Here is a 57,290-nt window from a genome sequence, read left to right on the forward strand (position 1 = left end):
CGAAGTAGATGACCAGACAGGTGCTGACCCAGACCACCGGCAACCAGGTCAGTGGTCCGCGGAGGTAGGTGCAGGTGGTGAGGACCAGCAGCACGATGAGATGCGTCACCTGGATCGACCAGGGCCATCCGTTGGCCGTCGGGATGATGAGGCCGATGACCTGCGCAGACACCACGGAGACAGCCCAGCCGACCGTCGGTGCGGCCCAGGCGAGCGCGAGGGGCAGGGAGGCGAACGCCGCGACCACCGGAAGCGTGTACGCAGGCAGTTCGTGGGTCAGCGGCAGGGTCGGCCAGGCAATCGAATACATGACGAGCGCGGCGAACAGGAAGAACCAGTTGACTCGCGACGAGAAGTACCGCTGAACTGCGGGATCCTGGGCAGCGGGTAACTCGGAGAGCTCTCGCATCATCGCAGAACCCGCGGCCACCACCCCTCGCCGCAGTCGGTGGGGCCGACCGTCCGCACGCCGCGATCTGTACCGTCGAAACATGTTCATCACCTCGAGCACTCACGGTAGAGGGCGCTGCCCGACGAGTCCTCATACTTCTGAGTGATCTCGTCTGTCCACCGTCGGGATGAGACCCGGGGGTCGGATCACGCCCGGATCGAGTCGAGAACCGGACCGACGGGCGATGTCCGATGAGAAGTCCGCGAGCAGTGTGACCGTCATGCGAATCCGAACCCGACTGTCCACTGCCCGTGATCTGTTGCTGTCCCTGATGCGCCGGATGCTGACCATGGCGTCCGGGTCCGTCCGTCTCCACCGCCGGGTCCATCTCTCTCCCAAGACCATCGGCACCACGTTGGCGATCATGATCGCCGGCGTCGGACTGGCGATCGGTACCGCACGCGCCGACGCCCTGCACCGCGAATCCATCGGCACCGACAGTGGCGGAACCGTCGATCGTGTCTCCGCCCACAGCCAGGAACCGCACGACGCCAGGGTGATCCGTCTCCTCACCGGCCGCCATCCGGCCGACAGCGTCGCGGCGCTGCCTGCCGACTTCGTCGCCGAGTTCGGTTATCGCCCGAGGATCGTCGACGGCTACCCGACCAACCCGACCGGAGATGGCTGCTCGTCGCCGCTCCCGATGCCCACTCACTTCGAACAACTCTGCCGCACCCACGATTTCGGCTACGACGTATTGAGACACGCTGAGCGGGCGGGGCATCCGCTCGGCGGTTGGGCGCGTCGTGACCTCGACAGAATGCTCGCCGACCGGATGCAGCGCTCGTGCACGAACAGCACCTGTGTCGCCGCCGCCGAGTCGGCGCGACTCGCGCTGGCGGTCAACACCTGGCGACAGCACGACGGACCCCCTCGACCGGAGGACACCGAGCAGATCCTCACGTCCGGCGCGGCACGCGTCTGGTCGGCGGTCACCGACGTCCGTTCCGGGGTGCCGGCGTGAGCCGGCGCCTGCCACGACACCACCCACCAACTGATCCGATCTCGGTAGGTGCTGCCGTCGGCGCGCTGATCGCGCTGTATCCCGGTGGGATGCCGCGCGAGGCGACCGTCTCCGGACTGGTCGTCGCCCTGTTCACCGCCGTGGGTACGTTATTCGGCCTGGCGTGGACGCACATCCGTTGCCGCACCGGACATCATGTCCCGAGAACCGGACAGCTGGCGCTCGGCGCAGCCGTGACCGTCGGCGCGATGAGCATCGCGACCACGCTGTGTCAGAACGTCATCCGTGGCGATCTCGGACTACCTGCTGCCGGTGTGGGGTGGTGGGCGATCACCATCGGGCCGGCCGCGATGATCGTCGCCGCGCTGGCATACGTTCCCCGGATCACCGCAGCGGTGGTCTCGATGATCGCGGCGTTGCTGGCCGGCTACGTCCCCGCGTCCACCGCCGAGTCCACCGCGCCGGCAGCGCCGTCGGCAGCATCGATGTCGTCGCCCGACGCGATCGCCGCCGCGCAGATGTCTTCGCCGGACGCCCCGGTGATCTACGGTGCACTCGACCGGCAGAGCCTCGCAGCGCGGGCGGTGGCGGTGGTGAACGAATGGCTCGACGGCGGCGGCGCCGACGACCGCGCGGTACTGCTCGCCGTCCCCACCGGGTCGGGCTGGGTCGACCGGTCGGCAGTGCACGCCTTTCAGCGACGGTTCGACGGCCGGGTCTCGACGCTGGCCCTGCAGTACGCCGACGAGTCCTCATGGCGGGCTTTCGTCCAGGATCGCGGCGGGGCGGGCCGGTCGGCGATCGCTCTACTGGACGCGCTCCGGGCCGCCCGCGACCGCGACGCCGGACGTCGCTGGCCGCCGATCCACCTCTATGGGCAGAGCCTGGGCGCGATCGGCGCGGAGTCGGCCCGCGTCTGGGCCGACACCCATCACCCGGGCCTGGTCACCGCGACCATGCTCGCCGGTGTCCCGGGCGACACCATCGACCCGGTTCCCAGCGGATCACCGCGGACCATCGTCGCCAACCGGTCCGATCCGGTACCGCGGTGGTCACCCGCACTGCTGTGGCGGCCACCGGTGCCGCCAACCGATGCACGAGCTGTGGGTGCAACCGTGCATCGCATGCCGTGGGTGCCCGTCCTCGACTTCGTACAGACCAGCGTCGACCTGCTGGCCGCACTCGACGTCCCGGCGGGAGCCGGACATCGGTACGGCGCCGAGCAGTCGTCGACCACCTCGCTCTCGGACGGGTGAGACGCTGGTTCGACGACGCGGCCGCGTGGGTCGACACCGCTGGGTCACCGACCACGACGAGGCCGGCCGGTCGGGATGTTCGGACCGGCCGGCCTCGGCTGTCAGGTGATGGGTGTCGGCTCAGCCGACGGGGCCGCGCGCGGCCTCGTACGAGGCGCCGACGCGGTACAGCCGGTCGTCGGACAGGGCTGGAGCCATGATCTGCAATCCGACGGGCAGTCCGTCGTCGGAGAGCCCTGACGGCACCGACATCGCGCCGATGCCGGCCAGGTTGACCGGCAGGGTCGCGAGGTCGAACAGGTACATGGCCAGCGGATCGTCGACCTTCTCCCCGATCGGGAAGGCGGTGGTCGGTGTGGTCGGCGAGACCAGGACGTCGACGTTCTCGAACGCGTCGGTGAAGTCACGTGAGATCAGCGTTCGCACCTTCTGCGCTTGCCCGTAGTAGGCATCGTAGTAGCCCGACGACAGCGCGTAGGTGCCGATCATGATGCGGCGCTTGACCTCCGGGCCGAAGCCGGCCTCACGGGTCAGCGCCATGACATCCTCTGCGCTGTGACTGCCGTCGTCGCCGACGCGCAGGCCGTATCGCATCGCGTCGAAGCGCGCCAGGTTGGACGACACCTCGGACGGCAGGATCAGGTAGTAGGCCCCCAGCGCGTAGCTGAAGTGCGGGCAGGACACCTCGACGACATCGGCACCGCGAGCGGTGAGCACGTCGACCGCAGCTCGGAAGGACGCCTGCACGCCCGCCTGGTAGCCCTCGCCCTGCAGTTCCTTGACGACACCGATCCGGACGCCCGCGAGATCCTGCTCGGCTCCCGCGCGGGCGGCACCGACGACGTCGGGCACGGGCACGTCGATGGAGGTCGAGTCGCGCGGGTCGTGTCCGGCGATCACCGAATGCAGCAACGCGGTGTCGAGGACCGTTCGGCCGCAGGGACCGCCCTGGTCGAGCGATGACGCGCAGGCCACCAGGCCGTAGCGCGAGACGGTGCCGTACGTGGGCTTGACGCCGACCGTCGCGGTCACCGCAGCCGGCTGCCGGATCGATCCACCGGTGTCGGTGCCGATCGCCAGCGGCGCCTGGTAGGAGGCCAGCGCCGCGGCGCTGCCGCCACCCGAGCCACCGGGGATGCGCGTGGTGTCCCACGGGTTGCGTGTCACCTGATAAGCGGAGTTCTCGGTCGAACTGCCCATCGCGAACTCGTCCATGTTGGTCTTGCCGAGGATCGGGATGCCGGCCGCACGCAGGCGGGCGGTCACGGTCGCGTCGTACGGCGGGACCCACCCCTCGAGGATCTTCGAGCCACAGGTCGTCGGGGCGTCGACGGTGGTGAAGACGTCCTTGAGGGCGATCGGCACACCGGCCAGCGGCGAGGGCGCCTCGCCCGCGGCCACCGCGTCGTCGGCTGCCTTCGCGGCGACGAGCGCCTCGGCTCCGCTGACGTGCAGGAAGGCACCGAGTTGGTCGTCGACCTCGGCGATGCGGTCGAGATGGGCCTGGGTGACCTCTACCGACGAGACCTCACGGCTCGCGATCTTGTCGGCGAGATCTGCGGCCGACAACCCGGTCAGGTCGCCGGCGGCGCGGGGGGCGGCGGTCACTGCTCTTCTCCCAGGATCTGCGGGACGGCGAACCGATCCTGTTCCACGGCGGGTGCGCCGGACAGGGCCTGATCGGTGGTCAGTCCGGGCACCACGACGTCGGCTCGGAGTACGTTCGCGAGCTCGGCGGGATGCGCGGTGCCGGGCACCTCGTCGGCAGCGACCTCGGAGATCTGGGCGACATGCGCGAGGATCGAATCGAGCTGCCCCGCGTACTGGTCGAGTTCCTCGTCGGTCAATGCCAGCCGGGACAGCCGCGCGAGATGGGCGACCTCCTCGCGGGTGATGGCGGAGCCGGTGTCGCCGGACATGTCGATCGCTTCCTTTCTCCTGGCCGATCGATGACCCCACAAGACTAGTCGGGTACCGATGAGCATCCGCGACCGCCGACGCCGACAGTCGGCGGTAGCCGGCCCGACCCCGATCCGCGACCGGTCGATTCGTCCACCCGGACCCTCCCCCGGGTCGTACGCTGGACAGGTGATCATCGTCACCACCAACGACATTCCCGGCTACCGGATCGCGCACGTGTTCGGCGAGTGCTTCGGGCTGACCGTGCGGTCCCGCCACATCGGCTCCAACATCGGAGCCGGGTTCAAGGCGATGGCGGGCGGCGAGCTGAAGGGCATCACCTCGCTACTGCACGAGTGCCGACAGGAGGCCCTGCAGCGCCTGGCGACGGAAGCCGAGCGTCGGGGCGCGAACGGTGTGGTCGCGTTCCGGTTCGAGACCACCGAGTACGGCGGCACGGGTATCGAGGTCTGCGCCTACGGCACCGCAGTCGGCATCGAGGCGGCGCCCTGACGTGAGCGGGGTGGTCGGCGCGGTGCGACAATGGCCCGCGTGTCCTACCTCCTACGGGTTTCGCTGACCGACCGTCCCGGCAGTCTCGGTGTGCTCGCCGTGCAGCTCGGCAAGGTGGGTGCCGACATCCTGTCCCTGGAGGTGGTCGAGCGCGGTGACGGGTTCGCGGTCGACGACCTGGTCGTCGAGGTGGCCCCCGGCTCGCTCCCCGACACCCTGATCACCGCTGCCGAGAAGGTGCAGGGCGTCCACGTCGACTCGATCCGGCCGTACTCCGGTGTGCTCGACACCCATCGCGAGCTCGAGCTCGTCGATCGTGTCGCGACCGCTGGGCGCGACCGGCTTCAGGTACTGGTCGACAACGCGCCGCGAGTGCTGCGCGTCTCCTGGGCGACCGTCATCACCAGCGCCAGCGGCGGCGTGCTGCAACTCTTCGGCAGCTCCGGTGCCCCCGAGACCCCGTTGACCCGTGCCGACTGGTTGCCGATCACCCGGGCCGCTCAGCTCGATCCCGACGCCGAGTGGGTGCCGACAGCCTGGCAGGACATGGACACGCGTCTCGCGGCTGCTCCCCTCGGCTCCGGTGACCGGGCCGGCGAGCGGGCGATCCTGCTGGGACGCATCGGCGGGCCCGACTTCCGGCCGTCCGAGGTGGCCCGACTCGGCTACCTCGCGGGCATCGTCTCCACCGTCCTGCGCTCGGATTCCTGACCCACCAGCTGTTTTCGTAGTACGAAACGACTCCGGGAGTCGTTTCGTACTACAGAATCGGCACCGGTCGCGCTACGACTCGGCGCGCTCAGGGCCTTCGCCGGTCTCGAGAAGCACCTTGAAGGCGTCCTCGTCGAGGATCGGGACCCCGAGTTGTTCCGCCTTCTCGGCCTTGGACCCCGGTGACTCGCCGATGACCACGTAGTCGGTCTTCTTCGAGACCGACCCCGATGCTTTCCCGCCGCGCTGGAGGATGGCCTCTTTCGCGCCGTCGCGAGAGAAGTCCTGCAGCGATCCGGTGACGACGATGGTCTTGCCCTCGAGTGTCCGGGCGATGGACTCGTCGCGCTCGTCCTCCATGGAGACCCCTGCCGCACGCCACTTCTCGACGACGTCTCGATGCCAGTCGACAGCGAACCAGTCGTGCACACTCTGCGCCAGCGTCGCGCCGACCCCTTCAGTGGCCGCCAGTTCCTCGGCGGTGGCGTCCTGGATGCGTTGCAGCGAACCGAATTCGGTCGCCAGGGCGCGCGCGGCGGTGGGGCCGACATGACGGATCGACAGGCCGACGAGGACTCGCCACAGCGCAACCTCCTTGGCGCCGTCCAGATTGGCCAGCAGGCGTTTGCCGTTGGCCGACAGTGCGCCGTTCTTGGTGACGAACAGGTCGGTCCGGGCGAGGTCGTCGGCATTGAGCGAGAACAGATCTCCCTCGTTGGTGATCACCCCCGACGTGAGCAACGCCGTGGCCGCCTCGTAGCCGAGCGCCTCGATGTCGAAGGAACCGCGCCCGGCCAGGTGGAACAGGCGCTCCCGCAACTGCGCCGGGCACGATTCGGCGTTGGGGCATCGGATGTCGGCGTCGCTGTCCTTCTCCGGCCGCAGTGCTGTTCCGCATTCCGGGCAGTGCGTGGGCATCACGAACTCGGTCTCACTGCCGTCGCGGAGGTCGACGACGGGCCCGAGCACCTCGGGGATCACGTCGCCGGCCTTGCGGATGGTGACGGTGTCTCCGATCAGCACCTGCTTGCGCCGCACCTCGGACTCGTTGTGCAGGGTGGCGCGTGACACCGTCGACCCGGCCACCAGCACGGGTTTCAGCACAGCGAACGGGGTCACCCGACCCGTACGTCCGACACCCACCTGGATGTCGAGGAGCGTGGTGGTCGCCTCCTCGGGTGGGTACTTGTAGGCGATCGCCCATCGGGGTGCGCGGGATGTCGACCCGAGCCGACGTTGCAGGGTCACGTCGTCGACCTTGACGACGATGCCGTCGATCTCGTGTTCGACGTCGTGCCGATGCTCGCCCCAGTAGACGATCTTGTCGAGGATCTCGTCGGTGGAGGTCAACCGGGTGGTGTGCGCCGACACCGGCAGACCCCACTCTCCGAGTGCCAGGTACGCGTCGTGCAGCGACTCCGGTCGCCAGCCCTCGGTGTGTCCGATTCCGTGGCAGATCATCCGCAACCGTCGGCGGGCGGTGACCTGCGGATTCTTCTGACGCAGTGAGCCCGCGGCCGAGTTGCGCGGATTCGCGAACGGGGCCTTGCCGTCCTCCACCAGCGAGGCGTTGAGCGCCTCGAAGTCCTCCACGCGGAAGAAGACCTCACCGCGCACCTCGAGCACCGCGGGGATCGGGTAGTCGTCGGTGGCCGTGAGTCGCTGTGGGATGTCGTCGATGGTGCGCGCGTTGAGCGAGACGTCCTCACCGGTGCGACCGTCGCCACGCGTGACGCCTCGCGTCAGGACACCGTTCTCGTAGACGAGGGCCAGTGCGACGCCGTCGATCTTGAGCTCACACAGGTACGCGGTGTGGGGCCCGGTCTCGTTCTCGGTGCGATCCACCCAGGTGCGCATCTCGTCGGAGTCGAAGACGTTGTCCAACGACAACATCCGCTCCAGGTGGTCCACCGCGGTGAACGCGGTGGAGAACCCGCCGCCGACCAGCTTGGTCGGCGAATCGGCCACGGCCAGTTCGGGATGCTCGGCCTCGAGCTCCTGCAACTGACGCAGCAGGTGGTCGAACTCGCCGTCGGTGATGACGGGGGCATCCTTGACGTAGTAACGGAACTGGTGCTCGCGGATCTCGTCGGCCAGCGTCGACCACTGTTCGCGAACGGCCGCGCCCGTTCCCTGCTCTTCCACGTCGTCTGACACGTCCCGAGCCTATCGAAGCCGACCGACATCGATCCCCCGACTCGGGAGTAGCGGATCACGCGCAGCCGGCCGCGCAGCCCACTATCCTGGCCGGCATGGCCCACGAGATCATGTTCGACGACGCGGACCCGATCCTGGGCCGCGTCCGTGAGGTGGCGCTGGCACTCCCGGAAGCCACCGAGGTCGTCGCACACGGTCGCCCGACGTTCCGCTGCGGCAAGATGTTCGGCAACTACGGCGGGATGGTCAAGGGCGGTCCGCGCCACGACCAGTCGATCCTGTTCATCCCCGATGCCGCCGAACGCGAAGCGCTGCTGTCGGACGAGCGTTTCTTCCTGCCCGCCTATCTGGGCCCCTACGGCTGGCTCGGTCTGCTCCTCGAGGAGGACTCCGACTGGACCGAGGTCGGCGAGCTGCTCGACGCGAGTTACCGGTCGGTGGCGCCGAAAAGGGCGATCGCCGAACTCGACGCCCGCTGACCCACCGGACACTGCCTGCCGACGAGGTGGGGCCCGCTTCGGCCTCAGACTGCGGTCGGGTCCTCCGCGAGCGCCTGCGCGGCGCGCGCACACAATCCGAGTGCAGTAACCGACCACATCGGGGTGGCGCCGGCGAGCCCGCAGGTCGGTGTGACGATCACGTTGCGCGCCAACACCTCCCGATCGAGTCCGATCCGATCGACCAGTGCGGCCAGGCGACCGGCGACCTCGTCCGCGTGCAGCGGGCTCGACTGTTCGGTGCTGGGCACGATCCCTGCGACCAGCAGTGCCCCGCGATCGACGAGACCGCCGATGCCGTCGAGATCGGCGGTCGTCAGTGCGGTGACGTCGAGCGAGAAGCCGGCTGCGGGCAGTTGGTCGATCAGATCCCAGCGTGGGGTGTCGCAGCTGTGTACGACGACCGGATGCCCGAGCTTCTCGACGAGCCCCGAGAGCGCCTCCGCCACATCGGCCACCGGGACCGGCGGGACCGTGTCCAGACGGCTCAACGGGGTCACCCGACCGTCGATCACGGCGCCGACCGACGGTTCGTCGATCTGCACCAGGACCTCGACGCCCAGGCGACGGACCACTTCTGCTGCGTGCACACGCAGGCCCTCGGTGGTCGACTCGACGAGATCGGTCCACGCTCCGCGATCGCGGATCGCCTTGTGACCGCCCCCGGCCTCCACCGACGCGGCGAGTGTGAAAGGTCCACACGCCTGGATCTTGAACGGCCGTGCCGTGCCGATGAAACCGGCCCCGTCCCAGAGCTCTTCGATCGCGTCGAGGTCTCGGCGCAGGAGTTCGTCGGCACGTCGGCTCACCGCAGACGGACGGGCCGACAGACGGTACCCCCGGCTCGACACGTCCAGCGGGATGTCGACGAGCAGCGCGGCCATCCGGCCGATGAGATCGGCTCCCAGACCGCGGGACGGCAATTCCGGCAGGAACGCGAGATCGAGCTCTCCGGTCACGATCTCGGCGGCCTGCGTGGGCGCAACCTGCGGCATCGATCCGACACCGGTGCCCAGACCGGCGAACGGACTGCTCACGCGTCGAGGGATGCCGGGGTGGCCGGAACCGGGCTGGTCGAGCGGATCCGCCCCGAGCCGACCACCAGGTCGCCGGAGTCGGCGTCGGGCAGGTACGCGACGGCGGCCTGACCGCGGGCGACGCCGGTCAGCGGTTCGGACAGGGCGATGTCGAGGCCGGGCACACCATCGACCTCGGTCGGGGTGACCACCGCGGGTGCGAGTCCGCCGTGTGCGCGGACCTGGACCATGCATTCGATCGGCCCCTCGGGTGCGACGCCCGAGGTCCACACCGCCGGACCCGCGGTGATCCGCCAGATGTGCAGATCCTCGGCCGCGCCGACCGTCACGGTGCCCGACTCAGGATCGATCCCGGTCACGTAACGCGGCCGACCGTCGGCGGCGGGGGCGTCGATGCCGAGGCCCTTGCGCTGACCGATGGTGAAGCCGTGGACGCCCTCGTGGTCGGCCAGACGGTCACCGGTGGCACCGTCGACGACCGCACCCGGCCGGATACCGATGCGCGCCCCGAGGAAGGCACGCGTGTCGCCGGTCGGTATGAAACAGATGTCGTGGGAGTCCGGCTTGTCGGCCACGGCCAGTCCGCGATCGGCCGCCTCTGCGCGGATCTCCGACTTCGGGCTGTCGCCGACCGGGAACAGGGCCCGGGACAGCTGGTCGGCGGTCAGCACTGCCAGCACATACGACTGGTCCTTGTCGTCGTCCACGGCCCGACGCAATTCGCCGTCGACGAGCCGCGCATAGTGACCGGTCGCGAGTGCATCGAAGCCCAGCGCGATCGCTTTGTCGGCCAGAGCCGCGAACTTGATCTTCTCGTTGCAGGTCAGGCACGGATTGGGCGTCTCACCGACCGCATATGCGTCGACGAACTCGTCGATGACGTCTTCCTTGAAGCGATCTGCGAAGTCCCAAACGTAGAACGGGATACCGAGGACGTCGGCAGCCCGGCGCGCATCGTCGGCATCCTCTCGTGAGCAGCATCCGCGCGAGCCGGTGCGCAATGCGCCGGGCGCCGTCGAGAGCGCCAGGTGGACGCCGACGACGTCATGCCCCGCCTCGACCGCACGTGCCGCGGCCACCGCCGAGTCGACTCCGCCGCTCATCGCGGCCAGCACACGCATCAGTTTCCCTTCCCGGCCGGCGACGACACGAGACCGGCCGCGCGGGCCCGCTCGACCACGGGCACGATGACCTCGGCCACCGCATCCAGGTCGGCGTCGGTGGTGGTCGGCGCGAGCGAGAAGCGCAGCGAGCCGCGCGCGGTGGCGACGTCGAGGTCCATGGCGAGCAACACATGGCTTGCCTGTGCGACACCGGCGGTGCAGGCCGAACCGGTGGAGCATTCGATCCCGTTGGCGTCCAGGAGCATCAGCAGCGAGTCGCCCTCGCATCCCTCGAACGAGACGTGCACGTTGCCGGGGAGGCGGGCGTCGCCGAGTGGACCGTTGACCCGGGTGTCGGGGATGGCCAGCAGGATCTCGAAGAGCCGGTCCCGAAGGGCGGCAACGCGATCGATCGACTCGGGCAACGCGTCGACCGCCACCCGGAGTGCCGCCGCCATCGCCGACGCGCCGGCCACGTCCTGTGTGCCCGAGCGGATGTCGCGCTCGTGACCGCCACCGTGCAGCAGCGGGACACACGGCACGTCACGACGGATGAGCAGGGCGCCGACGCCTTGCGGTCCACCGAACTTGTGGGCGGCGATGCTCATGGCCGACAGCCCGCTGGCGGCGAAGTCGACCGGCAGGTGTCCGACCGCCTGGATCGCATCCGAGTGGACGGGGACACCGAACTCGGCGCCGAGTGCGGCGATCTCGGCGATCGGCTGGATCGAGCCGACCTCGTTGTTGGCCCACATCACCGAGATCAGGGCCGTCTCGTCGGCGTGCTCCGACAGTTCGGCGCGCAGGCCCGCGACCGACACCACCCCGAAGGCGTCCACCGGCAGGACGACCAACTCGGCGTCGTCCTCGTCGGCCAGCCACTGCGCGGGGTCGAGCACGGCATGGTGTTCGACCGCGGAGACGATGACGCGTCGGCGGCGTGCGTCGGCGTTGCGGCGCGCCCAGAAGATGCCCTTGACGGCGAGGTTGTCGGCCTCGGTGCCGCCGCCGGTGAAGATCACCTCGGACGGTCGGGCGCCCACCGAACCTGCGATGGCCTCGCGGGCCTCCTCGAGCCGCCGACGTGCCCACCGGCCCGACCCGTGCAGCGACGACGCGTTCCCGACGTGGGCGAACACGGCAACCATCGCCTCGGCGGCCTCGGGCACCAGGACGGTGGACGCGGCGTGGTCGAGGTAGACCGGTGCCCGGGACGGCACCGTCTCGTCAGAACGGCTGCTGGACATATGCGTCAAGGATAAACGCGACGACACCACCGACCAATTCCCGACGCCCGCCCATACGGCGACGCACCACGTCAGAGCGGGGTGTCGCCGAAGGTCAGGACCGGCTTGACCACCCGTCCCGCAGCGGCATCGGACGCCGCACGTTCGATGTCGGCGAACGGGTAGGTGGTGACCAGATCGTCGAGGGGCAACCGGCCCGCGGCATGGCGTCGTGCCAGGTCGGGGATGATCTCCTGCGGTATGACGTCACCCTCGATGACGCCGCGGATAGTCACCCCCTTGTAGAGGACGCGCATCACGTCGAAGTCGAGCCGGCGCCCGATGCCCACCAGCGCGATCGTGCCGCGCGGTTCGGCCGCCTCGATCGCGGCGTCGAGGATCTCCTGACGAGCGGTGGTGTCGATCGCGGCGTCGGCGAGACCGCCGTGACGTCCGACGACCGCGGTGGCGAGATCCTCGACCGCGGTGGGGTCGACGGTGCCGACGGCGCCGAACCGTTCAGCGAGCTCGCGGCGTGCTGTCACCGGGTCCACCGCGACGACCTGTGCGCCTGCGGCGACCCCGGCCAGCACCGCGGCGAGTCCGACACTGCCCGCGCCGTAGACGGTCAGGTTCGCTCCCGCCTCCGGTCGGAGCACGCGGGTCACGGTGCCGTAGCCGGTCTGGATGCCGCAGCCGAGCGGTGCGGCGGCGACCGGCGAGATGTCCGGCGAGATGCGGATCGCGTTGTCCTGGTGGGCGATCGCGTGGGTGGCGAAACTGGACTGGCCGAAGAAGCCGCCGTACACGGGCGCTCCGTCGCGACTCAGCGTCGGCGAGCCGTCCGGCCGTCCGGACGTGTTGAGACCGGAGGTGCAGTACGCGGGATGGTCGGCGACGCACGGGCCGCACCGCCCGCAGCTGCGGAAGGTCAGCGCCACGTGATCGCCGGGGTTCAGTGAGTCGACGTCGTCACCGACGTCGACGACCACCCCGGCACCCTCGTGACCGAAGACCTGGGGACAGCGGGCCGTGGGCCACGTCGCGCGCATCGAGAGGTCGGTGTGGCAGATCCCGACCGCCGACATCGCGACCAGGACCTCGTCGCCGCGGGGACGTGCGATCTCGATCTCGGTGATCTCGAAGGGGCCACCCGGTCGGGTGACGAGGGCGGCCTGGATTCGCACGCCCCTCAGGCCCGGTCGAGGATGAAGTAGAGGTGGCGACCGTCGACCACGGCGGCCTTGCCGTTCATGATCCCCATCAACGTGGAGTCGTCGACCTTCTTGAAGTGGTCGATCACGGCCTGCCCGTCGTAGACCATGCTCGCGGTGATCTCACCACGGAACTCGATCGACCACAGCGTCGCTTCACCCTTGCCGAGTTTCTTGTCGGAGAACAGCTTTCCGTTTTCGTCACGGCACATCAACGGCTGGACGTCGGACCGTGAGGTGAAGGTCTTGCCGTACCAACGCGCCTTCTGCAGCAGCCCGTTGGTCGGATGGCCGGTGGTGAACTCGTCGCCCTTCCACGAGCCGAAGATCTCCTCGGGGGTGACCGTCGCGAGTGCGGACCAGATGGCGTCGAGTTCGGCGTCGTCGACCACCCCGTCGACCGCGCGCAGTTCGGAGAAGCGGACGCGGGCCTGCTCGCGGGTCAGAGCTGAGGTGGCGGTCATCGGGTGCCTTCCGGTGCGGGGACGGTGCGGTCTCGGCGCGACGTCGCGTCGACGAACGATGACAACATATAGGATATTTGTTTCTTCGTCACCATCGCCGGGCCGGTCCCGCGGTCGCCCCCGCCCGGGTCAGCCCTGGGCGATGAGTGCTTCGCAGCGCCGGGACAACTCGCGGCGATCGGCGGCCGGCAACTGTAGTTCGTGGACCCGGACCTGCACGGTGAGCCCGCGCATCCGCAGCACCCGCCGCAACGTGTCGGCGGGCCCGTCGTCGCCGATGAAACCCGGTGCAGTCGTGAGTGCACCGTCGGGCCCCGTGTAGCGCACCCGGATGGGGAGCACGGGAACGCCCGCGTCGACCGCGGCCTGGAAGAAGGCCGGTCGGAACGATCCGCTGCGCCGGCCACACCAGGTGGTGCCCTCGGGGAAGACCGCGACCGAGCTGTCGCGGTGCAATTTCTCGACGGTGGTCGCGAGGATATCGGGCAGCGCGCGCAACGAGCCCCGATCGACGGTGATCACACCGAGCCGGTTCGCGAGTGTCGCGATCACCGGCATCGACGCGACGTCGGACTTCGCCACGAAGTGTGCGGGGTTGACCATCGCGATCGCCAGGATGTCGAGGTAGGAGACGTGGTTGGCGACGACGAGTCCGCGGGCCGAGCCCGGGAACGGACGGTCGTCGTCGATGTACACCGACACCCCGATCGCACTCAGCAGGGCGCGGGCGGCACGGCGCAGGTAGCGACGGCGGACGACACGCGGCGCGGGCATGACCATCAGGCCACCGAGGATCACGGCGGCCGCGACGCCGAGCAATCGGGTGATGCGGTACGCGACGAGCACCCGTCCGACACCCCGGTGGTCGCCCGGGAGGCAGTCGGCACCACAGGGACTGAGTGGGTACCAGGAATGCTGGTCCGGGCCACAAGCGCGTGGTTCGGGCCGATGGTCGGGCTCGACGGGCAGCGGCGGGACCAGCGCAACCGCAGGCCCGCGGTGATCGGGTGCGAGCAGCGCGGCCGCACCCGACTGTGTCGGTGGCAACGGCGGGGTGGCCACCGCCAGGGCCGCACTCATCGGTCGGCCTGTCCGCCGAGGCGACGGACCGCCGCGCGCAGCCGCTCGAGGTATCGGATGTCGGTCAGGGTGCGGTCGACCACGGTCAGCAGGTCGCCGACATCGAAGATCTCGTCGACGGCCGGTTCACCGCAGACCCGGGCACCGAGGCGGATGTAGCCGCGCAGCAGCGGCGGCAGCACCGCAACCGCGGGCGGCTCGATCTCGTCGAGGGTGCGTCCGTCGATGCGCGCCCGCTCCAGCGGGAAGGCCTGCCACGGCGCCTGGTGGCGATCGCGGGCGAGGTCCCGGACCCCGCGGAGCGCCTGGCCGCGCTCCCCTGCCCCCGACAGCGGGACGGAGACGCATCCCATCAGGTACTGGTAGTCGGCGTTCTCCAGGTAGTGCAGCAGCGCTGCCCACATCAGTGCGGTGACCGATCCGTCGCGGTGGGCGGTGGCAACGCATGCGCGCCCCATCTCGACCGTCTCGGCGCGGATGGGTTCGAGCTCGTACAGATCGAACTCGGTCGCGGAGTACCACCCGCCGGCGGCGATGGCGGCCGCGGGCGGCAGCAGTCGCGCACACCCGATGAGGCCGGTGTCCTCGTGGAAGACGAGCAGGTGTTCGCAGTGATCGTCGAAGGAGTCGGCGTCGAGACCGGTGGTCGGGTCACCGATCTGGTCGGAGAAGCCGTCCTCCTCGGCGAAGACCTGGTAGCGCAGCCGCTGGGCCGCCTCGATGTCGTCGGGGTCGGTGGACAACGCCACGGTGACCGGACCTGCGCGCATGATCGGACCCGGTGTGATCCGCGACGTGCTGGTGAGGACTGTCATGCCCCAGATGAAATCCAGTGCGGGCATCGCGGCGGCCACCGTGGGGTGTCGTGTCGATGCTGCGTCGATGAACAGCGACGAGATCGCGGTGAACCCGTGCCCACCAACCGGCGGCCCACCGGTGACGGTGTTCCGACGATCAGATGTCGGCTTCGTCTGACCACCGACGACGACGGCCCCCGGACCGTGGTCCGGGGGCCGTCGCGAGTTCGGCAGCGCTGGGCGCTACTTGCGCTTCTTGACCTCTTCGGTCAGCTGCGGGGCGACGTTGAACAGATCGCCGACCACACCGAAGTCGGAGATCTCGAAGATCGGCGCCTCTTCGTCCTTGTTGACGGCGACGATCGTCTTCGAGGTCTGCATGCCGGCGCGGTGCTGGATGGCGCCGGAGATGCCGAGCGCGACGTATAGCTGCGGCGAGACGGTCTTACCGGTCTGACCGACCTGGAACTGTCCCGGGTAGTAGCCGGAGTCGACCGCGGCGCGTGAGGCACCGACAGCGGCACCCAGCGAGTCGGCCAGCTCTTCGACGACCGAGAACTTGTCGGCGCTACCGACACCGCGACCACCGGAGACGACGATCGACGCCTCGGTGAGCTCGGGACGGTCGCCGCCGACGTTCGGCTCGACCTTGGTGATCTTCACCGCGTTCTCGGCAGCCGCCGGGACCTCGATGTCGACGCGCTCACCGGCGCCGGCCTGCGGTGCGGCCTCGACCGAACCGGGGCGGACCGAGAAGACCGGGGTGTCACCCTTGGCCTGGGCGTCGACGGTGAAGGCACCACCGAAGATGGAGTGGATGCCCACGCCGCCCTCGCGGACGTCGACGACGTCGGCCAGGACACCCGAGCCGAGACGCACGGCCAACCGGCCGGCGATCTCCTTGCCGTCCGCGGTGGCGGCGACGAGCACTCCCGCCGGGGTCGCCTGCTCGGCGATCTCCGAGAGCACGTCGACCTTGGGGCTGATGAGGTAGCCCGCCGCGTCGTCGGACTCGGCGACGTAGATCTTCTCGGCGCCGGCCTCCTTGAGACCGTCGATGATGCTGTCGGCTCCGCCGGGTGCGCCGACCACGACGGCCGACGGGGTGCCCAGAGCGCGGGCCGCGGTGATGAGCTCGTTGGTGACCTTCTTCAGGGCACCCTCGGGATCCTGCTCCACGAGCACGAGTACTTCAGCCATGTCTGATTCTCCTGATGTCTTTGTTCTCGCCGGATGTCTGCTGCTGGTGGAGTGCTAGATGATCTTCTGCGACACCAGGTACTCGGCGACCTTGCTGCCACCGTCGCCCTCGTCGGTGACGCGCTCACCGGCGGTCTTGGGCGGCTTCGGCGTGGAAGCGGTGACCACCGAACCGGCGTTCTCCAGGCCCACGTCGCCGGCCTCGACATCGATCTCGGCCAGGGTCACCACGGTGACCTCCTTCTTCTTGGCGGCCATGATGCCCTTGAAGGAGGGGAAGCGCGGTTCGTTGATCTTCTCGTTGACGCTGACGATCGCAGGCAGCTCGGCCTCGACGTGGAAGATGCCCTCGTCGGTCTCACGCTCGCCCTTGAGGGTCTCGCCCTCGAGGGTCAGCTTGCGCAGATGGGTGACATGCGGCAGCTCGAGGTACTCGGCGATCATCGCCGGGATCGCGCCGACGCGACCGTCGGTCGCCTCGTTGCCGGCGATGACCAGCTCGACACCCTCGACTGTGCCCAGCGCACGGGCCAGCACGTACGCGGTCTGCACCGCGTCGGAGCCGTGGAGCTGGTCATCCTTGATGTGGATCGCTTTGTCGGCACCCATCGACAGTGCCTTGCGGATCGCCTCGGTGGCGCGCTCGGGACCGGCCGACAGCACGGTCACCTCGCCCCCGTTGGCCTCCTTGATCTGCAGGGCCTCCTCGACGGCGCGCTCGTTGATCTCGTCGAGCACGGCATCGGCGGCCTCACGATCCAGCGTGTAGTCGCCATCGGACAGCTTGCGCTCGGACCACGTGTCCGGAACCTGCTTGATCAAAACGACGATGTTCGTCATGGGTCTGCGTCGACCTCCTGCATCGGGTTCAGGCAACTTACCGGCGGGTAAGGCCATGGGGTCTTCCCCACTTTAGCGCCCGCCGAAGTACCGGTGAACATCGACTACCTCACAAAACAGGCACCGATCCTTGTTCCCCACCGACCGATCGGCCGCTGCGGCGATCCATCGTCGGGGGCAGGCGGCTGCGACCGACCGATCGCACGGGCGGGACCAGCTCCGACGCAACGACGGTGGTCGCGGGTGTGCGCGGCGGCACCCGCGGACCCCGTCGCCGCGGCGGGCGACCCCTCGACCGAAGGGACGCGAACGGCCCACCGTGTCGGCGACATGGTGGGCCGTTCGATGATCTGCGAACTGTGTCGATTGGGTCCGAAGGCTCCCGGCGGGTGCCCCGGACCCGCCCGGTCAGACGCCGACGAGTTGCTGTTCGTTCGCGCGCTCGCTCGCCTCGATCTCGCGCACCAGTGGCAGCACCTTGGCACCGAAGTACTCGATCTCCTCCTGGAAGTGCAGGAACCCGCCCAGGATCAGGTCGACCCCGCGCTTGCGGTAGGCGGCGATGCGCTCCGCGATCTGCTCCGGGGTGCCGATCAGCTGTGTGCGGAAACCGTCGTTGTACTGCACGAGGTCCTCGAACGAGGAGTCCGCCCACATACCCGTCTTGTCGGACGTCGAGTTGCCCGCCTGCTGCACAGCGGAGCGGAAGCCCTCGACAGCGGGGGTGTTGGCCTTCTCGATGATCTCGCGCAGGGTGTCCCGCGCCTCCTTCTCGGTGTCGCGGGCGATGATGAACCCGTTCAGGCCGAACTTCACCTCGCGCTGGGCCTCCCGGGCGGCAGCCCGGACGTCGACGATCTGCTCGGTGACGCCGTCGTAGTCCTTGCCGTTGGAGAAGTACCAGTCGGCGTATCGACCACCGTTGGATCGCGCCGCCAGCGAGTTGCCACCCTGGAACAGCTCCGGGTTGGGGCGCTCCGGGCTGTTGAGCGGTTTCGGCTTCAGGGTGAAGTCGTGGATGCGGTAGAAGTCACCACGGAAGTCGACATCGTCCTCGGTCCAGATCTTGCGCAGGACCTGCAAGAACTCCGCGCTGCGGCGGTAGCGCTCGTCGTGCTCGAGCCACGCCTCGCCCAAGTGGGTGAACTCGTCCTTGAACCACCCGCTCACCACGTTCACCGCGAACCGGCCGTTGGAGAGATGGTCTGCGGTCGCTCCCAACTTGGCCAGCACCGCCGGCTGCCACAGACCGGGATGTACGGCGGCGATCACCTTCAGCCGTTGCGTGGCCAACAGCAGGGCGAGGCTGAAACTCGTGGACTCGTGCTGGAATTCGGCACCGTAGCTGGCCTCGTATCGGACCTGCGAGAGCGCGTACTCGAAACCGTTGTTCTCGGCCGTCTGGGCCAGCTTGACGTTGTAGTCGTAGTCCCAGCTGGTCCGCTGTTCGATCGTGCTGGTCACCAGGCCGCCACTGACGTTGGGCACCCAGTAGGCGAACTTGATCTCGTCGGATACGCGTTCGGTGGTCATGGCTGCGGTCTTCCTCTCGCTGTACACCTGTGGCCACCGGATCGATCCCGCAACCCCGACGCCGACGGCGCCGACGAGTCGGCGGACAACCCCGCCCGGTCGCGGCTGCCCGGCACCGCTGTCGTCATCCAGCTCAGCAGCGCGCCGATCGGGGGGTCAATGAATGGATCAGGGTGAGCGTAAAGATGGGCCGGACACCGGGTACTACCCTTCGTGGGATGACGGACGCACAGGGGGCAACCGACGACGCCGCGCCGCAGCTCGCGCTGACCGGCGAACGGACGGTTCCGGGCATCCCCGAGGAGAACTACTGGTTCCGCCGCCACGAGATCGCCTACACCCATGTGCAGGACCGATGCGCGGATGCGCGGGTCTTGGAGGCCGGTTCCGGCGAGGGCTACGGCGCTGCGATGCTCGCGCAGGTCGCGGCGTCGGTGACCTGCGTCGACTACGACGACGCCGCGGTTGCGCACACCCGGTCGCGGTACCCGGGTCTGGACGTCCGTCAGGGCAACCTGATCGATCTCCCCGTCGACGACGCATCGGTCGACGTGGTGGTGAACTTCCAGGTGATCGAACACCTGTGGGATCAGCCGAAATTCGTGACGGAGTGCCATCGGGCGCTGGTGCCCGGCGGCACCCTGTTGATGTCGACGCCCAATCGCATCACCTTCTCCCCCGGACGCGACACCCCGCTCAACCCGTTCCACACCCGCGAACTCGATGCAGCCGAGCTGACCGAACTGCTCACCGACGGCGGCTTCGACGTCGTCGCGATGCTCGGCGTCCACCACGGACCCCGGCTGCGTGCACTCGACGAGCGCTGGGGTGGATCGTTCATCGACGCACAGATCGACCGGGCGCTCAGCGGTCGGCCCTGGCCCGCCGATCTGGCCGCCGACGTGGCCGCCGTCGACACCGCCGACTTCGAGATCGCCGACGCGGCCGACCCTGCGGCTCCGGCGGGTATCGACGCCAGTCTCGACCTGCTCGCCGTGGCGGTCCGGCGCTGACCTCGTGACCCCGCCCCCGAAGTCCACCGACGCGGTGCCCGGCCAGTTCACCCTGGTCCTGCACTCCCATCTCCCCTGGCTGGCCAACCACGGACGCTGGCCGGTCGGCGAGGAGTGGCTGTACCAATCGTGGGCCGCCTCCTACCTCCCTGTCGCCCGCGTCCTGCGCGGACTCGCCACCGACGGCTACACCGACCAGTTGTCGTTGGGCATCACGCCGGTGCTCGCCGCACAACTCGACGACCCCCACTGTGTTGCCTCGATGTACGAGTGGTTGGCCGACTGGCAGCTCCGAGCGGCGGGTGCCGCGCAGTCGACCGATCCGGTTCGACGCGACGCCGCAGCACGCGAATTCCGTTCCGCGGCATCGGCCATCACCGACTTCGAACATCACTGGCGACATGGCGGCAGCCCGCAGATCCGCGCGTTGATCGACAGCGGGGTCATCGAACTCCTGGGCGGTCCGCTCGCTCACCCCTTCGCCCCGCTGCTCGACTCCCGGCTGCGCCGATTCTCGTTGTCCGAGGGGCTGATCGACGCACGTGCCCGCTGGGGCACCGATCCGGCCGGCATCTGGGCCCCCGAGTGCGCCTTCGCGCCCGGAATGGAGATCGAGTACGCCGCAGCAGGTGTCGGGCACTTCATGGTGGACGGGCCGACGCTGCACGGCGACACCGCACTCGGGCGACCGGTCGGCGAGACCGACGTCGTGGCTTTCGGCCGCGACCTGCCGGTGAGTTACCGGGTGTGGTCGCCGAAGTCGGGATATCCCGGCCATCCCGCCTACCGGGACTTCCACACCTACGATCACGCGACCGGTCTCAAACTTGCGCGGGTGACCGGCCGATCGGTTCCCGGCGAGGACAAGAAGCCCTACGACCCCGATCGCGTCCTCGCCGTGATCGACCGGCACGTCGACGATTTCGTCGACACCGTCCGACGCCGGTTGCGCAGCGAGTCCGACCGGCTCGGTCGTCCCGCGTTGGTCGTCGCCGCATTCGACACGGAGTTGTTCGGACACTGGTGGTTCGAGGGCCCGGTGTGGTTGGACCGACTGTTGCGCAGACTGCCCGAGGCGGGCGTCCGGGTCGGCACTCTGGCTGGGGCACGACGAGACGGTCATGTCGGTGCGGCGGTGGATCTTCCGGCGTCATCGTGGGGGTCGGGCAAGGACTGGCGAGTCTGGAACGGACCCGATGTGGAGCATCTGGTGACGCTCAATGCCGAGGTGGTCGAGACCGCGATCGACGCCGTCGCCAAGCTTCGGGACCCCGGCGGCGGACGCGATCGCGTCGCCGATCAGATCGTCCGGGAAGCCCTGATGACCGTCGCCTCCGACTGGCCGTTCATGGTGTCGAAGGATTCGGCCGCACAGTACGCTGTGCAACGTGCGCACACCCATGCGCACGCAACGCGCGAGATCAGCGATGCCGCGCTTCGCGGCCGCACCGACGTGGCGCGACGTCTCGCCGACAACTGGTTCCGCGCCGACAATCTCTTCGCCGGCCTCGACGCCCGTCGGCTGGACACGTCGGAACCGACTTCGAGGGGGGTGTGATGCGGGTCCTGATCGTCTCGTGGGAGTACCCACCCGTGGTGGTCGGCGGGCTCGGCCGCCATGTCCACCATCTCGCCACCGAATTGGCCGCGGCCGGCCACGACATCGTCATGCTCACCCGCCGTCCGTCGGGGACGGATGCACTGAGTCACCCCACCACCGACACCGTCGTCGACGGGGTGCGCGTCCTCGCGGTGGCCGAGGACCCGCCCGACTTCGACTTCGGTCGCGACATGATGACCTGGACGCTGGCGATGGGTCATTCGTTCGTCCGTGCCGGACTGACCGCATTGGCCGGACATCGCGATCCCACGGCAACCGGGTGGGCCCCCGACGTCGTCCACGCGCACGATTGGCTGGTCGCGCATCCGGCCATCGCGCTCGCGGAGTTCTTCGACGTCCCGCTGGTGTCGACGCTGCATGCCACCGAGGCAGGCAGACACAGCGGGTGGGTCAGCGGGGTCACCAACCGACAGGTGCATTCGGTCGAATGGTGGCTGGCCACCGAGTCCGACGCCGTGATCACCTGCTCGGGATCGATGCGCGACGAGGTGAACCGGCTCTTCGGCCCCGACCTCTCCGATATCCAGGTCATCCACAACGGCATCGACATCGACATCTGGCCCTTCGCCGGCCGACCGGCGCGCTCGAATCCGCCGGAACTGCTGTTCGCCGGGCGACTCGAGTACGAGAAGGGTGTGCAGGACCTGATCGCCGCGTTGCCGCGCATCCGGCGGACCCACCCCGGGACGACGGTGACCGTCGCGGGCAGCGGAACCCAGCTGGAGATGCTCGGCGAGCAGACCCGTCGCTCGCGGGTGACACGAGCGGTCCGATTCCTCGGGGCCGTCGACCATGTCGGTCTCCTGGCACTGATGCACCGATGCGATGCGATCGTGCTGCCCAGCCGGTACGAGCCGTTCGGGATCGTCGCCCTGGAGGCCGCCGCCGCCGGGATCCCGCTGGTGACTTCTACCGCGGGCGGACTCGGCGAGGCGGTCGCCGACGGCGACACCGGCCTGACCTTCGAGCCCGCGGACGTCGCCGGCCTGGCCGCAGCCGTGCGCACGACCCTCGACGATCCGGCGGCCGCCGCCGAGCGAGCGCGGCGTGCCCGGGCGCGACTCACCGTCGACTTCTCGTGGCGCGAGGTCGCCGAACGGACGGCCGGTGTGTACCTGGCCGCCAAACGGCGGGTCCGCCACCCGGTCGGCCGCCCGTCGATCCCGCTGCGTCCCCTACCTGAGCGCGATCCCAACAGCTAGGCGCGGCAGCACTTCTCGCACAGGCCGCGACCACCGCGGATCGGATCGCATCGGGTGTATCGACCGCAGTCATTCGAGGCGATGACGCGGGCGTCGTTCGCCACGCCGCGCATGTCGGATTCGGCTAGCTTGGCAGTGCACCCTGCCGCGCGCGGCCAGGGCCCGACACCACCGCGACCGAAGAGGATCACGATGCGCAGCCCCCTGTTCGACCAGGCCAACCGCGAGCGTCAGAGCACGCAGCGCTGGACCCAGCAGTCCGGCAAGATGCTCCGGGTCGGGTTCGGACCCGACGTACTGGCCGCGAAGGGGGCGATGGTCGCCTACCAGGGCCAGTTCGATTTCTCCCACGAGGGCTCCGGCAGTGTCTCCAACTTCCTGAAGAAAGCGATCACCAACGAGGGCGGTCAACTGATGCGGGTGAAGGGCCAGGGAGAGGTCTTCTTCGCCCGCCAGGCAGCCGACGTCTTCACCCTCGACCTCGAGGGAGATTCGATCACCATCAACACCTCCAGCCTGCTGGCCTTCGACGACTCGCTGCAGTGGAAGATCACCTCGATCGGCAACGCGGGCATGCTCGCCGGCGGACTGTTCAACCTCACACTGACCGGTCAGGGCACCGTCGGCGTCACCAGCGACGGCCCGCCGATGATCCTCGACTGCTCGGTGCAGCCGACCTTCGTCGATCCGCAGGCCGCGGTCTGCTGGTCGGCCAATCTCGCGCCGACCATCAAGAACGACTTCAAGATGGGTTCGTTGATCGGCCGCGGCTCCGGCGAGTCGTTCCAACTCGCCTTCCACGGACCGGGATTCGTGGTCGTCCAACCCAGCGAGGGTCCGCAGGTAGTCGGTTCCGGTCACTGACCGTCGGCGCGGGCCTCCCCCACCTCCGGCGAGCCGCTGCGGCTCAGCCGGTGGGTCGCTGGGCCTGTGCCTTCTTGCGCTCGATGTCGGCGAGCGCGCGCTCGAGTTCGGCACGTTCGGCCGCATTGGATGCCCACGCGTCCTTGCGGTTACGGACGACCTTGGCCGGTGCGCCGACCGCGATCGAGAAGTCGGGTACCACGCCACGGACGACGGCATGTGAGCCGAGCACACATCCACGTCCGACCGTGGTGTTGCGCAGCACGGAGACCTTGGCGGCGACCCAGGTGTCCGGACCGATGCGCACCGGTCCCTTGACGATCCCCTGGTCCTTGATCGGCAGCGTGATGTCGTCCATCTTGTGGTCGAAGTCGCAGATGTAGCACCAGTCGGCGATCAGCGTCGAACCACCGATCTCGAGGTCGAGGTACGAGTTGACGACGTTGTTGCATCCGAAGACCGTCTTGTCGCCGATCCGCAGACTGCCCTCGTGGCAGCGGATCGAGTTGCCGTCGCCGATGTGCACCCAGCGTCCGATCTCCATACGCGACATCTCCGGGGTCGCGTGGATCTCGACCCGGCGACCGAGGAACAGCATCCCGCGCAGCACGATGTGCGGGTTGGCCAGCCGGAACCGCGCAAGTCGGTAGTACCGCACCAAGTACCAGGGTGTGTACGCGCGATTGCGCAGCACCCAGCGCAGCGACGCCACGGTGAGGAATCGGGCCTGGGCCGGGTCCCGCCGACGGCCGGCACGGCGCCGGGATCGCAGCGAGGCGTTCCACATCGTGGTCATGACGACAAACCCTAATCGACGTGAATTCCGGGCACGATAGGCTCATCGACGGCGACTCGGCCACCCGGCCGCAGCGGTGGCCGACGACCCAGCACGACAGGAGCAGGATGGCCGTATCAGACCGGAGACGATCTCGCGTTCTCCGCATCGGTCGCGGACGTCTCGCCGTGGTGATGCTGGCCGTCGTCGGTGTCGTGATCTCGGCGTGCAGCGACGGTCACATCGACGTCCGTTCGGTCGCGAGTCCGGGCTGGTCGAGCTACGGCGGCAACGCGGCCAACTCGAACTTCGCCTACCCCACCGTGCCCGACGACCTGACACTGAGTTGGACTCGGCCCACCGGCGGTCCGGTCACCGCACCGATAACGCTCTCCAACCAGTCCAACGTCGGTGTGACGTCGACGACGGCCAACGGCTGCAACCTCCTCGTCCTCGATCCGAACTCCGGTCGCAAGAACTTCTGCAAGCGGATGCGTACCGGTGTCGAGGTCAACGCACTGCTGGTGGACCAGTTCGATCAGCCGTACATCGGCGAGGAGACCACCTTCCTGGCCTTCAACGCCGGCGGGGCGATCCGCTGGCGGATGCCGGTGATCGGGGTGCCGTTGTCGGCCAAGTTCGCAGCCCCCAACGTGGTCTCGGTGGTCACCACCCAGGGGCAGATCCTCCTGCTGGACACCCAGACCGCCGACCCGGTCGCCCCGGAGGTCCGCCTGCGCGCCGACGCCGACCCGGACAAGCCGCTGGCCGGCTTCGGTGACTGCGTGGCCAACGGCCCGCGGTGCGCGGTGCCGGCACCACCGGCCGTCGATGTCCAGCGGCAACGGCTCTACCTGAACTTCTGGCCGCAGGGGGCCATCGCCTCCCGGATCACGGCGATGGACTATGCCGCGCACAACGGTGGCCGCACTGTCCGCGAGGCGTGGCACGCGGACGTGCCGGGCGGCGTGGTCGGCGCACCGACGCTCTCGGCAGACGGCACGACCGTCTACACCTTCAGTCGACTCGGCCAGATCGTCGCCATCGACGCCGACACCGGACATACCCGCTGGACCTACGACAACGGGGGCTACGGCTTTGCTTCGATGACGGTCTCCCCCGACGGTCTGATCATCCCGACCGGTGTACTGGGCGCGCCACTGACCCTGATCGCCGATCGGGGGGATCGGGCCGAACGTCTCTGGAAGCGCGACGACCTCGCCACCGTCAGCCTCTCGACGCTGACCTCCGCGAAGACCGCCTGGACCGTCGTCCGCGACCGCGGCCGCGACTCGCTCTCGCTCATCGAGGTGTCGGCGACCGACGGCTCGACGAAACGTACGCTGGCGCTGCCTGATTCAGTGGGTTTCGCGACCGGTGTCTCGGTCTCGCCCGCCGGTCAGGTCGCATTGGCGACCAACATCGGTGAGGTCTATTTCTTCGACAGCAAGAAGAACGTCGACTGATCGTCAGATGCCCGCACATCTGGGCGGGCGGTGCACTCAGAGCGCGAGGACCTTCCCCGACAACGGGATCCGGAGTCGATCGAACAGACCTGCCTCTCGAAAGGCCCGTGCGACGGTGCCTGGCCCCTCGGTGAAGTGCAGCCAGCCCTCGGCGTGGATGGGCACGATCACCGCGTCACCGAGCAGCCGGGCGGCCGTCACCGCATCCTCAGCGGTGAGGGTGAGCGGGTCGTCGAGATCGGGCCGCCGGGCGGCACCGACGAACAACACGGCCAGATCGATCCGGCCGACCCTCCCGACGATCTCCTCGACCACGGCGACCGACGAGTTGTCGCCGGAGATGTAGACGGTCGGGATCGCGGTGCCGGACAGCACGAATCCGATCACCGGCCCACTGAGCTCCTCGGACCCGTGTAGCGCAGGCACTGCGGTGACCGTGATCGCCGGGTCGGCCGCGAGAGTGGTCGCCTCCCAGGGGGTGAGCCCGGTGACCGCGTCGATCGCGGCAGCCGCGGAGATGGTCGAGAGTGTCAGCGGAGCGCGGTCGATCAACTCTCGACCTGCGGGGTCCAGGTTGTCGGGGTGCTGGTGATGCGACAGCAGCACCACGTCGACCGGCTGGATGGACGCCGCATCGAGGGCCGGACCCGTGTACTTCGTCAGCGCACGCTCGCCGACCGGGAAGGTGCCGGGCGCGCTGAAGGTGGGATCGGTGACGACACGGACGCCACCGATCTCGATCAGTGCCGTCGGCCCGCCGACATGCAGGAAATCGATGCCGAGTGTGATCTCTGTGCTGGTCATGCCGCCAGTGTCGACCTGTGCCGACGCCACTACCAGTGGCCCGCAGGTCATTGTCCGATCAGATCGGGCCATCTATGCTCGACTGATGACGCATCGGATCGCGGTCGTGGCGTTCGACGGGATCAGCATGTTCCACCTGTCCGTTCCCCGACTCGTCTTCGGAGCCGACCATTTCGGCACCGCCGGTTATGAACTGACCGTCTGCGCGGTCGAGCCGGGCTCGCTGGCCACCTCTGCCGGTGTCCCCATCTCGGTGACCGAGGACCTCGGCGCCTTCGAGTCCGCCGACACCGTCGTCATCCCTTCGTGGGCAGACCGTCTCGAGGTTCCTGACGAACTCCTCGACGCACTGCGCGCCGCACATCGCCGTGGAGCCCGGATCGTCGGGCTCTGTTACGGCGCGCACGTCATCGCCGCAGCGGGTGTCGCGGACGGACGCGAGGTGACCACGCACTGGGATGCGGCCGAGCGGTTGAGCCGACGCTATCCCGCGGTACAGGTCCGATCCGACGTGCTGTGGACCGATCTCGGCGACGTCATCACCTCTGCCGGAACCGTCGCCAGTCTCGATTGCTGTCTCCACCTGGTGCGTCATGATCACGGTGCCACGATCGCCGCGACCGTCGCCCGCCACCTCGTGATGGCCCCCCATCGAGACGGATCGCAGGCTCAGTTCATCGCGGCCCCGGTCTCCGACAACGGTTCCGACGACCCGATCGACGCAGCGATGATCTGGGCGGACCTGCATCTGGCCGAGACATTCGATCTGGACGACTGGGCAACACACGCGCGGGTCTCGCGACGCACGTTCACCCGCCGCTTCCGGGCCCGCACCGGCGAGAGCCCCGGCGGGTGGCTGCTGGCGCGGAGACTCGATCGTGCCCGAATCCTGTTGGAGGGCACCGATCTGAGCATCGACGATGTCGCGACGTCTGCCGGATTCGGTTCCGCCGTCGCCCTACGCAGCCATTTTCGGATCGCCTTCGGCACCACTCCGACCCGACATCGACAACAGTTCGCGGGAGTCGGCGCTGCGGTCGGGACAACCCTGCCCTCGTCGCCCCGCGATTAGGATGACCCCATGACGAACAGCTCCGGACGCCATGTCGAGGCCTTCGGCCTCGCGAGCGTGGTCGAGCTGATCAACGAGTGGGGCGAGGTACCGCGCGCGGTCGCCGACGAGGCCGATGCCCCGTACCCGGAAGTGACTGCCGCCCTCCAGATCTCCGCCGACGACTTTCGATCCCGGTACGGCGCTCCGACGACGGCGGCGCTGCGGACCGCGGCCGATGCGCTCTACCCGCTGTTCGGCTCGGACGGCCCGGCCATGGTCGAGGCAATCGGACGCCTGCTCACCTCGACCGCCCTCCGCCCCGCCCTGATCGCCCGCGACGCCGACACCGTCGACGAGGTCTGGGAGTGCACGCGCGCCGCCGATCGCCTCGTGGCGGGCGCGGTGCTGTCGATCGTCGAGCACCTCCGATTCGACGGTGACGTCACACGGTTGGGCGTGTGCTCCGGCGACGACTGCGCCGATGTGTACGTCGACCTCTCGCCCGCCCGTCGGCGTCGGTTCTGTTCGGTGACCTGCCAGAACCGCAACCGTGCTCGTAGCTATCGCAGGGCTCGGGCCGAGCACGGCGACAGCTGATTCGATTGTCACGGGTTAACTCCGATGATAGCGTGACGCACGCCACGTTCGCAGTGGTCGCCTGAGCTCGTCCTACCCGGATCTACGCTGCCCGCGTGATCCGCCAGCACGATGGGAGACCGACAGACCATGATCCGCAACCGATTCACCGCCATTCTCGCGCTGACATCCGCAACCGTCGGCGTCGCGGGCATCGTCGGAGCCGGGCTCGCCACCGCCGCACCGACTCCGGTCGCCTCGACGTCACACCTGACGCCTCGGTTCTTCTCCGGCGACCCGTGGCCGTTCAGCGTGCAGGATGTCACTGTCACACGCAGCGGCGAAACCGCCACCGTGCGCAGCGGCGCGCTGTGCAACGCCTTCGTCGCGACCACCTGTCTGAACTACTCGGCTCCGGTCCGCGTGACCGTCCGGAATCTGTCGACCGGCCGAACCACCAGCGCCGACCTGACCGACCGACAGCCGACCACGGTGTCCTCCGGCCGCGGCACACTGCTGGTCACCGCCGCCGTGACCGGCTACCGCGGGCTCCCCGGCTTGTCCGTCGTCGGCTGACCCGACACGACCGACCGGCGCGGCTCGACGACCCGTGCCTGAGCTCGCCGGGTGGGGATGAGACTTCGGAGCACACCGAGACCGCGCTCGAGTTCGTCCATCGACGGTCCGCCCAGGCAGATCCGTATCCCGCTGTGCACCTGCTCCGGATCGGCCAGCATCGACTCCGGACGGGTGAGCAGGACACCCCGGCTCCTGGCCTCGTCGACGACTGCTCGTGCTGTCGGCCCCGGCAGCGGCAGGTACACGTGATAACCCGCGGTGGGCGCTCCGAAGAGGTTGCGCCCGAACGCGGTCCGAGCACGCTCGAGTCGGCGGGCTCCCTCGTCTCGGATGGCACTCCGAACCGTCTCGGCGACGCCTGCCGCCACGAGTTCGTCGAGTACCACACAGATCAGCGGCGACACCGGCAGTCCGAGGACTCGGACTGCTCGCTCCGCGCGCGTCCGGAGGGACGGCGGTACGACCAACGCGCCGACCCGGACAGCCGGGCTGAGCGCTTTGGAGGCACTGGTGACGTAGCAGGTCCGTTCCGGCGCGAGTGCGAGGAGCGTCGGCGCCGAACGCTCTTCGGACAGTGCATACACGTCGTCCTCGAGGAGCAGCGCGTCGTGGCGCCTGGCGACCCTCACCAGTTCGCGCCGACGGGCCGCTCGCATGGTGACCCCGGTGGGATTGTGCGTGGTGGGCGTGACGTAGACGAGCGGGCGACGGCCCGACCGCGCGGACGCGGTCAGCGCCGCGTCGAGCAGGTCGGGACGCATTCCCTGGTGGTCGATGGGGACACCACGTATCCCGCAGCCCACCATCCGGGCGTAGGCGAGCGCACCAGGAAACGTCACCTCCTCGGTGAGCAGCTCACCGCTGCCACCCGACGGCCATGCGACGAGCATCGCCGCCACGATCGCCTGCTGCGCCCCCTGCGTGAGGAGCAGTCGTTCGGCGTCGATCTCGAGTCCTGAGGTGGCCAGCCATCTCGCCACCGGGCGCCGATGCTCGAGCCGCCCGCCGGGCGGGCCGACAGCGGCGAGCGTCGTGGCGTCCACGCGGCGGGCCCCGGCGGCCAGGGCATCGGCGATCACCTGGTCAGCCAGCATCGGAGGTGGCGCGTTCATGTCGAGATCGATGTCGCCACCGGCTCTTTCGGGCCGGGGGCCGACGAACATCCCCCGGCCGTGCGCCCCGCGGACCAACCCGCGACGGGCCAACTCCGTGTAGGCCTTGGTGACCGTGCCCACGGCGATGCCGAGGTCCGCGGCCAGGACCCGATGTGCGGGCAGACGTTCACCCTCGTCCACCACGCCGTCCACGATGTCACGGGACAGCGCCGAGACCAGACGCTCCGCCGCCGCTCCCGGACCGTCTGCGAGCCACGGTGACCAGCCGGATCGTATACGCATCACCCCTCCGATGTCTTGAGACACTTCGCGTCGATTGACATCACTGTACTAACGTCGCGGTCCGCATCGGATGGGTCGGCGACACCGCCGACGGGAGGGAGTGGACATGGGCGTGGATCTCGCCGCGGCCGCGGGCATTGCGCTGGTGGCATTGGGCATGGTGCTGACGCCGGGGCCGAACATGATCTACCTCGTCTCCCGCAGCCTGTCCCAGGGGGTGACCGCAGGTCTGGTCTCTTTGGGGGGCACTGTGATCGGGTTCATCGTCTATATGACAATGGCCAACCTCGGTCTGGCCGCCGTGTTCGTCGTGGTCCCGTGGCTCTATGTGGCGCTGAAGGTCGCCGGCGCTGTCTATCTGCTGTATCTCGCATGGCAGGTGCTGCGTCCGGGGGGTGTCGCGGTCTTCGAGACCCGGGACCTCCCCGGGGACTCCGCGAGACGGCTCTTCGGCATGGGGCTGCTCACCAACCTCCTCAATCCGAAAGCGGCGATCATGTATGTTGCGTTGATCCCGCAGTTCATCGATCCGGCCGCCGGTCACGTCGTCGGTCAGGGCTTCGTCCTGGGCTCGATCCAGATCGCCGTGAGCTTCGTGGTCAACGCCGCCTTCATCGTCGGCGCCGGCAGCATCGCCGCATTCCTCCGCAGTCGGCCCGGATGGCTACCGTGGCAACGTCGGATCACCGGGGCGATGCTGGCCGGCATCGGCATCCACCTCCTGATCGACTCACCCGCACCCGCCACCGCGGCCGCTGCTTCCACCGCCGCGTCCGCCCTGTCGGCACAAACGAGGGCGGCCTGATGGTGGGATGGCGCCATACGGGATGCGCAGCGTCGGATTCTTGACACGTCAGCGGGTTGAGGTGTGCACAGAGCAGAGCGCGGGCCGCTCACGTGTCAGAAATCCGCTGCACCGGCCACTGCGGTGACCACCGCGGCGACCAGGATGCCCACCCCCAGAACGAGATAGACGAGGGCGGCGACTCGCGACAGACACACGGTGGGGATGCCGCGTCGACCCAGAGCCGATCCGGCGGCCCCGAAGAGCATCACGTAACAGGCGTCGATCAGCAACCCGATCACCAAAAAGGTCAGGCCGAGCGCCGTCAGTTGGATTGTGACCGAGCCGGATCCCGAGGAGACGAACTGCGGCAGGAACGCCAGGAAGAAGATCACGATCTTCGGGTTGGTGAGGTTGACGAGGAAGGCGGACGCGAAGGTGCGCCGGGAACCCGGATCGACCGCGGCGCGATCGTCGGGCGAACTCCGCCATGCCGACACAGCGAGGTAGATCAGATACAGGCCGCCGATGATCTTGATCGCGGTGAACACCATGGGCGCGTTGGCCACGACCAGACCGAGACCGCTCACGGACACCGCGGTGTGCACGCACATCGACGCCGCCATGCCGAGGGCGCCGACGAGTCCGGCTGCGCGACCGTCCCGCAACGCCACCGCACCCAGATACATGTGGTCGACGCCGGGCACCGCCGCGATCGCAACGGTCGCGGCCACGAATCCCAGATACGTGCCGATGGTCACCGCCTGCCGCCCTTCGCCCGCAGATGCTGTCACGCATAAAGCTATATCAATGCGTGACGGAGCGCCCGACGGCGACGTGCGACCGCACTCTCGGAGCGTGCTTCGGCCGATGAGCAGCGGAGGGCATCGAACGGCAGATCAGGCTCCGGCGAATCGTTTCCGGTACGCCGACGGCGACATCCCCAACCCACGTCGCAGGTGATGGCGGAGATTGTCCGGCGATCCGAGGCCGGACAGTTCGGCCACCGCGTCGACCGAATGCTCGCCTTTCTCCAGCAGCTCGCGGGCGAGGTCGACGCGCCGGTCGCGCAGCCACCCGCCCGGAGACTGCCCCGTCTCGGCCGTGAACCTCCGGCTGAACGTCCGCGAGCTCATCTGCGCGTGGCGTGCCAGATCGGACACCGTCAACGGCTCGGCGAGGTTCGTCAACGCCCACGCCCTGGTGGACGCCGTACCGGAGTCGCCGGCGTCGGGGACCACGCTGGCGATGAACTGGGCCTGCCCACCCTCCCGCCATGGCGGCACCACGCAGTGCCGGGCCGAGCAGTTGGCCACCGCTGTCCCGTGATCACGCCGGATCAGGTGCAGGCACAGGTCGATTCCGGCAGCCAGGCCGGCAGAACTGAGCCGATCCCCCTCGTCGACGAAGAGCACGGTTTCGTCGACGTCGACCGCCGGGAAGAGCCGGCGGAGGTCGTCGGCGTACTTCCAGTGCGTCGCGGCCCGCAATCCGTCGAACAGGCCGGCGGCCGCGAGGATGAACGCTCCGGTGCAGATGGAGACCATCCTCGTGTCGGGCCGCACCGAATCCAGTGCGGCCCGTACACCTTCCGGCAGTCGCCCCTCGAATCGCGCCTCCGGAGATTTCGTGCCCGGGACGATGACGGTGTCCGCCATGGCGAGCACCTCCGGCCCCGCCGCGGGGGTGATCGAGTATCCCGATGTGGTGGGCACCGGGTCGGTGGACAGTCCGCACATCACCACGTCGTACAGCTGAGTCCCGTCGGCGTCGACCGCTTCACTGAAGAGCGTCGGCGGGATGGTGGCGTCGAATCCCACGACCGGCGCGAGAATCAGGACCGCGACCACGTGCCGAGGTCGCGTCGAGACGTCCGTGTGGCCTTGCCTTCCCGTGGCATGATTTTCACGCATATTGGCGATCATGCCACTGGTTGCCCCACTCCGCCTCCGGCATGCTGACATCCGTGACGACCGAGACCGAACTGTCGACGACTTCTCGCACGCGCATCCACCGCGCGTGGATCGTGGCTGCTGTCAGCTTCGTGGCGATCTTGGGCGCGGCCGGATTCCGTGCCGTCCCCAGCGTCATGATGGACCCGTTGCACATGGAGTTCGGCTGGTCGCACGCCACCATCGGCGCGGCGATGTCGGTCAACATGGTGCTCTTCGGCGTGACCGCACCCTTCGCCGCCGCGTTGATGGATCGCTTCGGCGTGCGCCCGGTTCTCGCGGGCGCGCTCGTCCTGATCGCCGCCGGCACCGGTGTGGCCACCCTGATGACGGCGAGTTGGCAGATGCTCCTGCTGTGGGGCGTTCTGGTCGGGTTGGGGACCGGCTCCATCTCGATGGGCTTCGTCGCCACGGTGTCGACACGGTGGTTCGTCGAGAAGCGCGGGCTGGTCACCGGGATGCTCACCGCGGCGGGAGCCACGGGTCAGCTCATCTTCCTGCCCGTCGTGGCCGCGATGACCGACAGATACGGATGGCGCTGGGCATCGATCGTCGTGACACTGGCCGCCCTGGTGGTGATCCCGCTCGTGCTCCTGTTCATCCGAGATCGCCCCACCGACGTCGGCACCACCGCGTATGGGGCACCTGCGGATGCCGTCGACGCCCCCGACACCCTGCCCAACGGCACCTTCGGCGCTGCCTGGCGTGGACTGGTGCAGGGATTCCGCGTCCCTGCGTTCTGGTTGCTGGCAGGCAGTTTCGCGATCTGCGGAATGACGACCAACGGACTCATCGGGACACACTTCATCCCGGCGGCGCATGACCACGGCATGCCGACCACCGTCGCGGCGTCACTGTTGGCGACCGTCGGGATATTCGATGTCGCGGGCACCATCTTCTCGGGCTGGCTCACCGACCGCGTCGATCCGCGCATCCTGCTGGTCGTCTACTACCTCGGCCGCGGGGCCTCGCTGATGGTGTTGCCTGCCCTGCTCAGTCCGCACGCCGAGCCCAGCACGTGGGTGTTCATCGTGTTCTACGGCCTCGACTGGGTCGCCACGGTGCCGCCGACGATCGCGATCTGCCGACACTGGTTCGGCGCGTCCACACCGATCGTCTTCGGCTGGGTGTTCGCATCGCACCAGATCGGCGCAGCCGTAGCGGCTTTCGGCGCGGGCCTGGTGCGCGACGCCCACGGATCGTATGACCTGGCGTTCCTGATCGCCGCCGGGCTGTGCGCCGTCGCCGCGATCATGTGCGGTGTGATCCGACTGCCGTCCCGAACCGATACCCCGGATGGCGGCGTGACCGCGGCTCAGACCGAGCGCCCGATGCCCTAGCCCCGGACACCCGCTTCACACAGGAAGCCCACACCCCTGCGTCCGATCCGGGTGAGCACCAACGCGAGAGACCGACCGCCGCGCAACCGAAGTCGGCGACGCAACGCGTCGGGATCGACGTCGAGGCCACGAACCAGGATCTCCAGCGTCCCGCAGTCATGCTCGGCCATCAGACGGCGCAATGACTTCTCCGACACCCCGACCTGCTGCAGAATCCGGAACCCCCTCTCCCCCGGCGGGATCGCGTCACCGGTCAGGTAGGCGATCTGCGGATCGAGCTGCCGTAGACCGTGGCGATACGCGTACTGCCGGACGAGTCCGGCACGCACGACCGCGCCATCCGGGTCGATGATCCACGTCGCCGGGTCACCCGGATCGACATCGTCGGGCTCGGTGTCGGTCACCTCGTATCCGACCACGCCGTCGTCGGTGCTCCGAAGAACCGTTGCCCGGCGCTCGATGTCGTCGTCAGTGCCGGTCCACAGGCACGCTTCGCGCACACCGGCGTCGAGTGAGACGATCTGCGCCTCGCCGGTGAACCCGTGACTCTCCCGCAACGCGTCGTAATCGATCCCCGGGGCGCATTTGACGACCATCGGACGGCCGCGATAGGCCTCGAACAGATCCGGCAGCGGCGGCGTCAAGTGGTCGATCCGGAACACCCGGCCCGATCCGCTGCGCCGACCCGGGTCGGCGATCACCACGTCGGCCCGCGCCGCACCGACCGCTGCTGACCCGCCGGCAGTGCCGGGATCGAGGGCGTCTGCGACCGTGAGCGCTGCCGTCAGATCGGAGACGTCCAAGTTGTGGCGTGCCATGGCCACCCGCACAGGATCGAGGTCACTCCCGCTGACGGCGTCGAGGTCGGGATGACGGGCCAGCGCGGCCAGTTCGCCACCGATCGAACACGTCACATCGTGAACACTCGCCCCCGGCCACCGACGCGCGATGCGGTCGGCACGATTGTCGGCCACCGCGGTGGCGGTCGCCTGCTGCAGCGCGGTGTCGGTGAACAACCACCGCTGTGCGTCGCGGATCTTGCCGACGGCACGGCGACGGCAACGGACGGTGTCGACAAGGGCAGCGTCCCACGGCGCGTACCGCGACCTCAGGCGCGCGATGTCGGCGATGATCGTCGACGTCGAGAGATCCAGCGCCGCAGCATCGTCGAGTGCGGTCACACCATCCGGTGAACGCAGGAACTCGACGTCGTCGAGGGTGAAGTCATACGGCACGCGACACCGCCCGCCGTGGCCCGGTCAGGGCTTGGTGCCGGTGACGACCACGTTGTAGAAGAACTTCGGCGGCACGACGCGGCGCAGGACGTTCTCGTCCAGCCAGTTCAAGCGCTTCCAACCGTTGAAGGCGAACATGGCCCAGCCCCACCCGAGTTTGCCCGCCGGGACCGCTGCCTCGAAGGTCCGGACCGGCCAACCCAGCATCGCCGCGGACAGTTCCTCCGTTGCGGTGTCGACCTGGAGGGCGCCTGCGCGGCGGGCGATGCCGGCGAGCTCGTCCGGATCGAATGTGTGGATGTCGACGACTGCCTCCAGCGCGGCCGCACGGGACGACTCGTCGAGTTCCTCCTGCGGGCGTCGCCACGACTGCAACGGTCCGAACTTGGTCACCGTGGTCGTCGCCGCCCAGGTGGCTCGACTAATCCACCGCGCGTAGAAGTCACCGATGGTGCTCGGCTCGCCTGCGAACACGAACCGGCCGCCCGGCTTGAGCACGCGCAGTACCTCGCGCAGCGCCTGCTCGACATCCGGGATGTGATGCAGCACCGCATGACCGACCACCAGGTCGAAGGTGTTGTCCTCGTACGGGATCTTCTCCGCGTCGGCGACCCGGCCGTCGACATCCAGGCCGAGGTTCTCGGCGTTGCGCAGCGCGACCCTGACCATGCCCGGCGAGAGATCGGTGACCGACCCCTTCTTCGCAATCCCCGACTGCATGAGGTTCAACAGGAAGAATCCGGTGCCGCAGCCGAGTTCCATCGCACGCTCGTACGGCAGCGGCTGATCGGCAGCGACGGCGTCGAAACGTCCACGCGCGTAGTCGATGCATCGCTCGTCGTACGAGATCGACCACTTGTCGTCGTAGGTCTCGGCCTCCCAGTCGTGGTAAAGGACCTGCGCGAGTTTGGTGTCGCTCAGCGCTGCCTCGACCTCGGCCTCGGTGGCGTGGGGATTGGGTTCGGGGTCGGGCCCCTGGGTCGCGTTCGTGGTCATGGTTTCCTCGCCCTCGTGTGGTCGTGCAGTGCTGGGTGCCGGTGAACTGCTCGGCGCTACTTGCCGGTGAACTCTGCTTTGCCCGGGCCGTTCTCGATGAACGACTGCAGCCCGATCGCACGGTCCTCGGTGGCGAACAGCGACGCGAACTGCGCGACCTCGATCTTCAGTCCGGTGTCGAGATCGACGCCGAGGCCCTGGTCGATGGCACGCTTGGCCGCAGCCAGTGCCACCGTGGCGGCGTTGCGGAACTGGCCGGCCCACGCCAGCGCTGCGTTGTACACCTCGTCGGGCGCCACGACCTCGTCGACCAGACCGATCGCCAGGGCCTCGTCGGCGCGCACATGGCGACCGGTGAACACCAGATCCTTCGCCTTGGAAGGCCCGATGAGACGTGCGAGGCGCTGTGTACCGCCGCCACCGGGGATCACACCCAGCAGGATCTCGGGGACCCCGAGCTTGGCGTTGTCGCCCGCGATCCGACGATCGGCACCGAGCGCCACCTCGAGACCGCCGCCGAGCGCGTAACCGGTGATGGCGGCGACGGTCGGCTTCGGGATGTCGGCGATGGAGCCGAGATCGTGCTGCAACCGCCCGGCGATCTTGCTCGCCTCGGCGAAGGTCAGGTCGTTGAGCTCTTTGATGTCGGCACCCGCGGCCAGCACCTTCGGCCCGCCGTAGACCACGACGGCCTTGATGTCGTCGCGCACGGTCGCCTCTTCGGCGGCCGCCGCGAGCTCGGACTGCACCTGTCGGCTCAGCGCGTTCATGGGCGGACGATGCAGCAGGATCGTGCCCACTCCGGGATGGTCTTCGGAGGTCTCCAATGTGACGAACTCGGCCATGGTCGAAGGTTACCGGTACGTAGCAGCAGCTGAACGTGCCGGGTCAGGACCGCACAGCACTAGAGTCGACCCATGGCCGCAGCATCCGCGCAGGGTTCGCGATCCGCCGGTGACGCCGTCCAACTGACCGTCGGCGAACGGACCATCCGGTTCTCCAGCCCCGATCGGGTCTACTTCGACGAGCGGGGTGAGACCAAGCTCGACCTGGCCCAGTACTACCTGTCCGTCGGTGACGGGATAGTTCGCGCGCTGCGGGATCGGCCGTGTATGTTGCACCGCTTCCCGAAAGGTGTGAGCGGCACCAAGGTCCACCAGAAGCGGGTGCCCGCCGGAGCCCCGGACTGGCTCGAGACCACCGAGATCTGGTTCCCGCGATACGGCCGGACCGCCGACGAACTGTGTGTCACCGAACTCGGCAGCGTCATCTGGGCGGTACAGATGTCGACAATCGAGTTCCATCCCTGGAACTCCCGGCGCGCCGACCCCGAGTCGCCCGACGAATGGCGCATCGACCTCGATCCGATGCCAGACTGCTCGTGGTCGCGTATCCAGCGGGTGGCCCACGTCGTACACGAGGTCCTCGACGACCTGGGCATGCGCGGGTTCCCGAAGACATCGGGCGGTCGTGGCCTGCACATCTACGTCCGGATCCGGCCATCGTGGGGATTCCCCCAGGTGCGACGGGCCGCGCTGGCGTTCGCACACGAGGTCGAGCGTCGGGCACCGCACGACGTCACGACCACCTGGTGGCGTAAGGACCGGGACCCGTCTGCAGTCTTCGTCGACTACAACCAGAACACCCGCGACCACACGATGGCATCGGCGTACTCGGTGCGCGGCAACCAGCGTGGGACGGTGTCGGCCCCGATCCTCTGGGCCGAGGTCGACGACGTCGAACCGGACGACTTCACCATCGCCACGATGCCCGGCCGGTTCGACGAGATCGGCGACCTGCATGCGGAGATCGACGACGTCTCCTACGGGATCGAGACGCTCCTGGAGTGGGCCGATCGTGACGACATCGGCGAACCGTCGGAAGAAGAGGTCGCCGACCTCGATTCCTGAGACCCGGTCGTCGAGGGGTCGGTCGATCGGGGCTATTTGAGGATGTCGGGCGTCGGCCGTCCGCCGAATTCGGTGAGATAGGTGTCGGAACCGTCGAAGCGGATGCCGGTGAAACCACCGCCCGAGCTGACGTCCGGCTCGATCGGGGCGATCTCGTGATCGGCGGCCAGCAGGTCGGCGACCGTGTCGAAGCGGGCGACCTCGCTCAGCTGCGCCCAGGTAGGCGGCAACAGGAAGTGCTCGCCCGCAACCCATCCGTCGAGCGCTGCACGCGCCGACTCCCAGCGCGCCACCTCCGCCTCGCTGGTCTGGTCGTCGGCGTCCTGCCCCTCGGGCAGGGCGGCCAGGAAGAACCGGGTGTCGTAGCGACGCTTCTCGTTCACCGGCGTGATCCAGTGAGCGAGCGGGCGCAGCAGATCGGCGCGCAGCACGAGTCCGTTGGCCACCAGGAAGTCGGCGAAGGCCAGCGACTTGTCGACGAGTTGCTGCCGCTCGGTCGCGAGCGCGCCCGGGTCGGCGAACACTCCGTCGGAGTCGGAGGCGAGCAGCACGCCGCACTCCTCGAAGGTCTCGCGGACCGCGGCGCAGACGAGCGCCTGAGCGATGTCGGGATCGGCGTGGAATGCCTCGCCCCACCAGTCGGCGTCGGGCCCCTGCCAGGCGAGGTGGGCGTCGGCGTCGCGCTCGTCCACACCACCTCCGGGGAAGACGGTCATACCGCCGGCGAACGCCATACCCTTGACCCGCCGTTGCAGGAAGACCTCGATCCCGTGGTCGGTGTCGCGTACCAGCACCACTGTCGCCGCGTCGCGCAGCGGCGCCACCTCGGTCCCGCTCATCCGCTCGTCTCCTGCCTGCGCCGACCGCCGTGGTCGGAGCCCGGATCCGACACTATCCCCACGGGTTCCGGCTGAGATCGTCCCCCTGGTGACCTGCCGAGGGCATATTCCCCTCGGCGGGGCCTCTCGGGGCTGATCTCAGCAGAAATGGTCCCCGACGGCGCCCGCGTGCGTCTGACCGATCATGCACTCCGGAGTCGTCACCCGAACCGAACTGCTGGGCTCCGGCGAGACCGACAGCTCCATCCGCCGAGCGATCCGGAACGGAGATCTCCAGCGGGTGCGCCCCGGCTGGTTCGCGACCCCGTCCGCAGACCCTGCAGTGGTGGAAGCCGTCCGACGCGGCGGTTGCCTGAGCTGTGTCTCGGCGTTGCGCTCCCACGGTCTGTGGGTACCGCCCGGATACGACTCGGTGCACGTCCGCACATCCCGATACGCGATGGAGCGAGGCTCGACGACGTGTCACGCACCCGGTCGTCCACGCCCGGTGACCACCGCAGTCGACACGATCCCACTCGCCCTCGCGTGCGCCGCCCGGTGCATGTCGGCCGAGGACTGGATAGTCGTCTGCGATTCCGCACTCGGCCGGCAGAACTGGTCGACCGACGAGCTACGTCACCGGATGGGCACGGTGTCCGCGTCGATGGACGCACTGTTGCGCAAGTGCGACGGACGGTCCCAATCGGGCACGGAGACACTGGCTCGCGTCCGGTTCCGGGCGGCCGGGTTCCGGGTAGAGGTCCAACCGGCGATCCCCGGAGTCGGCTGGGTCGACCTCAAGATCGGACGCCTCCTCTTCGAGTGCGACAGCAAACCACACCACACCAGCCTGGAGAACTACCGCAACGATCGCCGACGGGATCGCTGCGCGCTCGTCGACGGCTGGATGACGATGCGGGTCACCTACGACGACGTGATGTATGGCTGGGAGCACATCCTGACCGATGTCCGGACCCTCACGCGAACCGACCGCCACCGGATTCGGCCGAGATCGTCCCCCTGGTGACCCGCCGAGGGCACATTCCCCTCGGCGGGAGCTCTCGGGGCTGATCTCAACAGCAGCCGAGGCGGATCCGGACCTACTCGGCAGCGCGTCGGTGTCCACCCGGGCGGCGGGCACGACGCGCGAAGAAGCGGCCGTCGATGGTGTCCAGCGCGATCTGCTGGCGGAAGGCCTTCGTGAGGTTCTCGGCGGTGAGCACCTCGCTCAGCAGTCCCTGCGCCACCACTCCCCCCTCCGACAGGATGAGTGCGTGGGTGAACCCGTTCGGGATCTCCTCGACGTGGTGGGTGATGAGGACGGTCGCGGGTGCGTCGGGGTCGGCGGCGAGTCGGGACAACCGGTCCACCAACTCCTCACGACCGCCGAGGTCGAGTCCGGCGGCGGGTTCGTCCATCAACAGGAGTTCGGGATCGGTCATCAGCGCGCGCGCGATCAGCACCCGCTTGCGCTCACCCTCCGACAACGTGCCGAACCGCCGCTCGGCGAGATGTTCGGCACCCATCGTCTCCAGGGACTCGACGGCCTGCTCACGATCGACGTCGTCGTACTGTTCGCGCCAGCGCCCGAGAACCGAGTAGCCGGCCGACACCACGACGTCGCTGACCACCTCGTCCGCGGGAACCCGTTCGGCCAGAGCAGCACTCGTCACACCGACGCGCGTCGACAACTCGCGGACCTCCACCCGACCGAGCCGCTCGGCAAGGACGAACGCGGTACCGGTCGTCGGGTACAACTCGGCCGAGGCCAGCCGCAGGAGAGTCGTCTTCCCGGCGCCGTTGGGGCCGATGACCACCCAGCGCTCGTCCAGTTCGACCTGCCAGGACAAGGGGCCGACCAGGGTGGTCCCACCCCGGACCACGGTCACATCGCGGAAGTCGATCACCAGGTCCGGATCCGAGTCGGTCACGCCCACCATCGTGCCCTACCGCCGACATGTCCGCGTACCGCGGTGGCACCAACCGGGTGCCTCGTCGACCTCTGCTCGATCCTACGGCGGCCGCGTGCTCCGACGACCTCAGGGGAATAGCCGGATGGCCGCAGACGCTGCTCTAGGACATGAGCGTTCCCCTGTCCATCCTGGATCTGGCATCCGTCGGCAAGTCCGAGACCGTCGCCGACAGTTACGCCGCCAGCGTCGATCTGGCCCAGCGCGCCGAACGGTGGGGCTATCGCCGCATCTGGTACGCCGAGCACCACAACATCCCGACCATCTCGTCCGCAGCACCGGCGGTGTTGATCGCGCACGTCGCGGCGCACACCGAATCGATCCGGCTCGGGTCCGGTGGCGTCATGTTGCCCAACCACGCGCCGCTGACCATCGCCGAGCAGTACGGCACCCTGGGGACACTGCACCCCGGACGCATCGACCTCGGACTGGGGCGGGCACCGGGTGGCGACCAGGCGACGTTCGCCGCGCTACGCCGCTCGGTCGAGGCCGCCGACCGGTTCCCACAGGACGTCCTGGAACTCCAGGCCTACCTGGCCGGCGAGAGCCGGGTCGAGGGGGTTCGCGCGATCCCTGGGGAGGGCACGCAAGTGCCGCTGTACATCCTCGGCAGCTCACTGTTCGGGGCCCAGCTCGCCGCCATCCTGGGGCTCCCGTACGCCTTCGCATCGCACTTCGCCCCGCAGGCCCTACGCGAGGCCGTCGCCATCTATCGCCGCGAGTTCCGGCCGTCGGAGCAGCTCTCCGAGCCGTATGTCATCGCCGGGGTCGGTGCCATCGTCGACGAGGACGCGGCGGTCGCGCGCGATCAGCTCCAGCACGCCCGGCGCGGTCGGGTCAACGCGCTGTTCGGTCGCGGTGGCCGCACCTTCACCGACGAGGAGGCCGACGCCATCCTGTCGATGCCGCAGGGCCGACAGGTCGACGAGATGACCAAGTACACCGGCGTCGGAACTCCGCAGGAGGTGCGTGACTACCTCGACTGGTTCGCCGGCCACGCCGACGCCGACGAGTTGATCGTCGCTTCCTTCGCGCCGGACCGCACGGTGTGGCGACAGACCTTCGCCCACCTCGCCCCCGGTGGAAGCGACGCCGACCGCGGTTCGGCGGCGGTCGACCCGGACGCCGTGGTCAGTCGCTGACGTCCAGCGCGAAGTCGGCGAAATCGAAGCCGGGCACCACGATGCAGCTGACAAGTCCGGCGACGTCGTCGACGGGCCGGGCCCGCTGCCAGTGTCCGGGCGGCACCAGCGCCTGCGGCACCTGACCGCCGGCGATGTCGGGGCCGACGATCACGGTGCGTTCGAGTCGTGGTCGGCCACCGGCCCCACCGAGTTCCAGCGCGATGGGTGAACCGCGATGGTGCAGCCAGAGTTCCGTGCTGCGCACCGTGTGCCACGCCGATTCCTCGCCCGGCATGAGCAGGAAGTAGATGGACGTCCCGGCCGACCGATGCCCGGGATACCCATGAGGCAGAGCAGATTGCGGAATGGTGATCTCGCTGCGCCAGGTCTCCGCGAACCAGCCACCCTCGGGATGGGGTTCCAGGCCCAGCGGTCCAGCCCACTCCGGCAACGCCCCGGTCATCTACAGCACCTGCGCGATGACGGTCACCGAACCCGGCGCGATCTCGGTGAACCCGGCGTCCCGGATCGGCACCGACGTCCCATCGGACTCGGCGGCGAGCAACTCGGTCCAGCGCCGCGCCGACGACTCCCGCACCGCCAGTGGGCAACCCGCATCGCGCCAGCTACGCGCCTCGTTTTCGGACATCAGGCCGACCGCCAGCATCGATGCGTGCCCGACCTGGGCGGCCAGCTTCCCGACGGTCATCTCGAGATCGGGGTTCGTCCACAGGCACACCCCGGTATCGGGCTGGTCCTCCGACAGCTCCCCGGACAGGTCGGTGCCACCGATCTGCAGACGACTGATCCGCTTGTCCACGTCGCCCACCCGGCTCGGCACGATGGCGCGTGCCCACGCACCGTCGGCGTCGATCGTGACCCCGGGGACATCCTGAGCGGCGATCCAGTGCGCCCCACGTGCACGTCGGGCGATCTTTCGGATACGCGCCCCGCACCACGTGTCCATCGCCACCGACCAGGGACCGTCGGCGCCGGCCCGATCGTCCAGGCACAGGAGCGCCACCGCGCGAGCCGCGGCGACCAGCAACGCCTGCCGCGCCGGCGGATCGGCCTTCTCGATCCGTAGCACCACCTGCATCGCCTGCACATCAGCAGGATCGTCGGGATCCGAACCGCCGCCGACGTACTCGACGAGGCGCCGGTAGGTCTCCGGAAAAGGGTCGACGCCGACTCGGTCTGTCCCGGCAGAGCCGTCGGGCCCTGTTCGGTCGGGCCCTGTCCGGTCGGGCCCTGTCCGGTCGGGTCCTGTTCCGTCCGGATCCGACGTGATCGGTTCTGACACGGTCGGGCTCAGCCGAGCGGCACGCGCCGCAGGACGCCGTCGGCGGCATCGGCCGCCTCGATCTCGTCGCGCGTCACGCCCAGGATGAACAGCACGGCATCCAGGAACGGATGACTCAGTGCGGCGTCGGCGACCTCTCGCAGGGCGGGCTTCGCGTTGAACGCGATGCCGAGTCCGGCGACGGTCAGCATGTCGATGTCGTTGGCGCCGTCGCCGACCGCGATGGTCTGCTCCATCGGCACACCGACCTGATCGGCGAACGACCGCAACGCACGGGCCTTGCCTGCGCGGTCGACGATCTCGCCGACCACCCGACCGGTGAGCCGACCGTCGACGATCTCGAGGGTGTTGGCACGGACGAAGTCCAGTTCCAGTTCGTGTGCGAGCCCGTCGATGACCTGCCGGAACCCACCGGAGACGAGCCCGCAGTGGTATCCGAGTCGGTGCAGCGTCCGGATGGTGGTCCGAGCCCCGGGAGTCAGTTCCAGAGACGCGGCCACCTCGTCGAGCACGCCGGCATCGAGGCCTTCGAGTGCGGCGACGCGATGATGGAGGGAGTCGGCGAAGTCGAGCTCTCCGCGCATTGCGGCCTCGGTGACCGCTGCGACCTCGGCTTCTTTGCCCGCCTTGGCGGCGAGCATCTCGATGACCTCACCCTGGATGAGCGTCGAGTCCACGTCGAAGACGATGAGCCGCTTGGCCCGGCGCGCCAGGCCGCCGCGCTCGACCGCGATGTCCACGGCGTGATCGGATGCGACCGACGCCAACACCTTGCGCAGAGCGGCGTCGGCGGCCACGTCGTCGCGACGCACGCTCACCATCAACTCCAACCCGGTGACCGGGTAGTCGGCGATGCCGCGGATCGAGTTGATGTTGCCGCCCTGCCCGGCCAGCGCGGCTGCGACCGCGCTGAACGCCCGTGCGGTCACCGGACTGCCGAGTACGACGACCGCGTGACTGGACGGACTGCGTTCGCCGGGACCGGCACCGACCTCCACGATGACGTCGATGCCCACCGAGGCCATCGCCTGCTCGACTACGTCCTGCAGATCCTCCGGGTCGCCGGTGCACGCCACCAGCACCCCGAGCGTGAGCCGACCACGGATGACCACCTGCTCGACATCGAGCATGATGACCCGTTGGTTTGCCAACGCACCCATCAGCACGGAGGTGACACCGGGCTTGTCCGGGCCGGTGACCGTGATCAACACGGTCGTGCCCTCGGGCCGGTTCACCGTCCGCTCGGACGGTATGGGTGTGGAGCCTGGTGACTGTGAGCTGTCTGCGGCGGCCACGTCAGCTGGGGTCGCGGTCCCCGGATGCCTCATGCGAACCGGTGGTCAACGGCTCCCGTCGGGCGTCCTCGGCGACGCGACTCTCGTGGCCGTGGCCGGGTCCCGCATGCGCCTCTTCCCGCATCCGCTCGATCATGTGCGGATAGTGCAGCTCGAATGCCGGACGCTCGGAACGGATTCGGGGCAGCTCGGTGAAGTTGTGGCGCGGCGGCGGGCAGCTGGTCGCCCACTCGAGCGAGTTGCCGAAGCCCCACGGGTCGTCCACGGTCACGACCTCGCCGTAGCGGTAGCTGCGGAAGACGTTCCACAGGAACGGCAGCGTGGACAGACCGAGGATGAACGCGCCGACCGTCGACACCATGTTCAAGGTGGTGAAGCCGTCCGAGGGCAGGTAGTCGGCGTAGCGGCGCGGCATGCCCTCGTTGCCCAGCCAGTGCTGCACCAGGAACGTGGTGTGGAAACCGATGAAGGTGAGCCAGAAGTGGATCTTGCCCAGCCGCTCGTCGAGCATGCGTCCGGTCATCTTCGGGAACCAGAAGTAGATGCCCGCATAGGTGGCGAACACGATGGTTCCGAAGAGCACGTAGTGGAAGTGCGCGACCACGAAGTAACTGTCCGACAGGTGGAAGTCCAGCGGCGGGCTGGCCAACAGGACACCGGTCAGGCCACCGAACAGGAACGTCACGATGAAGCCGATCGAGAACAACATCGGTGTCTCGAAGGTTATGTGTCCCTTCCACATGGTGAACACCCAGTTGAAGAACTTCACACCGGTGGGCACTGCGATCAGGAAGGTCATGAACGAGAAGAACGGGAGCAGCACCGCACCGGTCACGTACATGTGGTGCGCCCAGACGGCCACCGACAGTGCTGCGATCGACAGCGTCGCGTAGACCAGGCCGGAATAGCCGAACAGCGGCTTACGGCTGAAGACCGGGAACACCTCGGAGACGATGCCGAAGAACGGCAGCGCGATGATGTACACCTCGGGGTGTCCGAAGAACCAGAACAGGTGCTGCCACAGGATGACGCCACCGTTGGCGGGGTCGTAGAGGTGTGCGCCGAACTGACGGTCGACCTCGAGGCCCATCAGCGCCGCGGTCAGCAGCGGGAAGGCGAGCAGGATCAACACGCTGGTGACGAGGATGTTCCAGGTGAAGATCGGCATCCGGAACATGGTCATACCCGGGGCACGCAGGCAGATGACGGTGGTGACCATGTTGACGCCACCGAGGATGGTGCCCAGACCGGAGACGGCCAGGCCCATGATCCAGAGATCGGCGCCGATGCCGGGCGAGTGGATGGCGTCGGTCAACGGGGTGTAGGCGGTCCAGCCGAAGTCGGCGGCGCCGCCCGGCGTCAGGAAGCCGGCGACCGCGATGGTCGATCCGAAGACGAACAGCCAGAATCCGAAGGCGTTCAGTCGCGGGAAGGCGACGTCGGGAGAACCGATCTGCAGCGGCAGGACGAAGTTGGCGAAACCGATGACGATCGGCGTCGCGTACATCAGCAGCATCACCGTGCCGTGCATGGTGAACAGCTGGTTGAACTGCTCGGTCGACAGGAACTGCATACCCGGATGGGCCAGCTCGCCGCGCATCAGCAGCGCCATCAGGCCGCCGATCAGGAAGAACGCGAAGCACGCGGTGATGTACATCATGCCGATCAGCTTGTGATCGGTCGTCGTGATCAGTTTGTAGAGAAACGAACCCTTCGGCTGATAGCGCTCCGGGAACGGACGCACTGGAACCACTTGCGTGGTGGGCTGGTCTACCGCGGTCACAGATCCTCCTCTTGCGCAACCACCATGAGGGCCGTCGCGGACGGGTTTCATGGGGGTCGGCACATGAACACAAACCGAGCGCTGCGTACTGATCGTAGACCCTGACACCCCTCTGAGCCGAGTGGGTCCTACGTTCTGTCGTAAGTCCGCACCGGGTGGTGGGTCCACTGCAGGTCAGTGGCCGTCGTGGGTTCGACGCGCCCGCCCTCGGACGGCCTCGCATGACGCTGCCGGACGGGGATGGCGGAGTCGGCGTCGCGTGTGCTCATCCGTCGGGTGTCCGGTGCTAGCGTGTTCGGGTGCTGAGCAGTCGTGGAAACGCCTCGAACCCGGCTCGATCGGCGCGTTCCGCGTCGACGTCCGGCCGACGTCGGACGGAGGACCTCCGGACCGTGTCCACCGCTCTCCCGACGGCCGTCGAGTCGCCGGTCGTCGGGTCGCCCGCCGCTCTCCGTGGCCACCGCCTCCCGCTCGTCCTCGTCGCCTTCACCGCGACCGCTGCGACGCTCCTGGCCGCCGGATGTTCGGGCGACGACCCGCTGACCACACCCGACGGGTCGACCATCGTCACCTCGACGACCCGGATCGCAGACGTCAACGTTGTCGCCGCCGATCGCGACACCACGCGCACCTGCCTCGCCCCGACCGCGCCGGACGACGGACAGACCGATGTGGCGCGGATCGTCGTCACCGATCCGGCCCTGCTCGACGCCGTCTGCGCACTCGGGATGGGGCCGAAGGTCACCGCTGTCACCGCTGCCGCGGGATCGGTTCCCGCCTACCTCGGCCCGCAGTTGACCTCCGTACCGACCATTGGAGCGACCCCGGATGCCTCAGCCGCCACGGCAGCGTCCCCCGACGTCGTGCTCACCTCGCCGCAGTCCGCCGCATCGGCTCGCGCCTTCTCCGATGCCCGGGTGGTCTCGGTCGCTCCCGACGCCGACTGGCAGAAGCGGTTCCAGGCGGTCGCCGACGGACTCGGCCGATCAGCAGCGGGCGAACGCCTGCTGGACGAGTTCCGCACCGAGGCGTCCAAGACCGGAGTCCGCCTCGACGCCGCACATAACCAGATCTCTCTGGTCCGGTTCGCCGGCAGCTCCGAGATGATCGCCGGCACCGACAGCTTCGCGGGCGGCATCCTGGGCATGATCGGAATTCAGCGGCCGGCACCTCAGCGGAATCCGCGGTCGTTCACCGTCACCGATCAGAACTTCAAGGACGCCGACGGCGACCTGATCTACGTCAGCTTCAACGGCCCGGAGGGTCAAGCTCACGGAGAAGAGGTGCTCCGCAGCGACCGCTGGCTCGACATGGGTGCGCCGACGTGGAAGCGGGTACTCGTCGTCGACGATGAGATCTGGTATCGCACATCAGGGCTGGCCGCCGCCTGGCTGGTCCTCAACGACGTCAAGGAGTCCATCGATGGGAACTCGGCCAACTTCTGAGCTCGCCGCACTTGCCAACACCCTGCTCGAACTGCACCAGCCCGGCAACCCTGTCGTCCTGCCGACGGTGTGGGACGCGTGGTCCGCAGCGTTGGCCGCCGATGCCGGGTTCGCCGGTCTGACGGTGGGCAGCCACCCGGTAGCCGACTCGATAGGTCGCGCCGACAACGAGGGGATGACCTTCGACGAATTGCTCACCCGGGTCCGTCAGATCACCGACGCCGTCGAGATCCCGGTCTCGGTGGACATCGAGTCCGGCTATGCCGAGTCGGCGAACCGACTCATCGACGGCCTGTTGGACGCCGGCGCGGTCGGGCTCAACATCGAGGACACCGTCCACTCGGAGAATCGCCGGCTGCGGACCGCCGAGGAGCATGCGGCGCTGATCGGCGACCTGCGTGCCGCCGCGGACGCCGCCGACGTCCCGGTCGTCATCAACGCCCGCACCGACCTCTTCATCCGCGCCGACGGTGACGACGCCGACCGGGTGGACCGTGCGATCGCCCGCTTGAAGCTCGCCGCCGAGGCCGGCGCCAGTTCGCTGTATCCGGTCGGACGGCACAGCGACGACGACCATCGTCGGCTCACCGCGGAGTTGCCGCTCCCGGTCAACGCGATCGGTGTCCCGGGCGACGACTCGCTGGCACACTTCGCCGACCTGAACGTCGCCCGGATCAGCTTCGGTCCGCTGTGGCAGGCCGCGCTGGCCGAACGCTCGAAGGAACTGCTCATTCGCTGGAGGTAGTGCTGCGGATGGGTTGAGCGGCCCATCAGACCCACGGCGGTTGTAACGGTGCGCACGCAGTCGCGGACACATCAGTGTGTACGCATGAGTGTCACCGACCAGTACCTTGCCAACAACGCCGAATACGCCGCGCAGTTCGACGGCCCGCTGCCCCTGCCGCCCAGCAAGCACGTCGCGGTCGTCGCGTGTATGGATGCGCGGCTCGACGTCTACCGAGCACTCGGCCTGCAGGAGGGCGAGGCGCATGTGATCCGCAATGCGGGAGGCGTCGTCACCGACGACGAGATCCGCTCGCTCGCGATCTCACAGCGACTGCTGGGGACCACGGAGATCATCCTCATCCACCACACCGACTGCGGCATGCTCACCTTCACCGACGACGACTTCAAGGCCGACATCCAGAAGGAGATCGGCCAGAAGCCGGCGTGGGCCGCCGAGTCGTTCTCTGATCCTGAGGACGACGTCCGTCAGTCGATCACGCGGATCGAGAACAGCCCGTTCGTCACCAAAACGTCGTCGCTGCGCGGCTTCGTCTTCGACGTCGCCACCGGAAAGCTGAACGAGGTCTCCGCGGCCTGACATCCACGACACGACCCGACGACGCGGGTCGTCACCATCTGCCGTCATCATCTGTCTTCAGAAAGGGCCCGCACGCCTTCCGGGTGTGCGGACCATTTCTGTCTCGGTCCACGCGGGTCTCAGTCGTCGGAACCCGGTCCGCATCGGTCTCGGTCCGCACCGGGTGTCGGTCGGAATCGCTAAGCTCGACCGCATGGCAGCGAACATCCCCGAGGGATACGAAGACCTGTTGGAGCGAGCGATCGTCGGCGCCCTCGCCACCGTCGGTCCCGACGGCGTCCCCAACGCGACCCCGATGTGGTTCGCGTGGGATGGCACCCATCTTCGCTTCACACACACCAAGGCGCGCAAGAAGATCAAGAATCTCCAGGAGAACGGGAACTACTCCTTCGCCATCACCGACCCGGACAACCCGTACCGGTACCTCGAGGTACGCGGCTCGCTGGATGCGGTCATCGCCGACCCGACAGGCGCTTTCTACGTCGAACTCGGCAAGCGGTACGGCAACCCCGACACCCCCACCCCGCCGGATGCCGCCGACCGCGTGATCCTGTCGCTCTCAGCGACGTACTTCGGCAAGAAGTAGGACGGACCCGATCGACGGCGCCGACCCCGACCGACGCGGCGCGGGGCCCGCTTTGCTGCCGCTGCACGCCGTGTGGCGGCCCGGCGTCGGACTGGGCGTATGGCGCGACGCATCGTCGCGTCCACCGGGGGAATCGGACCCGGCAGACACCGCAGGCGAATCCGGCTCCGGGAACGGCGCCGACGCACCCACGACCGACGATCTGCCCGCGGGCATCGCCGAGATGCTGGCGGGCCGACGCTTTCGTCGGCGTCTGCCGGTGATCGACGAGTTCGGCGGACGGACCTTCGTCGACGCTCTCACACTGGGCACACCGTCGGCGGTGGCCTTTCTCGACCTCACCCGGTCGACCCCCGTCAGTGGCGAGATCGCCTGGTACCGGCACCTTCTCGACGGCATCCGTCGCATGGTCGCCGCGGGTGCGGTCGCTCCCGGCGTCGCATCGGTGGCCGGTGAGCCGACCCTGCGGTGGCATACGATCCCCACTCCCCCGTGGCGCACCTGGTTGTCGGTGATGGCCGCGAGCGCTCCCGGTGTCGCCGAGACCAACGGCGGGGCGGCCGCCCTGGCCGACCTCACCGCCGAACTCGTCGACCACGAGACCCGGGCACGCCTGCGGGTGGGTGGCCGCCAGATCGGGACCCAGCCACCCCTCATCGCCGCTCTCCTCCCCGACGCACCGCAGGACCTGCCGATCGCCGTCGATCGCGTTGCCTCGGCAACCGCCGCCTGGACGTCGTGGAACACCGGTGTGCCCGAGCCTGATTCGGCACTGGTGCTGCGCCTCTTCGAACCCGACGACGGGACGGGCGGCCTCGACGCGGACGCGGACGACCTCGAACCGTTCGATGCCGACGCCCTCCGTTGGCGGCTACAGGTCTGCCGTCGCTCAGCCGACGGGCACATCGAACCGGTCGCCCCGCATCGCCTCGACCCACACGAACTCGACCAGATCACCAGCGGACTGGCAGATGCGCATCGCGCGTTTCCCGAACTCGGCCAGGCCGAACCGGACCACGCGAACCTCGACTACCTCTTGGACACGCGTCTGGTCGGAGCACTGTTCGACTCCGGCGCAGCAGCGCTGACCGCAGCCGGCATCGCGATGCTGTTGCCCCGCACCATCGCCGAGGTCCGCCCGACGCTCCATCTGCGAGCTCGGCCGGTCGCCACCAGCACCGCCCGGGCAGCGCTCGTCGGGCTCGCCGAGATCCGCGACTTCGAATGGCGTCTCGCGCTCGGCGACGGCCCCGGCGCCGTCGAACTGACCGAGGCCGACCTGGAGGAATTGGCCAGGCAGCGCGGTGATCTCATCCGGCTCCGCGGCGTCTGGGTGCGCGCGGAGGGGGCGGCGCTGAGCAGGGCCGCGGCGTTCGTCACCGCACAACGAGCCGCATCGACGACCGACCAGCCCGCCGACATGGGCGAGTTGTTCGGCCTCCTCACCGACGGGGCCGATCGGGTCCCGGTACCGGTGACCTCGGTGAAGGGGCTCGACTGGCTGGACCAGATCGCCGAGTCGGGTACGTTGCGGCCAGAATCGACACCGGTGCCCGCGCTCCTGGACGTCGAACTGCGCCCGTATCAGCAACGCGGCCTGGACTGGTTGGCGTACCTGTCCCGCATCGGCATCGGCGGCGTACTCGCCGACGACATGGGGCTGGGCAAGACGGTGCAGGTGATCGCGCTGCTCTGCCACGAGCGAGCCGGGGACGCGCCGCGACGGGAGCCGACGCTGATCGTCTGCCCGATGTCGGTGGTGGGCAACTGGGAACGCGAGATCGCGCGGTTCGCAGCGGATCTGCGAGTCCTGGTGCACCACGGACCGGCCCGGAACAGCAGGGCCGGTTTCGGCAGTGCGCGCGCGGATGCCGACGTCGTCATCACCACGTTCGCCATCGCCACCCGGGATCGCGAGCTGCTGTCGGCGCATCGGTGGGAGCGGATCGTCGTCGACGAGGCCCAGCACCTCAAGAATGTCGCGACGGCGGCCGCCAAGGCGGTGCGTGCCATCCCCGCCCGCCACCGGGTCGCTCTCACCGGCACCCCGGTGGAGAACCGGCTCGAGGACCTCCGGGCGGTCATCGACCTCGTGAACCCCGGGATGCTCGGTAGCGCGTCGGGATTCCGCGCGCGCTACGCCGAGCCGATCGAACGCGACCGTGATCCGCAGGCGGTGCGCCGACTGTCGGCGATCACGCGGCCGTTCGTGCTGCGCCGGGAGAAGACCGATCCCGCCATCCTTGCCGACCTGCCCGAGAAGTCGGAGATGACGGTCCGGGTGAACCTCACCGTCGAGCAGGCAGCCCTGTACCGCGCCATCATCGACGAGTTGATGGCGGCGTTGCGGGACAGCCGACAACGTGTGCTGAGACGGCGAACGGTGCTCGCTGCGCTGACCAGGTTGAAGCAGATCTGCAATCATCCGGCGCACTACCTCGCCGACGGTTCACCACTGGTGAAGCGCGGTGCCCATCGGTCGGGCAAGGTCGAGTTGCTGGCCGACATGGTGACCACCTCGATCGACGAGGGCGACCGGGTACTGGTGTTCACGCAGTTCGCCGCGTTCGGAGAGCTGTTGGCGGAGTGGCTCACCGACGAACTCGCGACGCCTGTTCCGCTGTTGCACGGCGGCGTCGGCCGACCCGACCGCGATCGGATGGTCGCCGACTTCCAACGCGACGACGGCCCCCCGGTGATGCTGGCGACCCTGAAGGCCGGGGGGACCGGGTTGAACCTGACGGCGGCGAATCACGTGGTACACGTGGATCGCTGGTGGAATCCGGCCGTCGAGGACCAGGCCACCGACCGCGCCTACCGCATCGGGCAGACACGCCGCGTACAGGTGAGTCGCTTCGTGTGTGTGGGGACCATCGAAGAACGCATCGACGACATGATCGCGGCGAAGCGCGAGTTGTCCCGCCTCACCGTCGATGCCGGCGAGTCGTGGCTCGCAGACCTCGGCGACGAGGCGCTCCTGGACCTCTTCCGACTCCGCGACGAGGCGGTGAGCGAATGAGTCCCAGCTCCTCGGCCCGCGGGCGTGGCGGATCCCGATCGCCGACACGCGGCTACGGATTGACACCGTGGTCCCGCGCATTGGTCGACGTCGTCGAACGGACGGCGACCGGTCCAGGCGGCGGGCCCGACGGTCGGCGTATCACCAAGGCGCGAAGCTACTTCCGCGATCGGCACGTCCAGGGTCTGCGCATCCTGGCCGGCCGGGTCTCGGCGTCGGTGCGGGGCAGCCAGCTCGATCCGTTCGACGTGCTGATCACGACGCGACCCGTCGATCCCGCGACGGTCGTCGAGTTGCTGCGTGCACGTGGTTCGCTCGGCGACGTCATGGCGCTGACCCGTGGCGAACAGCCGAGCGGTCTGGGCGATCTGCTCGTGCCGACCGAGAGCGCGGACGTCGAGGCCGACTGCTCCTGCCCCGACGAAGCACCCCGCTGCATCCACGTCCTCGCCGTCACCTACGAGATCGCCGCCGAGGTCGACCGCTCCCCGACCGTCATGCTCACCCTGATGGGCACCGACCTGCCGGGGTTGTTGTCGGAGATCAGCGACGTCTCGTCTGCCAGGCCCGATGTCGGCGACGGGGCCGGTGATGCCGATGCTGACGCACGGTCAGGCCGCCTCCCGAGCGTCGACTACTGGGGGACGTCGGCGAGCCTGCCGCCACTGCCCGATCCGCCGCGGATGACCCCGCTGACCGAACTCGATCCTGGCGAACTACGGAGCGCACTGCGGGCTTCCGGTGTCGCCGCCACCGACGTCGAGGAGACCATCGACCACCTCGGCGACCTCTACGACGCCCTCCACGATCCGATTTCGTAGAAGAAGTTCCCGGAAACCGGGAAGAACTTCTACGAAATCGGTGGGTGGAACCGGGCGTCGGGTGCTCGGCGTCCCATGGACATGGCCGATCGAACCGCTTTCCGTCAGCTCATCGCCCGGCACGACGGCGTCTTCTCCACATCCGAGGCGTCGGCGTGCGAGATCACCTCGTCGGCGCTGCATCGGATGGTCCGCTCCGGACTCGTGACCACCGCGGTCCGCGGTGTGTACCGCATGTCGGATCGCCCGGTCGATGCCCGGATGCGCTGCCGGATGTCGGTGCTGGCCGCGGGATCCGGCGCCGCCCTGGTCGGTGGCGCCGCAGCGTGGTGGCACGGTCTGGTGACCGTCGAACCGACGACCGTTCGCGTGATCGCACCACGCGGGCGGCACGCCGCGCCGATCGACGGCGCGCAGGTGTGGCACCGGGACGTCGACCCGCGCGACCTGACCGTCATCGACGGCCTCCGTGTTACGGGGTTACCGCTCACCGTCCTCGACGCCGCAGTCGACATCGGGGTGTCGGTGATGGACCGTGCGCTGCAACGCGGATCGGTGACGCTGATGCAGCTCGACGAGACGCAACGTCGCAACCGCGGACGTCGCGGATCGCCACGCGCTCGAGCGATGGTGGCAGCGATGTCAGAGGGTGCGCGATCGGTGGCCGAGCGTCAGGCCACCGCCCTGCTCCGATCGGCGGGGATCAGCGGATGGCGGTGCAATCACCCCACCTGCGGCTACGTGATCGACATCACGTTCCCGGATCTCAAGGTGGCCGTGGAGATCGACGGATTCGCATTCCACAGCGATCCCGTTGCATTCCAACATGATCGCCGTCGTCACAACACGCTGATCGCCAACGGATGGATCGTCGTGCACTTCACCTGGCAGGACGTCACCCAGCGCCCGCAGCAGGTCCTCGCGCACATCCGGGCGGCGCTGACACGTGCTTCGGCGGCATAGGCCCCAGATCCGTAGAAGGAGATCCCGGTTTCCGCGAACTCCTTCTACGAAATCGCGTCGTTCGGGCGAGCGGACTAGAAGTCCCAGTCCTCGTCCTCGGTGTTGACGGCCTTGCCGATGACGTACGAGCTACCCGACCCCGAGAAGAAGTCGTGGTTCTCGTCGGCGTTCGGGGAGAGTGCCGACAGGATCGCCGGGTTCACGTCGGTCTCGTCGCGCGGGAACATCGCCTCGTAGCCGAGGTTCATCAGCGCCTTGTTCGCGTTGTAGCGCAAGAACTTCTTGACGTCCTCGGACAGCCCGACCTCGTCGTAGAGCGCCTCGGTGTAGTCGCTCTCGTTGTCGTAGAGCTCGAACAGCAGCTCGAAGGTGTAGTCCTTCAGCTCCTGCCGACGCTCGGGCGACTGCACCTCGAGCCCACGCTGGTACTTGTAGCCGATGTAGTAGCCGTGCACCGCCTCGTCACGGATGATCAGGCGGATCAGGTCGGCGGTGTTGGTGAGCTTGGCCCGACTCGACCAGTACATCGGCAGGTAGAAGCCGGAGTAGAACAGGAACGACTCGAGCAGCGTCGACGCGATCTTGCGCTTGAGCGGGTCCTCGCCACGGTAGTAGTCCATGACGATCTGCGCCTTGCGCTGCAGTTGCTCGTTCTCCTCCGACCAGCGGAAGGCTTCGTCGATCTCCTTGGTGGAGCACAGGGTCGAGAAGATCGAGCTGTAGCTCTTCGCGTGCACCGACTCCATGAACGCGATGTTGGTGAGCACCGCCTCCTCGTGCGGGGTCGACGCATCGGGGATGAGCGACACCGCACCGACCGTGCCCTGGATGGTGTCGAGCAGTGTCAGGCCGGTGAAGACCCGCATCGTCAACTGCTTCTCGTACTCGGTGAGGGTGTTCCACGACGGGATGTCGTTGGACACCGGCACCTTCTCGGGCAACCAGAAGTTGCCGGTCAGGCGATCCCAGACCTCGGCGTCCTTCTCGTCGGGCACCCGGTTCCAGTTGATCGCCGACACCCGGCTGACCAACTTGATGGGCGCTCCGTCGGCGGGGCTGTGGCTTTCGGTGGACGTCATCGGTTCATCCCTTGGTGAGTACAGGTGCTGGCTGCTGGCTGGAGTACGACGCTGATCGGCTGCGCTGGTGTCACAGCATGCACGAGACGCAACCCTCGACCTCGGTGCCCTCGAGCGCGAGCTGCCGCAGTCGGATGTAGTACAGCGTCTTGATCCCCTTGCGCCACGCGTAGATCTGGGCGCGGTTCACGTCACGGGTGGTCGCGGTGTCCTTGAAGAACAGCGTGAGACTCAGGCCCTGGTCGACGTGCTGGGTGGCGGCCGCGTAGGTGTCGATGATCTTCTCGTAGCCGATCTCGTACGCGTCCTGGTAGTAGTCCAGGTTGTCGTTGGTCATGTAGGGCGCCGGGTAGTAGACGCGACCGATCTTGCCTTCCTTGCGGATCTCGACCTTCGCGGCGACCGGGTGGATCGAACTCGTCGAGTGGTTGATGTAGCTGATGGAGCCCGTCGGCGGGACCGCCTGCAGGTTCTGGTTGTAGATGCCGTCACGCTGGACGGCAGCCTTCAGCTCACGCCAATCGTCCTGGTTCGGGATGTGGATCCCGGCCTGGCCGAACAGGTCCCGGACCTTCTGGGTCTCGGGCTCCCACGTCTTCTCGGTGTACTTGTCGAAGAACTCGCCGGAGGCGTACTTCGATCGCTCGAACCCACCGAACGGCCGGCCACGCTCACGCGCGATCGCGTTCGACGCGCGCAGGGCGTGGTAGAGCACCGTGTAGAAGTAGATGTTCGTGAAGTCGACGCCCTCGTCGCTGCCGTAGTAGATCCGCTCGCGGGCCAGGTAGCCGTGCAGGTTCATCTGCCCCAGGCCGATGGCGTGGGAGTCGTCGTTGCCCTGCTGGATCGACGGGACCGACGTGATGGCCGTCTGGTCGCTGACCGCGGTGAGTCCGCGGATCGCCGTCTCGATGGTGTGCCCGAGATCGGGTGAATCCATCGTCTTGGCGATGTTCAGCGACCCCAGGTTGCACGAGATGTCCTTGCCCACATGGGAGTAGGACAGGTCGTCGTTGAACGTCGACGGCGTCGACACCTGCAGGATCTCCGAGCACAGGTTCGAGTGGGTGATCTTGCCGTCGATCGGGTTGGCCCGGTTCACGGTGTCCTCGAACATGATGTAGGGGTAACCCGACTCGAACTGCAGCTCGGCGAGGGTCTGGAAGAACTCGCGGGCCTTGATCTTGGTCTTGCGGATCCGCTTGTCCTCGACCATCTCCTGGTACTTGTCCGTCACGTTCACGTCGGCG

The 57,290-nt window shown here is 68.4% G+C and carries 55 protein-coding genes (2 of these 55 cut by a window edge); 25 read left to right on the plus strand and 30 right to left on the minus strand.

The features are described 5' to 3' along the window. On the minus strand, positions 1-493 hold the 5' portion of the coding sequence (locus GS4_RS00740) for a sensor histidine kinase (RefSeq protein WP_007616477.1). The gene continues 881 nt to the left of window position 1, outside the view; the window shows 493 of its 1,374 coding nt (coding positions 1-493); the start codon lies at positions 491-493; its stop codon lies beyond the left edge, outside the window. A 178-nt stretch (positions 494-671) separates the two neighbouring features. Between GS4_RS00740 and GS4_RS00745 the strand changes: the two genes are divergently transcribed. Both GS4_RS00745 and GS4_RS00750 read left to right on the plus strand, forming a co-directional pair. Further along, positions 672-1,415, plus strand: coding sequence for a hypothetical protein (locus GS4_RS00745; RefSeq protein ID WP_245555526.1), 744 nt, complete (start codon positions 672-674; stop codon positions 1,413-1,415). Continuing rightward, complete coding sequence (locus tag GS4_RS00750) at positions 1,412-2,671, plus strand: alpha/beta-hydrolase family protein (RefSeq protein ID WP_007616480.1); 1,260 nt, start codon at positions 1,412-1,414, stop codon at positions 2,669-2,671. The genes GS4_RS00745 and GS4_RS00750 overlap by 4 nt, the downstream gene beginning before the upstream one ends. Positions 2,672-2,791: 120 nt before the next feature. Here the strand turns inward: GS4_RS00750 and gatA are convergent, their stop codons facing one another. Next, complete coding sequence (gatA, locus tag GS4_RS00755) at positions 2,792-4,279, minus strand: Asp-tRNA(Asn)/Glu-tRNA(Gln) amidotransferase subunit GatA (RefSeq protein WP_007616482.1); 1,488 nt, start codon at positions 4,277-4,279, stop codon at positions 2,792-2,794. Next, positions 4,276-4,590, minus strand: coding sequence for an Asp-tRNA(Asn)/Glu-tRNA(Gln) amidotransferase subunit GatC (gene gatC, locus GS4_RS00760; protein WP_007616484.1), 315 nt, complete (start codon positions 4,588-4,590; stop codon positions 4,276-4,278). The genes gatA and gatC overlap by 4 nt, the downstream gene beginning before the upstream one ends. 169 nt (positions 4,591-4,759) lie before the next feature. On the opposite strand from gatC, the gene GS4_RS00765 reads away from it, so the two are divergent. Next, positions 4,760-5,083 (plus strand): YbjQ family protein, encoded by a 324-nt coding sequence (locus GS4_RS00765; RefSeq protein WP_007616487.1) that lies wholly within the window; start codon positions 4,760-4,762, stop codon positions 5,081-5,083. A 30-nt stretch (positions 5,084-5,113) separates the two neighbouring features. Continuing rightward, positions 5,114-5,794: an ACT domain-containing protein gene (locus tag GS4_RS00770; RefSeq protein ID WP_007616490.1), complete on the plus strand. Its 681-nt coding sequence runs from the start codon at positions 5,114-5,116 to the stop codon at positions 5,792-5,794. A gap of 72 nt (positions 5,795-5,866) precedes the next feature. On the opposite strand, the gene ligA is transcribed toward GS4_RS00770, so the two are convergent. Further along, the gene (gene ligA / locus GS4_RS00775) at positions 5,867-7,951 is read right to left on the minus strand and encodes an NAD-dependent DNA ligase LigA (RefSeq protein ID WP_007616492.1); all 2,085 of its coding nucleotides are present in this window, start codon (positions 7,949-7,951) and stop codon (positions 5,867-5,869) included. 95 nt (positions 7,952-8,046) lie between these two features. Here ligA and GS4_RS00780 point away from each other — a divergent pair, with 95 nt between their 5' ends. Continuing rightward, positions 8,047-8,430, plus strand: coding sequence for an MmcQ/YjbR family DNA-binding protein (locus GS4_RS00780; RefSeq protein WP_040508912.1), 384 nt, complete (start codon positions 8,047-8,049; stop codon positions 8,428-8,430). Between the two features lie 44 nt (positions 8,431-8,474). On the opposite strand, the gene GS4_RS00785 is transcribed toward GS4_RS00780, so the two are convergent. The 10 genes from GS4_RS00785 to sfnG all read right to left on the minus strand — a co-directional run bounded on the left by GS4_RS00785 (position 8,475) and on the right by sfnG (position 18,942). Continuing rightward, entirely contained in the window at positions 8,475-9,485 is a 1,011-nt protein-coding gene (locus GS4_RS00785) for a uroporphyrinogen decarboxylase/cobalamine-independent methonine synthase family protein (protein ID WP_007616498.1), read from the minus strand. Next, positions 9,482-10,606: a tRNA 2-thiouridine(34) synthase MnmA gene (gene mnmA, locus GS4_RS00790; RefSeq protein ID WP_007616500.1), complete on the minus strand. Its 1,125-nt coding sequence runs from the start codon at positions 10,604-10,606 to the stop codon at positions 9,482-9,484. The genes GS4_RS00785 and mnmA overlap by 4 nt, the downstream gene beginning before the upstream one ends. Next, positions 10,606-11,835 carry a cysteine desulfurase family protein gene (locus GS4_RS00795; protein ID WP_051989572.1) on the minus strand — a complete coding sequence of 410 codons (1,230 nt, stop codon included), beginning with the start codon at positions 11,833-11,835 and terminating at the stop codon, positions 10,606-10,608. Before GS4_RS00795 ends, mnmA begins: the two co-directional genes overlap by 1 nt. A gap of 71 nt (positions 11,836-11,906) precedes the next feature. Then, entirely contained in the window at positions 11,907-13,001 is a 1,095-nt protein-coding gene (locus GS4_RS00800; protein WP_007616504.1) for a zinc-binding dehydrogenase, read from the minus strand. Between the two features lie 5 nt (positions 13,002-13,006). Next, entirely contained in the window at positions 13,007-13,492 is a 486-nt protein-coding gene (locus GS4_RS00805; protein WP_007616505.1) for a DUF4334 domain-containing protein, read from the minus strand. Positions 13,493-13,621: 129 nt separating this feature from the next. Then, positions 13,622-14,572, minus strand: a complete 951-nt coding sequence (locus GS4_RS00810; RefSeq protein ID WP_040508916.1) for a lysophospholipid acyltransferase family protein — start codon at positions 14,570-14,572, stop codon at positions 13,622-13,624. Beyond that, entirely contained in the window at positions 14,569-15,414 is an 846-nt protein-coding gene (locus GS4_RS00815) for a GNAT family N-acetyltransferase (RefSeq protein WP_085947013.1), read from the minus strand. Before GS4_RS00815 ends, GS4_RS00810 begins: the two co-directional genes overlap by 4 nt. Positions 15,415-15,612: 198 nt before the next feature. Next, the gene (locus GS4_RS00820; RefSeq protein ID WP_007616509.1) at positions 15,613-16,569 is read right to left on the minus strand and encodes an electron transfer flavoprotein subunit alpha/FixB family protein; all 957 of its coding nucleotides are present in this window, start codon (positions 16,567-16,569) and stop codon (positions 15,613-15,615) included. Positions 16,570-16,623: 54 nt separating this feature from the next. Beyond that, complete coding sequence (locus tag GS4_RS00825; protein WP_007616510.1) at positions 16,624-17,409, minus strand: electron transfer flavoprotein subunit beta/FixA family protein; 786 nt, start codon at positions 17,407-17,409, stop codon at positions 16,624-16,626. Positions 17,410-17,817: 408 nt separating this feature from the next. Continuing rightward, entirely contained in the window at positions 17,818-18,942 is a 1,125-nt protein-coding gene (sfnG, locus tag GS4_RS00830) for a dimethylsulfone monooxygenase SfnG (RefSeq protein WP_007616512.1), read from the minus strand. Between the two features lie 218 nt (positions 18,943-19,160). Between sfnG and GS4_RS00835 the strand changes: the two genes are divergently transcribed. The 4 genes from GS4_RS00835 to GS4_RS00855 all read left to right on the plus strand — a co-directional run bounded on the left by GS4_RS00835 (position 19,161) and on the right by GS4_RS00855 (position 23,642). Next, the gene (locus GS4_RS00835; RefSeq protein WP_007616513.1) at positions 19,161-19,955 is read left to right on the plus strand and encodes a class I SAM-dependent methyltransferase; all 795 of its coding nucleotides are present in this window, start codon (positions 19,161-19,163) and stop codon (positions 19,953-19,955) included. Positions 19,956-19,959: 4 nt separating this feature from the next. Continuing rightward, positions 19,960-21,513 carry a 1,4-alpha-glucan branching protein domain-containing protein gene (locus GS4_RS00840; RefSeq protein ID WP_007616514.1) on the plus strand — a complete coding sequence of 518 codons (1,554 nt, stop codon included), beginning with the start codon at positions 19,960-19,962 and terminating at the stop codon, positions 21,511-21,513. Continuing rightward, positions 21,513-22,778: a glycosyltransferase family 4 protein gene (locus GS4_RS00845; protein ID WP_007616518.1), complete on the plus strand. Its 1,266-nt coding sequence runs from the start codon at positions 21,513-21,515 to the stop codon at positions 22,776-22,778. Before GS4_RS00840 ends, GS4_RS00845 begins: the two co-directional genes overlap by 1 nt. Before the next feature lie 192 nt (positions 22,779-22,970). Then, complete coding sequence (locus GS4_RS00855) at positions 22,971-23,642, plus strand: AIM24 family protein (RefSeq protein WP_007616519.1); 672 nt, start codon at positions 22,971-22,973, stop codon at positions 23,640-23,642. A gap of 43 nt (positions 23,643-23,685) precedes the next feature. On the opposite strand, the gene GS4_RS00860 is transcribed toward GS4_RS00855, so the two are convergent. Beyond that, positions 23,686-24,438, minus strand: coding sequence for an acyltransferase (locus GS4_RS00860; RefSeq protein ID WP_007616520.1), 753 nt, complete (start codon positions 24,436-24,438; stop codon positions 23,686-23,688). Between the two features lie 107 nt (positions 24,439-24,545). Between GS4_RS00860 and GS4_RS00865 the strand changes: the two genes are divergently transcribed. Further along, entirely contained in the window at positions 24,546-25,883 is a 1,338-nt protein-coding gene (locus GS4_RS00865) for an outer membrane protein assembly factor BamB family protein (RefSeq protein WP_040508923.1), read from the plus strand. A gap of 36 nt (positions 25,884-25,919) precedes the next feature. Here the strand turns inward: GS4_RS00865 and GS4_RS00870 are convergent, their stop codons facing one another. After that, positions 25,920-26,687 (minus strand): MBL fold metallo-hydrolase, encoded by a 768-nt coding sequence (locus GS4_RS00870; protein ID WP_007616522.1) that lies wholly within the window; start codon positions 26,685-26,687, stop codon positions 25,920-25,922. Positions 26,688-26,772: 85 nt separating this feature from the next. On the opposite strand from GS4_RS00870, the gene GS4_RS00875 reads away from it, so the two are divergent. From GS4_RS00875 to GS4_RS00885, 3 genes are all read left to right on the plus strand, one after another. Continuing rightward, positions 26,773-27,759: a GlxA family transcriptional regulator gene (locus GS4_RS00875; RefSeq protein ID WP_040508926.1), complete on the plus strand. Its 987-nt coding sequence runs from the start codon at positions 26,773-26,775 to the stop codon at positions 27,757-27,759. A gap of 9 nt (positions 27,760-27,768) precedes the next feature. Further along, complete coding sequence (locus GS4_RS24670; RefSeq protein WP_007616530.1) at positions 27,769-28,338, plus strand: CGNR zinc finger domain-containing protein; 570 nt, start codon at positions 27,769-27,771, stop codon at positions 28,336-28,338. A gap of 129 nt (positions 28,339-28,467) precedes the next feature. Beyond that, the gene (locus GS4_RS00885) at positions 28,468-28,893 is read left to right on the plus strand and encodes a hypothetical protein (RefSeq protein ID WP_007616533.1); all 426 of its coding nucleotides are present in this window, start codon (positions 28,468-28,470) and stop codon (positions 28,891-28,893) included. Here GS4_RS00885 and GS4_RS00890 read toward each other — a convergent pair. Further along, complete coding sequence (locus GS4_RS00890; protein WP_007616535.1) at positions 28,857-30,293, minus strand: aminotransferase-like domain-containing protein; 1,437 nt, start codon at positions 30,291-30,293, stop codon at positions 28,857-28,859. The two genes, GS4_RS00885 and GS4_RS00890, sit on opposite strands and share 37 nt — an antisense overlap. A gap of 106 nt (positions 30,294-30,399) precedes the next feature. Here GS4_RS00890 and GS4_RS00895 point away from each other — a divergent pair, with 106 nt between their 5' ends. Further along, positions 30,400-31,098, plus strand: coding sequence for a LysE family translocator (locus GS4_RS00895; RefSeq protein ID WP_007616537.1), 699 nt, complete (start codon positions 30,400-30,402; stop codon positions 31,096-31,098). Between the two features lie 95 nt (positions 31,099-31,193). Here the strand turns inward: GS4_RS00895 and GS4_RS00900 are convergent, their stop codons facing one another. Next, the gene (locus GS4_RS00900) at positions 31,194-31,871 is read right to left on the minus strand and encodes a LysE family translocator (protein WP_051989573.1); all 678 of its coding nucleotides are present in this window, start codon (positions 31,869-31,871) and stop codon (positions 31,194-31,196) included. A gap of 105 nt (positions 31,872-31,976) precedes the next feature. Next, positions 31,977-32,990: a GlxA family transcriptional regulator gene (locus tag GS4_RS00905; RefSeq protein WP_051989574.1), complete on the minus strand. Its 1,014-nt coding sequence runs from the start codon at positions 32,988-32,990 to the stop codon at positions 31,977-31,979. A gap of 53 nt (positions 32,991-33,043) precedes the next feature. Between GS4_RS00905 and GS4_RS00910 the strand changes: the two genes are divergently transcribed. After that, positions 33,044-34,369, plus strand: coding sequence for an MFS transporter (locus GS4_RS00910; protein WP_007616541.1), 1,326 nt, complete (start codon positions 33,044-33,046; stop codon positions 34,367-34,369). Here the strand turns inward: GS4_RS00910 and GS4_RS25035 are convergent. Genes GS4_RS25035 through GS4_RS00930 form a run of 3 tightly spaced genes read right to left on the minus strand, consistent with a single transcriptional unit; the run spans position 34,366 to position 37,445 of the window. Beyond that, complete coding sequence (locus GS4_RS25035) at positions 34,366-35,604, minus strand: THUMP-like domain-containing protein (protein WP_007616542.1); 1,239 nt, start codon at positions 35,602-35,604, stop codon at positions 34,366-34,368. The two genes, GS4_RS00910 and GS4_RS25035, sit on opposite strands and share 4 nt — an antisense overlap. Positions 35,605-35,628: 24 nt before the next feature. Beyond that, positions 35,629-36,600, minus strand: a complete 972-nt coding sequence (locus GS4_RS00925; RefSeq protein WP_007616543.1) for a class I SAM-dependent methyltransferase — start codon at positions 36,598-36,600, stop codon at positions 35,629-35,631. 56 nt (positions 36,601-36,656) lie between these two features. Beyond that, entirely contained in the window at positions 36,657-37,445 is a 789-nt protein-coding gene (locus GS4_RS00930; RefSeq protein WP_007616545.1) for an enoyl-CoA hydratase/isomerase family protein, read from the minus strand. Positions 37,446-37,517: 72 nt separating this feature from the next. On the opposite strand from GS4_RS00930, the gene ligD reads away from it, so the two are divergent. After that, positions 37,518-38,510 (plus strand): non-homologous end-joining DNA ligase, encoded by a 993-nt coding sequence (gene ligD, locus GS4_RS00935; protein WP_007616547.1) that lies wholly within the window; start codon positions 37,518-37,520, stop codon positions 38,508-38,510. Between the two features lie 32 nt (positions 38,511-38,542). Here the strand turns inward: ligD and GS4_RS00940 are convergent, their stop codons facing one another. Beyond that, entirely contained in the window at positions 38,543-39,349 is an 807-nt protein-coding gene (locus GS4_RS00940; protein ID WP_007616555.1) for an NUDIX hydrolase, read from the minus strand. 184 nt (positions 39,350-39,533) lie between these two features. Here GS4_RS00940 and GS4_RS00945 point away from each other — a divergent pair, with 184 nt between their 5' ends. After that, positions 39,534-40,355 (plus strand): type IV toxin-antitoxin system AbiEi family antitoxin domain-containing protein, encoded by an 822-nt coding sequence (locus GS4_RS00945; protein ID WP_007616556.1) that lies wholly within the window; start codon positions 39,534-39,536, stop codon positions 40,353-40,355. Between the two features lie 73 nt (positions 40,356-40,428). Here the strand turns inward: GS4_RS00945 and GS4_RS00950 are convergent, their stop codons facing one another. Then, positions 40,429-41,259 (minus strand): ABC transporter ATP-binding protein, encoded by an 831-nt coding sequence (locus tag GS4_RS00950; RefSeq protein WP_040509042.1) that lies wholly within the window; start codon positions 41,257-41,259, stop codon positions 40,429-40,431. 149 nt (positions 41,260-41,408) lie between these two features. Here GS4_RS00950 and GS4_RS00955 point away from each other — a divergent pair, with 149 nt between their 5' ends. Continuing rightward, positions 41,409-42,440: an LLM class flavin-dependent oxidoreductase gene (locus tag GS4_RS00955; protein ID WP_007616560.1), complete on the plus strand. Its 1,032-nt coding sequence runs from the start codon at positions 41,409-41,411 to the stop codon at positions 42,438-42,440. On the opposite strand, the gene GS4_RS00960 is transcribed toward GS4_RS00955, so the two are convergent. The 4 genes from GS4_RS00960 to ctaD all read right to left on the minus strand — a co-directional run bounded on the left by GS4_RS00960 (position 42,430) and on the right by ctaD (position 46,803). After that, positions 42,430-42,885, minus strand: coding sequence for a cupin domain-containing protein (locus GS4_RS00960; RefSeq protein WP_007616562.1), 456 nt, complete (start codon positions 42,883-42,885; stop codon positions 42,430-42,432). The genes GS4_RS00955 and GS4_RS00960 overlap by 11 nt on opposite strands. Further along, positions 42,886-43,725, minus strand: coding sequence for a peptidyl-tRNA hydrolase (locus GS4_RS00965; RefSeq protein WP_007616564.1), 840 nt, complete (start codon positions 43,723-43,725; stop codon positions 42,886-42,888). A gap of 8 nt (positions 43,726-43,733) precedes the next feature. After that, entirely contained in the window at positions 43,734-44,960 is a 1,227-nt protein-coding gene (gene serB, locus GS4_RS00970) for a phosphoserine phosphatase SerB (RefSeq protein ID WP_007616565.1), read from the minus strand. Between the two features lie 61 nt (positions 44,961-45,021). Then, the gene (gene ctaD / locus GS4_RS00975; protein WP_040508934.1) at positions 45,022-46,803 is read right to left on the minus strand and encodes an aa3-type cytochrome oxidase subunit I; all 1,782 of its coding nucleotides are present in this window, start codon (positions 46,801-46,803) and stop codon (positions 45,022-45,024) included. 392 nt (positions 46,804-47,195) lie between these two features. Between ctaD and GS4_RS00980 the strand changes: the two genes are divergently transcribed. From GS4_RS00980 to GS4_RS01010, 7 genes are all read left to right on the plus strand, one after another. Then, positions 47,196-48,248: an ABC transporter substrate-binding protein gene (locus GS4_RS00980; protein ID WP_007616567.1), complete on the plus strand. Its 1,053-nt coding sequence runs from the start codon at positions 47,196-47,198 to the stop codon at positions 48,246-48,248. After that, a complete protein-coding gene (locus GS4_RS00985; protein WP_007616568.1) occupies positions 48,226-48,993 on the plus strand; it encodes an isocitrate lyase/PEP mutase family protein in 768 nt (255 codons plus the stop codon). Before GS4_RS00980 ends, GS4_RS00985 begins: the two co-directional genes overlap by 23 nt. Before the next feature lie 84 nt (positions 48,994-49,077). After that, complete coding sequence (locus GS4_RS00990; RefSeq protein WP_040508937.1) at positions 49,078-49,572, plus strand: beta-class carbonic anhydrase; 495 nt, start codon at positions 49,078-49,080, stop codon at positions 49,570-49,572. Positions 49,573-49,765: 193 nt separating this feature from the next. Continuing rightward, positions 49,766-50,158: a PPOX class F420-dependent oxidoreductase gene (locus GS4_RS00995; RefSeq protein WP_040509047.1), complete on the plus strand. Its 393-nt coding sequence runs from the start codon at positions 49,766-49,768 to the stop codon at positions 50,156-50,158. 52 nt (positions 50,159-50,210) lie between these two features. Further along, the gene (locus GS4_RS01000; protein ID WP_007616571.1) at positions 50,211-53,177 is read left to right on the plus strand and encodes a DEAD/DEAH box helicase; all 2,967 of its coding nucleotides are present in this window, start codon (positions 50,211-50,213) and stop codon (positions 53,175-53,177) included. Further along, the gene (locus tag GS4_RS01005) at positions 53,174-53,998 is read left to right on the plus strand and encodes an SWIM zinc finger family protein (RefSeq protein WP_007616573.1); all 825 of its coding nucleotides are present in this window, start codon (positions 53,174-53,176) and stop codon (positions 53,996-53,998) included. The genes GS4_RS01000 and GS4_RS01005 overlap by 4 nt, the downstream gene beginning before the upstream one ends. Before the next feature lie 81 nt (positions 53,999-54,079). Continuing rightward, on the plus strand, positions 54,080-54,961 hold the full coding sequence (locus GS4_RS01010) for a type IV toxin-antitoxin system AbiEi family antitoxin domain-containing protein (RefSeq protein ID WP_040509050.1): 882 nt from the start codon (positions 54,080-54,082) through the stop codon (positions 54,959-54,961). Positions 54,962-55,035: 74 nt separating this feature from the next. Here GS4_RS01010 and nrdF read toward each other — a convergent pair whose 3' ends face one another. Beyond that, positions 55,036-56,040 (minus strand): class 1b ribonucleoside-diphosphate reductase subunit beta, encoded by a 1,005-nt coding sequence (gene nrdF / locus GS4_RS01015; protein ID WP_007616577.1) that lies wholly within the window; start codon positions 56,038-56,040, stop codon positions 55,036-55,038. Positions 56,041-56,110: 70 nt separating this feature from the next. Then, positions 56,111-57,290: the 3' portion of a class 1b ribonucleoside-diphosphate reductase subunit alpha gene (gene nrdE, locus GS4_RS01020; protein ID WP_007616579.1), read on the minus strand. The gene runs 1,016 nt beyond the window's last position; the window shows 1,180 of its 2,196 coding nt (coding positions 1,017-2,196); its start codon lies beyond the right edge, outside the window; its stop codon occupies positions 56,111-56,113.

The sequence above is a fragment of the Gordonia soli NBRC 108243 genome, assembly GCF_000334455.1.
In the GTDB taxonomy this organism is placed as follows: Bacteria; Actinomycetota; Actinomycetes; order Mycobacteriales; family Mycobacteriaceae; genus Gordonia; species Gordonia soli.

What these genes read in the sequence shown, in the direction of transcription:
- GS4_RS00745 (WP_245555526.1), top strand. Translation starts at nt 672, where the DNA reads ATGCGAATCCGAACCCGACTGTCCACTGCCCGTGATCTGTTGCTGTCC.
- gatC (WP_007616484.1), bottom strand. Translation starts at nt 4,590, where the DNA reads ATGTCCGGCGACACCGGCTCCGCCATCACCCGCGAGGAGGTCGCCCAT.
- GS4_RS00770 (WP_007616490.1), top strand. Translation starts at nt 5,114, where the DNA reads ATGGCCCGCGTGTCCTACCTCCTACGGGTTTCGCTGACCGACCGTCCC.
- GS4_RS00780 (WP_040508912.1), top strand. Translation starts at nt 8,047, where the DNA reads ATGGCCCACGAGATCATGTTCGACGACGCGGACCCGATCCTGGGCCGC.
- mnmA (WP_007616500.1), bottom strand. Translation starts at nt 10,606, where the DNA reads ATGCGTGTGCTGGCCGCGATGAGCGGCGGAGTCGACTCGGCGGTGGCC.
- GS4_RS00795 (WP_051989572.1), bottom strand. Translation starts at nt 11,835, where the DNA reads ATGTCCAGCAGCCGTTCTGACGAGACGGTGCCGTCCCGGGCACCGGTC.
- GS4_RS00805 (WP_007616505.1), bottom strand. Translation starts at nt 13,492, where the DNA reads ATGACCGCCACCTCAGCTCTGACCCGCGAGCAGGCCCGCGTCCGCTTC.
- GS4_RS00810 (WP_040508916.1), bottom strand. Translation starts at nt 14,572, where the DNA reads ATGAGTGCGGCCCTGGCGGTGGCCACCCCGCCGTTGCCACCGACACAG.
- GS4_RS00815 (WP_085947013.1), bottom strand. Translation starts at nt 15,414, where the DNA reads ATGCCCGCACTGGATTTCATCTGGGGCATGACAGTCCTCACCAGCACG.
- GS4_RS00820 (WP_007616509.1), bottom strand. Translation starts at nt 16,569, where the DNA reads ATGGCTGAAGTACTCGTGCTCGTGGAGCAGGATCCCGAGGGTGCCCTG.
- GS4_RS00825 (WP_007616510.1), bottom strand. Translation starts at nt 17,409, where the DNA reads ATGACGAACATCGTCGTTTTGATCAAGCAGGTTCCGGACACGTGGTCC.
- sfnG (WP_007616512.1), bottom strand. Translation starts at nt 18,942, where the DNA reads ATGACCACCGAACGCGTATCCGACGAGATCAAGTTCGCCTACTGGGTG.
- GS4_RS00835 (WP_007616513.1), top strand. Translation starts at nt 19,161, where the DNA reads ATGACGGACGCACAGGGGGCAACCGACGACGCCGCGCCGCAGCTCGCG.
- GS4_RS00845 (WP_007616518.1), top strand. Translation starts at nt 21,513, where the DNA reads ATGCGGGTCCTGATCGTCTCGTGGGAGTACCCACCCGTGGTGGTCGGC.
- GS4_RS00855 (WP_007616519.1), top strand. Translation starts at nt 22,971, where the DNA reads ATGCGCAGCCCCCTGTTCGACCAGGCCAACCGCGAGCGTCAGAGCACG.
- GS4_RS00860 (WP_007616520.1), bottom strand. Translation starts at nt 24,438, where the DNA reads ATGACCACGATGTGGAACGCCTCGCTGCGATCCCGGCGCCGTGCCGGC.
- GS4_RS00865 (WP_040508923.1), top strand. Translation starts at nt 24,546, where the DNA reads ATGGCCGTATCAGACCGGAGACGATCTCGCGTTCTCCGCATCGGTCGC.
- GS4_RS00870 (WP_007616522.1), bottom strand. Translation starts at nt 26,687, where the DNA reads ATGACCAGCACAGAGATCACACTCGGCATCGATTTCCTGCATGTCGGC.
- GS4_RS00875 (WP_040508926.1), top strand. Translation starts at nt 26,773, where the DNA reads ATGACGCATCGGATCGCGGTCGTGGCGTTCGACGGGATCAGCATGTTC.
- GS4_RS24670 (WP_007616530.1), top strand. Translation starts at nt 27,769, where the DNA reads ATGACGAACAGCTCCGGACGCCATGTCGAGGCCTTCGGCCTCGCGAGC.
- GS4_RS00885 (WP_007616533.1), top strand. Translation starts at nt 28,468, where the DNA reads ATGATCCGCAACCGATTCACCGCCATTCTCGCGCTGACATCCGCAACC.
- GS4_RS00890 (WP_007616535.1), bottom strand. Translation starts at nt 30,293, where the DNA reads ATGCGTATACGATCCGGCTGGTCACCGTGGCTCGCAGACGGTCCGGGA.
- GS4_RS00895 (WP_007616537.1), top strand. Translation starts at nt 30,400, where the DNA reads ATGGGCGTGGATCTCGCCGCGGCCGCGGGCATTGCGCTGGTGGCATTG.
- GS4_RS00905 (WP_051989574.1), bottom strand. Translation starts at nt 32,990, where the DNA reads ATGCGTGAAAATCATGCCACGGGAAGGCAAGGCCACACGGACGTCTCG.
- GS4_RS00925 (WP_007616543.1), bottom strand. Translation starts at nt 36,600, where the DNA reads ATGACCACGAACGCGACCCAGGGGCCCGACCCCGAACCCAATCCCCAC.
- GS4_RS00930 (WP_007616545.1), bottom strand. Translation starts at nt 37,445, where the DNA reads ATGGCCGAGTTCGTCACATTGGAGACCTCCGAAGACCATCCCGGAGTG.
- ligD (WP_007616547.1), top strand. Translation starts at nt 37,518, where the DNA reads ATGGCCGCAGCATCCGCGCAGGGTTCGCGATCCGCCGGTGACGCCGTC.
- GS4_RS00940 (WP_007616555.1), bottom strand. Translation starts at nt 39,349, where the DNA reads ATGAGCGGGACCGAGGTGGCGCCGCTGCGCGACGCGGCGACAGTGGTG.
- GS4_RS00945 (WP_007616556.1), top strand. Translation starts at nt 39,534, where the DNA reads ATGCACTCCGGAGTCGTCACCCGAACCGAACTGCTGGGCTCCGGCGAG.
- GS4_RS00955 (WP_007616560.1), top strand. Translation starts at nt 41,409, where the DNA reads ATGAGCGTTCCCCTGTCCATCCTGGATCTGGCATCCGTCGGCAAGTCC.
- GS4_RS00960 (WP_007616562.1), bottom strand. Translation starts at nt 42,885, where the DNA reads ATGACCGGGGCGTTGCCGGAGTGGGCTGGACCGCTGGGCCTGGAACCC.
- GS4_RS00985 (WP_007616568.1), top strand. Translation starts at nt 48,226, where the DNA reads ATGGGAACTCGGCCAACTTCTGAGCTCGCCGCACTTGCCAACACCCTG.
- GS4_RS00990 (WP_040508937.1), top strand. Translation starts at nt 49,078, where the DNA reads ATGAGTGTCACCGACCAGTACCTTGCCAACAACGCCGAATACGCCGCG.
- GS4_RS00995 (WP_040509047.1), top strand. Translation starts at nt 49,766, where the DNA reads ATGGCAGCGAACATCCCCGAGGGATACGAAGACCTGTTGGAGCGAGCG.
- GS4_RS01005 (WP_007616573.1), top strand. Translation starts at nt 53,174, where the DNA reads ATGAGTCCCAGCTCCTCGGCCCGCGGGCGTGGCGGATCCCGATCGCCG.
- GS4_RS01010 (WP_040509050.1), top strand. Translation starts at nt 54,080, where the DNA reads ATGGCCGATCGAACCGCTTTCCGTCAGCTCATCGCCCGGCACGACGGC.
- nrdF (WP_007616577.1), bottom strand. Translation starts at nt 56,040, where the DNA reads ATGACGTCCACCGAAAGCCACAGCCCCGCCGACGGAGCGCCCATCAAG.